48 protein-coding genes (2 of these 48 cut by a window edge) are annotated in these 56,781 nt (G+C 69.4%); 30 read left to right on the top strand and 18 right to left on the bottom strand.

The genetic code is table 11. The annotated features are described in order from the left end of the window. The 10 genes from bamA to tilS all read left to right on the top strand — a co-directional run. Positions 1-2,229, top strand: the 3' portion of a protein-coding gene (gene bamA / locus D1793_RS12055) for an outer membrane protein assembly factor BamA (RefSeq protein WP_240407663.1). It extends 111 nt beyond the left edge of the window; only the last 2,229 of its 2,340 coding nucleotides appear in the window; its start codon lies off the left edge, out of view; the stop codon is at positions 2,227-2,229. Between the two features lie 64 nt (positions 2,230-2,293). Next, a complete protein-coding gene (locus D1793_RS12050; protein WP_119022393.1) occupies positions 2,294-2,776 on the top strand; it encodes an OmpH family outer membrane protein in 483 nt (160 codons plus the stop codon). Between the two features lie 23 nt (positions 2,777-2,799). Beyond that, positions 2,800-3,837, top strand: a complete 1,038-nt coding sequence (gene lpxD / locus D1793_RS12045) for a UDP-3-O-(3-hydroxymyristoyl)glucosamine N-acyltransferase (RefSeq protein ID WP_119022392.1) — start codon at positions 2,800-2,802, stop codon at positions 3,835-3,837. 105 nt (positions 3,838-3,942) lie between these two features. Further along, the gene (fabZ, locus tag D1793_RS12040) at positions 3,943-4,386 is read left to right on the top strand and encodes a 3-hydroxyacyl-ACP dehydratase FabZ (protein WP_110068927.1); all 444 of its coding nucleotides are present in this window, start codon (positions 3,943-3,945) and stop codon (positions 4,384-4,386) included. Further along, positions 4,383-5,150 (top strand): acyl-ACP--UDP-N-acetylglucosamine O-acyltransferase, encoded by a 768-nt coding sequence (gene lpxA, locus D1793_RS12035; protein ID WP_119022391.1) that lies wholly within the window; start codon positions 4,383-4,385, stop codon positions 5,148-5,150. The genes fabZ and lpxA overlap by 4 nt, the downstream gene beginning before the upstream one ends. 2 nt (positions 5,151-5,152) lie before the next feature. Beyond that, positions 5,153-6,367: a lipid-A-disaccharide synthase gene (lpxB, locus tag D1793_RS12030; RefSeq protein WP_119022390.1), complete on the top strand. Its 1,215-nt coding sequence runs from the start codon at positions 5,153-5,155 to the stop codon at positions 6,365-6,367. Next, on the top strand, positions 6,364-6,990 hold the full coding sequence (gene rnhB, locus D1793_RS12025) for a ribonuclease HII (RefSeq protein ID WP_205527542.1): 627 nt from the start codon (positions 6,364-6,366) through the stop codon (positions 6,988-6,990). The genes lpxB and rnhB overlap by 4 nt, the downstream gene beginning before the upstream one ends. A gap of 22 nt (positions 6,991-7,012) precedes the next feature. Next, complete coding sequence (gene dnaE, locus D1793_RS12020; RefSeq protein WP_119022389.1) at positions 7,013-10,519, top strand: DNA polymerase III subunit alpha; 3,507 nt, start codon at positions 7,013-7,015, stop codon at positions 10,517-10,519. Between the two features lie 196 nt (positions 10,520-10,715). Then, positions 10,716-11,669: an acetyl-CoA carboxylase carboxyl transferase subunit alpha gene (gene accA, locus D1793_RS12015; RefSeq protein ID WP_119022388.1), complete on the top strand. Its 954-nt coding sequence runs from the start codon at positions 10,716-10,718 to the stop codon at positions 11,667-11,669. 195 nt (positions 11,670-11,864) lie between these two features. Beyond that, positions 11,865-13,157: a tRNA lysidine(34) synthetase TilS gene (tilS, locus tag D1793_RS12010; RefSeq protein WP_119022387.1), complete on the top strand. Its 1,293-nt coding sequence runs from the start codon at positions 11,865-11,867 to the stop codon at positions 13,155-13,157. 30 nt (positions 13,158-13,187) lie between these two features. Here the strand turns inward: tilS and ppx are convergent, their stop codons facing one another. Then, positions 13,188-14,702 (bottom strand): exopolyphosphatase, encoded by a 1,515-nt coding sequence (gene ppx, locus D1793_RS12005; protein ID WP_119022386.1) that lies wholly within the window; start codon positions 14,700-14,702, stop codon positions 13,188-13,190. Positions 14,703-15,124: 422 nt separating this feature from the next. Between ppx and rho the strand changes: the two genes are divergently transcribed. The 8 genes from rho to D1793_RS11975 all read left to right on the top strand — a co-directional run bounded on the left by rho (position 15,125) and on the right by D1793_RS11975 (position 22,006). Beyond that, positions 15,125-16,384: a transcription termination factor Rho gene (gene rho / locus D1793_RS12000; RefSeq protein WP_119022385.1), complete on the top strand. Its 1,260-nt coding sequence runs from the start codon at positions 15,125-15,127 to the stop codon at positions 16,382-16,384. A gap of 185 nt (positions 16,385-16,569) precedes the next feature. Further along, positions 16,570-18,057: a 4-hydroxy-3-polyprenylbenzoate decarboxylase gene (gene ubiD / locus D1793_RS11995; RefSeq protein WP_119022384.1), complete on the top strand. Its 1,488-nt coding sequence runs from the start codon at positions 16,570-16,572 to the stop codon at positions 18,055-18,057. Between the two features lie 18 nt (positions 18,058-18,075). After that, on the top strand, positions 18,076-18,855 hold the full coding sequence (locus D1793_RS11990; RefSeq protein WP_119022383.1) for an NAD(P)H-flavin reductase: 780 nt from the start codon (positions 18,076-18,078) through the stop codon (positions 18,853-18,855). After that, positions 18,852-19,565 carry a dihydromonapterin reductase gene (gene folM, locus D1793_RS11985; RefSeq protein WP_119022382.1) on the top strand — a complete coding sequence of 238 codons (714 nt, stop codon included), beginning with the start codon at positions 18,852-18,854 and terminating at the stop codon, positions 19,563-19,565. The genes D1793_RS11990 and folM overlap by 4 nt, the downstream gene beginning before the upstream one ends. A 58-nt stretch (positions 19,566-19,623) precedes the next feature. Beyond that, complete coding sequence (locus D1793_RS20030) at positions 19,624-19,752, top strand: hypothetical protein (protein WP_276110390.1); 129 nt, start codon at positions 19,624-19,626, stop codon at positions 19,750-19,752. A gap of 71 nt (positions 19,753-19,823) precedes the next feature. After that, on the top strand, positions 19,824-19,964 hold the full coding sequence (locus D1793_RS19435; protein WP_162899952.1) for a hypothetical protein: 141 nt from the start codon (positions 19,824-19,826) through the stop codon (positions 19,962-19,964). Positions 19,965-20,278: 314 nt separating this feature from the next. Beyond that, entirely contained in the window at positions 20,279-21,382 is a 1,104-nt protein-coding gene (locus tag D1793_RS11980; RefSeq protein ID WP_119022381.1) for a 3-deoxy-7-phosphoheptulonate synthase, read from the top strand. Between the two features lie 111 nt (positions 21,383-21,493). Next, positions 21,494-22,006 carry a DUF3087 family protein gene (locus D1793_RS11975; protein ID WP_119022380.1) on the top strand — a complete coding sequence of 171 codons (513 nt, stop codon included), beginning with the start codon at positions 21,494-21,496 and terminating at the stop codon, positions 22,004-22,006. 51 nt (positions 22,007-22,057) lie between these two features. On the opposite strand, the gene ppk1 is transcribed toward D1793_RS11975, so the two are convergent. After that, complete coding sequence (gene ppk1, locus D1793_RS11970; protein ID WP_119022379.1) at positions 22,058-24,268, bottom strand: polyphosphate kinase 1; 2,211 nt, start codon at positions 24,266-24,268, stop codon at positions 22,058-22,060. A gap of 43 nt (positions 24,269-24,311) precedes the next feature. Continuing rightward, positions 24,312-25,319 carry a porphobilinogen synthase gene (gene hemB / locus D1793_RS11965; RefSeq protein ID WP_119022378.1) on the bottom strand — a complete coding sequence of 336 codons (1,008 nt, stop codon included), beginning with the start codon at positions 25,317-25,319 and terminating at the stop codon, positions 24,312-24,314. Between the two features lie 211 nt (positions 25,320-25,530). Between hemB and elbB the strand changes: the two genes are divergently transcribed. After that, positions 25,531-26,193: an isoprenoid biosynthesis glyoxalase ElbB gene (gene elbB / locus D1793_RS11960; RefSeq protein WP_119022377.1), complete on the top strand. Its 663-nt coding sequence runs from the start codon at positions 25,531-25,533 to the stop codon at positions 26,191-26,193. A 109-nt stretch (positions 26,194-26,302) separates the two neighbouring features. On the opposite strand, the gene tatC is transcribed toward elbB, so the two are convergent. The 13 genes from tatC to D1793_RS11895 all read right to left on the bottom strand — a co-directional run bounded on the left by tatC (position 26,303) and on the right by D1793_RS11895 (position 38,842). Continuing rightward, positions 26,303-27,073, bottom strand: a complete 771-nt coding sequence (gene tatC, locus D1793_RS11955) for a twin-arginine translocase subunit TatC (RefSeq protein WP_119022376.1) — start codon at positions 27,071-27,073, stop codon at positions 26,303-26,305. After that, positions 27,070-27,510, bottom strand: a complete 441-nt coding sequence (gene tatB, locus D1793_RS11950; protein ID WP_119022375.1) for a Sec-independent protein translocase protein TatB — start codon at positions 27,508-27,510, stop codon at positions 27,070-27,072. Before tatB ends, tatC begins: the two co-directional genes overlap by 4 nt. Before the next feature lie 6 nt (positions 27,511-27,516). After that, entirely contained in the window at positions 27,517-27,777 is a 261-nt protein-coding gene (tatA, locus tag D1793_RS11945) for a Sec-independent protein translocase subunit TatA (RefSeq protein WP_119022374.1), read from the bottom strand. Between the two features lie 50 nt (positions 27,778-27,827). After that, positions 27,828-28,163, bottom strand: a complete 336-nt coding sequence (locus D1793_RS11940) for a phosphoribosyl-ATP diphosphatase (protein WP_119022373.1) — start codon at positions 28,161-28,163, stop codon at positions 27,828-27,830. 32 nt (positions 28,164-28,195) lie between these two features. After that, entirely contained in the window at positions 28,196-29,818 is a 1,623-nt protein-coding gene (gene ubiB / locus D1793_RS11935; protein ID WP_119023671.1) for a ubiquinone biosynthesis regulatory protein kinase UbiB, read from the bottom strand. Continuing rightward, positions 29,818-30,468: an SCP2 sterol-binding domain-containing protein gene (locus D1793_RS11930; RefSeq protein WP_119022372.1), complete on the bottom strand. Its 651-nt coding sequence runs from the start codon at positions 30,466-30,468 to the stop codon at positions 29,818-29,820. Before D1793_RS11930 ends, ubiB begins: the two co-directional genes overlap by 1 nt. A gap of 7 nt (positions 30,469-30,475) precedes the next feature. Beyond that, positions 30,476-31,243, bottom strand: a complete 768-nt coding sequence (gene ubiE / locus D1793_RS11925; protein WP_119022371.1) for a bifunctional demethylmenaquinone methyltransferase/2-methoxy-6-polyprenyl-1,4-benzoquinol methylase UbiE — start codon at positions 31,241-31,243, stop codon at positions 30,476-30,478. 93 nt (positions 31,244-31,336) lie between these two features. Next, entirely contained in the window at positions 31,337-31,726 is a 390-nt protein-coding gene (locus D1793_RS11920; RefSeq protein WP_119022370.1) for a DUF971 domain-containing protein, read from the bottom strand. Between the two features lie 242 nt (positions 31,727-31,968). Further along, positions 31,969-33,291 carry an ATP-dependent protease ATPase subunit HslU gene (gene hslU, locus D1793_RS11915; protein WP_119022369.1) on the bottom strand — a complete coding sequence of 441 codons (1,323 nt, stop codon included), beginning with the start codon at positions 33,289-33,291 and terminating at the stop codon, positions 31,969-31,971. Positions 33,292-33,302: 11 nt separating this feature from the next. After that, on the bottom strand, positions 33,303-33,821 hold the full coding sequence (gene hslV / locus D1793_RS11910; protein WP_119022368.1) for an ATP-dependent protease subunit HslV: 519 nt from the start codon (positions 33,819-33,821) through the stop codon (positions 33,303-33,305). A gap of 204 nt (positions 33,822-34,025) precedes the next feature. Further along, positions 34,026-34,760 carry an SPOR domain-containing protein gene (locus D1793_RS11905; RefSeq protein WP_119022367.1) on the bottom strand — a complete coding sequence of 245 codons (735 nt, stop codon included), beginning with the start codon at positions 34,758-34,760 and terminating at the stop codon, positions 34,026-34,028. A 3-nt stretch (positions 34,761-34,763) separates the two neighbouring features. Continuing rightward, complete coding sequence (gene argS / locus D1793_RS11900) at positions 34,764-36,449, bottom strand: arginine--tRNA ligase (protein WP_119022366.1); 1,686 nt, start codon at positions 36,447-36,449, stop codon at positions 34,764-34,766. Positions 36,450-36,604: 155 nt separating this feature from the next. Further along, entirely contained in the window at positions 36,605-38,842 is a 2,238-nt protein-coding gene (locus D1793_RS11895) for a primosomal protein N' (RefSeq protein ID WP_205527541.1), read from the bottom strand. Between the two features lie 189 nt (positions 38,843-39,031). Here D1793_RS11895 and rpmE point away from each other — a divergent pair, with 189 nt between their 5' ends. Both rpmE and D1793_RS11885 read left to right on the top strand, forming a co-directional pair. Next, complete coding sequence (gene rpmE / locus D1793_RS11890) at positions 39,032-39,244, top strand: 50S ribosomal protein L31 (RefSeq protein WP_110068898.1); 213 nt, start codon at positions 39,032-39,034, stop codon at positions 39,242-39,244. A 237-nt stretch (positions 39,245-39,481) separates the two neighbouring features. Beyond that, on the top strand, positions 39,482-40,750 hold the full coding sequence (locus D1793_RS11885) for a malic enzyme-like NAD(P)-binding protein (protein WP_119022364.1): 1,269 nt from the start codon (positions 39,482-39,484) through the stop codon (positions 40,748-40,750). Between the two features lie 93 nt (positions 40,751-40,843). Here D1793_RS11885 and D1793_RS11880 read toward each other — a convergent pair whose 3' ends face one another. Both D1793_RS11880 and D1793_RS11875 read right to left on the bottom strand, forming a co-directional pair. After that, positions 40,844-41,593: a DUF481 domain-containing protein gene (locus tag D1793_RS11880; protein WP_119022363.1), complete on the bottom strand. Its 750-nt coding sequence runs from the start codon at positions 41,591-41,593 to the stop codon at positions 40,844-40,846. Between the two features lie 97 nt (positions 41,594-41,690). After that, positions 41,691-44,219: a penicillin-binding protein 1A gene (locus D1793_RS11875; protein ID WP_119022362.1), complete on the bottom strand. Its 2,529-nt coding sequence runs from the start codon at positions 44,217-44,219 to the stop codon at positions 41,691-41,693. Positions 44,220-44,476: 257 nt separating this feature from the next. On the opposite strand from D1793_RS11875, the gene pilM reads away from it, so the two are divergent. The 9 genes from pilM to D1793_RS11830 all read left to right on the top strand — a co-directional run. Then, entirely contained in the window at positions 44,477-45,538 is a 1,062-nt protein-coding gene (gene pilM, locus D1793_RS11870) for a type IV pilus assembly protein PilM (RefSeq protein ID WP_119023670.1), read from the top strand. Then, complete coding sequence (locus D1793_RS11865; RefSeq protein ID WP_119022361.1) at positions 45,535-46,119, top strand: PilN domain-containing protein; 585 nt, start codon at positions 45,535-45,537, stop codon at positions 46,117-46,119. Before pilM ends, D1793_RS11865 begins: the two co-directional genes overlap by 4 nt. Continuing rightward, the gene (locus tag D1793_RS11860) at positions 46,116-46,739 is read left to right on the top strand and encodes a type 4a pilus biogenesis protein PilO (protein WP_119022360.1); all 624 of its coding nucleotides are present in this window, start codon (positions 46,116-46,118) and stop codon (positions 46,737-46,739) included. The genes D1793_RS11865 and D1793_RS11860 overlap by 4 nt, the downstream gene beginning before the upstream one ends. Then, on the top strand, positions 46,736-47,266 hold the full coding sequence (locus D1793_RS11855; protein ID WP_119022359.1) for a pilus assembly protein PilP: 531 nt from the start codon (positions 46,736-46,738) through the stop codon (positions 47,264-47,266). The genes D1793_RS11860 and D1793_RS11855 overlap by 4 nt, the downstream gene beginning before the upstream one ends. 99 nt (positions 47,267-47,365) lie before the next feature. After that, entirely contained in the window at positions 47,366-49,423 is a 2,058-nt protein-coding gene (gene pilQ, locus D1793_RS11850) for a type IV pilus secretin PilQ (protein WP_240407662.1), read from the top strand. Then, entirely contained in the window at positions 49,423-49,965 is a 543-nt protein-coding gene (aroK, locus tag D1793_RS11845; RefSeq protein ID WP_119022357.1) for a shikimate kinase AroK, read from the top strand. Before pilQ ends, aroK begins: the two co-directional genes overlap by 1 nt. Before the next feature lie 5 nt (positions 49,966-49,970). Then, a complete protein-coding gene (gene aroB / locus D1793_RS11840; protein ID WP_119022356.1) occupies positions 49,971-51,077 on the top strand; it encodes a 3-dehydroquinate synthase in 1,107 nt (368 codons plus the stop codon). Positions 51,078-51,533: 456 nt separating this feature from the next. Beyond that, positions 51,534-55,985: a glutamate synthase large subunit gene (gene gltB, locus D1793_RS11835; protein ID WP_119022355.1), complete on the top strand. Its 4,452-nt coding sequence runs from the start codon at positions 51,534-51,536 to the stop codon at positions 55,983-55,985. Between the two features lie 125 nt (positions 55,986-56,110). Next, a protein-coding gene (locus D1793_RS11830) for an FAD-dependent oxidoreductase (RefSeq protein ID WP_119022354.1) crosses the window boundary here: on the top strand, positions 56,111-56,781 show its 5' portion. It continues 748 nt past the right edge of the window; the window shows 671 of its 1,419 coding nt (coding positions 1-671); the start codon lies at positions 56,111-56,113; its stop codon lies beyond the right edge, outside the window.

The following is a 56,781-nucleotide window of genomic DNA, read 5'->3' as shown; positions in this document are numbered from 1 at the left end:
TCTGCCGCCTCCGTCTTCAACGCCTTTCCCGTCAGCGCTCGCGACCGCGTCGATGACCGCGAGCTGGCCGAGGCGACCCGCAGCCTGTTCGCCACCGGCCTGTTCGAGGATATCAGCCTCGCCCGGGACGGCGACGTGCTGATCATCCAGGTGGTGGAGCGACCCACCATCAGCCGTCTCAACATCAGTGGCAACCGCCGCATCGGTGACGAGGAGCTGCGCCAGGGCCTGCGCCAGGCCGGTCTCGCCGAGGGCGAGGTGCTGCAGCTCTCCACCCTGGAGGAGATCCAGCGCGAGCTGGAGGGCGTCTACCAGGGGCAGGGGCGCTACAGCGCCACCATCGAGACCAGCGTGCGCGAGATCGACGAGGGCCGTGTGCAGGTCGACGTGGAGATCAACGAGGGTGCCGTGGCGCGCATCCGCCAGATCAACCTCGTCGGCAACCGCGCCTTCGACGACGACACCCTGCGCGACGTCTTCGAGCTCAACGATCGCCCCGGCCGCATCTTCGGCTGGTTCTCCCGGGACGAGTACTCCCGCGAGGCGCTGGCCGGCGATCTCGAGCGGCTGCGCTCCTTCTACCTGGACCGCGGCTACGTCAACTTCAACGTCGAGTCGACCCAGGTCTCGATCAGCCCGGACAAGTCGCAGATCTTCATCACCGTCAACGTCGACGAAGGCCGCCAGTACCGCATCGGCGACGTGCGCTTCGTGGGCGACCTGCAGATCAGCGAGCGCGAGGCCCGCGAGCTGCTCGAGGTGGCGCCGGGCCAGGTCTTCTCGCGCAGCGATGTGACGGCCTCCTCCGAGGCGCTGCGTGCGCGCCTGGGCGCCGAGGGCTTCGCCTTCGCCAGCGTCGACGGCATTCCCGAGGTCTCCGCGTCGGACGACACCGTGGACCTGGCGTTCCGGGTCGATGCCGGGCGCCGCGCCTATGTACGCCGCATCGAGTTCATCGGCAACACCACCACCCAGGACGAGGTGCTGCGCCGGGAGATGATCCAGCTGGAGGGGGCGCCCGCCTCGACCCAGTCGATCACCCAGTCTCGCCAGCGCCTCGAGCGCCTCGGCTTCTTCCGCCAGGTGGACGTGGAGACCCGTCCCGTGGCCGGTGAGCCGGACAAGCTCGATGTCACCTACACCGTGGAGGAGCAGCCCTCCGGCTCGATCTCCGCCAGCGTCGGCTTCTCCCAGAGCGCCGGTGTCATCTACGGCGTGGGCCTCTCCCAGACCAACTTCCTGGGCACCGGCAACCGGGTGAACGTCGGCGCCCAGCGCAGCGACACCTTCACCAGCGTCAACTTCGGCTTCACCGACCCCTACTGGACCCTCGACGGCATCTCCCGCGGCTACAACCTCTACTACCGCGAGACCGACTACGAGGACTCCGACATCTCCACCTACTCCACCGACGCCTACGGCGCGGGGATCAACTTCGGCTACCCGATCAACGAGATCACCCGTCTCAACTTCGGCGCCGCGGTGGAGGACCTGACGGTCAAGACCTATCGCGATACCGCCCAGGAGATCACCCGCTACGTCGACGAGCAGGGGGCCGATGCCCAGAGCCTGAAGCTGACGGCCAGCTGGACCCGCAACAACCTCAACCGCGGCATCATGCCCACCGCCGGCAACTACCAGCGCCTGTCGCTGGAGACCGCGGTGCCCGGCAGCGACGCCGAGTACTACAAGCTGCGCGCCCAGGCCCGCCAGCTCTTCCCGCTCAACGACAACCACGACTGGGCGCTGAAGTTCAGTGGCGAGGTGGGCTATGCCGACGTGGTCGGCAACGACCCCTACCCGTTCTACGAGAACTTCTACGCCGGTGGCCTCGGCTCGGTGCGCGGCTTCACCGCCAACACTCTGGGCCAGCGCACCACGCCGCCGGAAACCGGCGGGCGCGATCGCACCCTGGGCGGTAACGTGCTGATGCAGGGCAGCGCCGAGCTGCTCTTCCCGCTGCCCTTCATCGAGGATCGCCGCTCACTGCAGACCTCGCTGTTCCTGGACGCGGGCAACACCTTCCTCACCGACTGCTACGCCACCGAGACCGGTACCTCGAACTGCAGCTCCGGGGTGGACCTGGGCGACCTGCGCTACAGCGTCGGCGTGGGGCTCTCCTGGCTGACGCCGGTGGGGCCGCTCACCTTCAGCATCGCCGAGCCACTCAACGACGAGAGCGGCGACGACACCCAGTTCTTCCAGTTCTCGCTTGGCCAGACCTTCTGATCTCGCCAGCCCCTTCAGATCGAAGGGCCGCCCCGGAGGGGCGGCCCGGCCAAGGAGCCCTACCATGCGTAAACTTACCGCTGCCCTGAGCCTTCTCTTGCTGGCCGCCCTGGCCCTGCCTGCCCAGGCCGCCGAGGTGGCCGTGCTGGACTGGCGCCGGGCGCTGATGCAGACCGATGCCGCCCAGCGTTCCATGAGCGAGCTGGAGAGCCGTATCGGCAGCCAGCAGCGCCAGGCCCAAGCGCTCGACCAGGAGCTCTCCCAGCTGCAGCAGCGCGCCAGCAGCCTCAGCGACAGCGAGCGCCAGGAGGCCAACCGCAAGGCGTCCGAGCTCAACCGTCTGGTCGGCGAGATCATGCAGGCCCAGCAGGAGGCCGAGCAGCGCTTCCTGAGCGACGCCGAGTCGCGGCTCGAGCAGGCCGTCGAGCAGGTGATCGCTCGCCACGGCATCGACGTCCTCGTCGAGCCCCAGGGCGTGCTGCACGCCAACCAGGATCTGCCCGACCTGACCGGCGAAGTGACCCAGATCCTCAACTCCCTGTTCTGAGCCGGCACCAGCGGACCCAAGCCATGACCCGACGCGACACCCCGACCCTCACCCTTGCCGACATCGCCGAGCGCCTGGGCGCCCGGCTGGTCGGTGACGCCGACCGCCGGGTCAGCGGGCTGGCCACCCTCAGGGAGGCCGGCCCGGACCAAGTGGCCTTCCTGGCCAACCGTGCCTATCTCAAGGACCTGCCGGAGACCCGGGCCGCGGCCGTGCTGCTCCATCCGCAGCATGGCGAGACCTGCCCCACGGCGCGCCTCGAGCTCGACAACCCCTACCTGGGCTATGCGGCGCTGTCGCGCCTCTTCGATCCCCTGGCGGGGCGAGCGCCCGCCGGCGTGCACCCCTCGGCGTCGGTGGACCCCTCCGCGAGTCTCGGTGAGCGGGTCGAGATCGGCCCCAATGCCGTGATCGAGGCGGGCGTGACCCTGGGCGACGACGTGATCGTCGGCCCCGGCGCCGTGGTGGGGGCCGACAGCGTCATCGGTGCCGGCTCCCGGCTCCACGCCAACGCCACCGTCTGCCACGGCGTGGTGGTGGGCAAGCGCGCCATCCTGCACAGCGGCTGCGTGATCGGCGGCGACGGCTTTGGCTTCGCCCACGACGGGGCGCGCTGGCACAAGATCGCCCAGCTCGGCGGCGTGGTGCTGGGCGATGACGTCGAGGTGGGCAGCTGTTCGAGCATCGACCGCGGTGCCCTCGGCGACACCGTCATCGGCCACGACGTCAAGATCGACAGCCAGGTACAGATCGCCCACAACGTGCAGATCGGCGACCACAGCGCCCTGGCCGGCTGCGTGGGCATCGCCGGCTCCACCAAGGTAGGTAGGCACTGCATGCTGGGCGGCGGCGTGGGGCTCTCCGGCCACCTGACGATCTGCGACGGGGTCCAGGTCACCGGCATGAGCCTGGTGACCAACTCCATCACCGAGCCCGGGGTCTACTCCTCCGGCACCGGCGCCATGAAGAACGCCCAGTGGCGAAAGAACGCGGTGCGCTTCAAGCAGCTCGACGACATCGCCAAGCGGCTCTCGCGTCTCGAGAAGGGGCGTGACGGTTGAGGGCAGCGCCCGGGGCGCTATAATCCTCCGCCTGCCCGACGGCCTGCGCCGTCGGCTCGCACCCGCCGGGACGGCGGGGCTCCTGACACTTCAGAGGTTGTGACGATGGTAATGGACATCAACGAGATTCGAGACTATCTGCCCCACCGCTACCCCTTTTTGCTGGTGGACAGGGTCACCGAGCTGAACCTCGGCGAATCCATCGTCGCCTACAAGAATGTCAGCATCAACGAGCCGTTCTTCAATGGCCACTTTCCCCATCACCCCATCATGCCCGGCGTGCTGGTGGTGGAGGCGCTGGCCCAGGCCTGCGGCATCCTCGGCTTCAAGACCGTCAACAAGCTGCCCGCCGACGGCTATGTCTACTACCTGGTGGGCAGCGACAACGTGCGCTTCAAGCGCCCGGTGATGCCCGGTGACCGGCTGCAGCTGCGCGCCGACGTGATCCGCGAGAAGCGCGGCATCTGGAAGTTTGCCTGCAAGGCCACCGTCGACGGCGAGCTGGCCTGCGAGGCCGAGATCATCTGTGCCGAGAGGAAGGTCGCTTGATTCACCCCACTGCCCTCGTCGACCCCGCCGCGCGCCTCGCCGATGACGTCGAGGTGGGCCCCTTCACGGTGATCGGGCCCGACGTGGAGATCGGTCCCGGCAGCCGGATCGGTCCCCACGTGGTGATCAAGGGGCCCACGGTGCTGGGGGCGCGCACGCGCATCTTCCAGTTCGCCTCGGTGGGCGAGGATTGCCAGGACAAGAAGTACGCCGGCGAGCCCACCCGGCTGGTGATGGGCGACGACAACGTGATCCGCGAGGGGGTGACCCTGCATCGCGGCACCGTCCAGGACCGCGGCGAGACCACCATCGGCTCGCGCAACCTCTTCATGGCCTATGTGCACGTGGGCCACGACTGCGTGATCGGCAACGACTGCATCCTGGCCAACCAGGTGACCCTGGCGGGCCACGTGAAGCTCGGGGACTTCGCCATCCTCGGCGGGCTCTCCGCGGTGCACCAGTTCTGCCACTTCGGCACCCACGCCATGGCCGGCGGCGGCTCCATCATCACCAAGGACACCCCGGCCTACGTGATGATCAACGGCAACCCGGCCCAGGTCCATGGTCTCAACCTGGTGGGGCTCAAGCGTCGCGGCTTCTCGAAGGAGGCCCTCAAGGCGCTCGGCGAGGCCTACAAGCTGGTCTATCGCCAGGGGCTCACCGTCGAGCAGGCGCTGGCCGAGATCCGCACGCGCTTGGCCCTGGCCGAGACCGAGACCTTTGCCGCCTCCATCGAGGCGTCGACCCGTGGCATCATCCGCTGATCATGGCCACGGCCGAGCGGCAGGCGGTGCGGCGAGTCTACCTGGTCGCCGGTGAGCTCTCCGGCGACATCCTCGGTGCCGGCCTGATGCGCGCCCTCAGGGCCCGCCATCCCGGCGTCGAGTTCCGTGGCGTCGGCGGCCCGCGCATGATTCGCGAGGGGATCGACAGCCGCTTCCCCCTGGAAACCCTCTCGGTGATGGGGCTCGTCGAGGTGCTCAAGCACCTGCCCGGGCTGATCCGGGTGCGTCGCACCCTCAGAGCCGATGCCCTGGCCTGGCAGCCGGACATCATGGTCGGCATCGACGCCCCGGACTTCAACCTGGGCCTGGAGCGGCAGCTGCGCGAGGCGGGCCTGACCACCGCCCACTACGTCAGCCCCTCCGTGTGGGCCTGGCGCCAGGGGCGGGTCAAGGGCATCGCGAAGTCCGTGGATGCCATGCTCACCTTCCTGCCCTTCGAGGCCGCCTTCTACGCCCGCCACCGGGTGCCGGTGGCCTTCGTCGGCCACCCGCTGGCCGACGAGCTGCCCCTCGAGAACGACCGGGCCGCCATGCGCGCCGCCCTGGGCCTGCCCGGCGAGGGCGAGGTGCTGGCGCTGCTGCCCGGCTCCCGCGCCAACGAGATCCGCTTTCTCGGCGAGACCTTTCTCGCCGCCGCCGAACGGCTCTGTGCGGCGCGCCCGGGCCTGCACCTGGTGATGCCGGCGGCCACGCCAAGGCGGCGCGAGGAGCTCGCGGCGCTGTTGGCCGACCACCCCGGGCTTGCCGAGCGGCTGACCCTGCTCGACGGCCAGGCCCGGGAGGCGATGGTGGCCAGTGACGCCGTGCTGCTCGCCTCCGGCACCGCGGCGCTCGAGGCGATGCTCTGCCACCGCCCGATGCTGGTGGCCTACAAGATGGCGCCGGCGACCCACTGGCTCGCCCGGCGCCTGGTCAAGACCGAGTGGATCTCGCTGCCCAACCTGATCGCCCGGGAGAGCCTGGTCCCGGAGCTGATCCAGGAGGCGGCGAGCCCCGAGGCGATCGCCGCCCGGCTCGGCGCGCTGCTCGACGATGCCCCGGGGCGCGCCGTCCTGGAGGCGCGCTTCGCCGCGATGCACGAAGGCCTGCAGCGCGACGCCAGCCGCCGGGCGGCTGAGGCCATCGAGGCGCTGGTGGCGGGCGAACCGCTGCCGGAGAGCGTCGCCCCGGAGCGGGCCGGGGAGGCGGCATCGTGACCTCGGCAAGGGCCAAGGCCGCCGAGCTGCCTCCGCTGGTGGTGAACTACCGCGGCGAGCGCCTGGCCGGCGTCGACGAGGTGGGCCGCGGCCCGCTGGTGGGGGCGGTGGTGGCCGCCGCGGTGATCCTCGACCCGGCGCGCCTCATCGCGGGGCTCACCGACTCCAAGGCGCTCTCCGCCAGGCGCCGCGAGGCCCTGGACGTCGAGATCCGCGAACGCGCCCTGGCCTTCGCCGTGGCCGAGGCCAGCCCCGCCGAGGTGGACGCGCTCAACATCTACCACGCCACCCACCTGGCCATGCGCCGGGCCATCGATGCCCTGGTCCCGGCGGCGGAGTACCTGCTGGTGGACGGCAATCGCCTGCCCGGGCATCATCTGCCGGGACAGGCGGTGGTCAAGGGGGACGCCCGCCACCCCGCCATCGCCGCCGCCTCGATACTCGCCAAGGTGGCCCGGGATGCCCAGATGCGGGCCCTCGACGCCCGACATCCCGACTACGGCTTCGCCCGCCACAAGGGCTACCCGACCCGGGAGCACCTGGCCGCCCTGGAGCGCCTCGGCGCGCTGCCGGAGCACCGCCGCTCCTTCGCCCCGGTCAAGCGCCAGCTGGCGCTGTTCTGAACACCCAAGCCCCGAGCCCCCTATGACCACGCCCTTCGTTCATCTCCGCGTCCACACCGAATACTCCCTGGTCGACGGCCTGGTGCGCCTCAAGCCGCTGGTCAAGGCCGCGGCGGAGCAGGGCATGCCGGCGCTGGCCGTCACCGACGAGGCCAACCTCTTCGGCCTGGTGAAGTTCTACAAGGGCGCCCAGGGCGCGGGGCTCAAGCCGATCATCGGTGCCGACCTGTGGCTCGCCAATCCCCACGACGAGGAGCACCCCTACCGGCTCACTTTGCTGGCCATGAACGACACGGGCTATCGCAACCTCACCGAGCTGATCTCCCGGGGCTGGATGGAGGGGCAGCGGCTGGGACGCGCCGAGCTGAAGCGGGAGTGGGTGCTGGCCCAGAGCGAGGGGCTGATCGCCCTCTCCGGCGGACGCGACGGCGAGGTGGGGCGCTACTTGCTCAGCGACCACGGCGACGAGGCCCGCGCGCTGCTCGAGGAGTGGAATGCCGCCTTCCCCGGGCGTTTCTACCTGGAGCTGACCCGCACCGGCCGCCCCCTGGAGGAGGAGTGCCTGCACCTCTCGGTGGCGCTGGCCGTGGAGAGCGGCACCCCGGTGGTGGCCACCAACGACGTGCGCTTCCTCGAGAAGGAGGACTTCTGGGCCCACGAGACCCGGGTCGCCATCGGCGAGGGCCGGGCGCTGGACGACCCGCGCCGCGAGCGCAAGTACACCGAGGAGCAGTACCTCAAGAGCCCCGAGGAGATGGCCGAGCTCTTCTCGGACATCCCGGAGGCGCTTACCAACAGCGTGATGATCGCCGCGCGCTGCAGCGTGGACGTGCGCCTGGGCGAGATCTTCCTGCCCGAGTTCGAGATCCCCGAGGGGATGACCCAGGACGAGTTCTTCCGCAAGGTCTCCCACGACGGCCTCACCGAGCGCCTCGACTTCCTGTTCCCCGCCGAGCGCTACCCCCGCGACGGCGCCGAGTACGCCGAGATCGACCGGCGCTACCGGGAGCGGCTCGACTTCGAGCTCGATGTCATCATCCAGATGGGGTTCCCCGGCTACTTCCTGATCGTGATGGACTTCATCCAGTGGGCCAAGGACAACGACGTCCCGGTGGGCCCCGGGCGGGGCTCCGGCGCCGGCTCCCTGGTGGCCTACGCCCAGAAGATTACCGACCTCGACCCCATCGGCTATGACCTGCTCTTCGAGCGCTTCTTGAACCCCGAGCGGGTCTCGATGCCCGACTTCGACGTCGACTTCTGCATGGAGAAGCGCGACCGGGTGATCGAGTACGTGGCCGACCGCTACGGCCGCAACGCCGTGTCGCAGATCGTCACCTTCGGCACCATGGCCGCCAAGGCGGTGGTGCGCGATGTGGCCCGGGCCCAGGGGCGTCCCTATTCGCTGGGCGACAAGCTCTCCAAGCTGATCCCCTTCGAGGTGGGCATGACGCTGGCCAAGGCGATCGAGGCGGAGCCGGCGCTCAGGGAGTTCGTCGAGGCCGACGACGAGGCCGCCGAGATCTGGGAGATGGCGCTCAAGCTCGAGGGCATCACCCGCGGCACCGGCAAGCACGCCGGCGGCGTGGTGATCGCCCCCACCAAGCTCACCGACTTCTCGCCGCTGCTGTGCGACGAGGAGGGCACGGGGCTCGTCGTGCAGTTCGACAAGAACGACATCGAGGAGGCCGGGCTGGTCAAGTTCGACTTTCTCGGCCTGCGCACCCTGACCATCATCGACTGGGCGCTGGAGATGGTCGACAAGGTGCGCGCGGTGGAGGGGCAGGGGCCGCTGAACATCGACAGCATCCCCCTGGATGACGGCCCCACCTTCGAGATGCTCAAGCGCGCCGAGACCACGGCGGTGTTCCAGCTCGAATCCCGCGGCATGAAGGAGCTGATCAAGCGTCTGCTGCCCGACTCCCTGGACGACATGATCGCTCTCGTCGCGCTGTTTCGCCCCGGCCCGCTGCAGTCGGGCATGGTGGACGACTTCATCAACCGCAAGCACGGCCGGTCCGAGATCTCCTACCCGCACCCGGACTACCAGCACGAGTGGCTGAAGCCGGTGCTGGAGCCCACCTACGGCATCATCCTCTATCAGGAGCAGGTGATGCAGATCGCCCAGGTGCTGGCGGGCTACACCCTGGGCCAGGCCGACATGCTGCGTCGCGCCATGGGCAAGAAGAAGCCCGAGGAGATGGCCAAGCAGCGCGCCGGCTTCATGGAGGGGTGTGCGGCCAACGGCATCGACAAGGAGCTCGCCGGCAACATCTTCGACCTGGTGGAGAAGTTCGCCGGCTACGGCTTCAACAAGTCCCACTCCGCGGCCTATGCGCTGGTCTCCTACCAGACCGCCTGGCTGAAGGCGCACTATCCCGGTCCCTTCATGGCGGCGGTGATCTCCACCGAGATGGACAACCTCGACAAGGTGGTGCCGCTGATCGAGGAGTGCCGCAACCTCGGGCTCACCGTCACCCCACCGGACGTCAACGTCGGCGGCTACAAGTTCACCGTAGATGACGAGGCCCGGGTGGTCTACGGCCTCGGCGCCATCCGCGGCGTGGGCGAGGGGCCCATCGGCGCCATCGTCGAGGCCCGCGAGGCCGAGGGGCCCTTCAAGGACCTCTTCGATTTCTGCCGCCGCGTCGACCCCAAGCGCATGAACAAGCGCACCCTGGAGGCGCTGATCCGCTCCGGCGCCCTGGACAGCCTCGGTCCCAACCGCGCCGTGCTCGCCGCGGCGCTGGATGACGCCCTCAAGGCCGCCGTCCAGACCCAGACCAACCAGAACCTGGGCATGGTCGACATGTTCGGCGAGGCCTTCGCCGACGAGGAGGCCCAGGGCGGCGACGTCTACGCCGAGTATCGCCGGGTGCGCGAGTGGACCGACAAGGAGCGCCTGGCCGGCGAGAAGGAGACGCTGGGGCTCTATCTGACCGGTCACCCCATCGACGAGTACGAGGGTGAGCTTGCGCGCTTCGTCTCGACGCGCATCAGCGACCTCAAGCCGTCGCGTGAGCCCCAGCGGGTCGCGGGCCTGGTGGTGGGGGTGCGCACCATGAAGTCCAAGCGCGGCGACACCATGGCCTTCCTGACCCTGGACGACCGCACCGGGCGCATCGAGGCGTCGCTGTTCGGCGAGCTCTATGACCAGCTGCGCGGCCAGCTCGAGCCCGACCAGGTGCTGATCGTCGAGGGGGAGGTCTCCTCCGACGACTATTCCGGCGGGCTGCGCCTGCGCGGCAAGGAGATCACCCCCATGGTGGCGGCGCGCACCCGCTACGGCCAGGCGGTGGAGCTCTCCCTGGACGGCGCGGCCATCAACGGCCGGCTGGTGGACTCGCTGCGGGCGAGCCTCGACCCTCACCGCGACGCCGAGGGCCTGCCGGTGCGCCTGCGCTACCGCAACGCCGAGGCCGCCGGCTGGCTGGAGCTCGACGCCGCCTGGAAGGTCTCGCCCACCGATGAGCTGCTGATCCGCCTGCGCGAGGTGCAGGGCCAGGACGGGGTGCGGCTGAAGTACCGCTGAGCCTGGGTCAGGGCTTGCCTCTTCCTGGTCCGCTGCGGCAAGAGTCGGGGCTGACCCGGCGCCCCTCAGCGAAGGCGCTCCAGCCGTGCACCGCCTTGCGCCGCTCGTTGAGGGTGCGATAATGCCAGCCACTTCATTTTTCGCGCCGCTGCCCGCCACGGGGGCCGGCGGTGAAACACCACAAGGCCACTCGCCAATGAATCCCAACTATCTCGACTTCGAACAGCCCATCGCCGAGCTCCAGGCCAAGATCGAGGAGCTGCGCCTGGTCGGCAACGACAGCCAGCTCAACCTCAGCGACGAGATCGAGCGCCTCCAGGAGAAGAGCCGCAAGCTCACCGAGTCCATCTTCAAGGACCTCACCCCCTGGCAGGTCTCGCAGCTCTCCCGCCATCCCCAGCGCCCCTACACCCTGGACTACCTGGAGCACGTCTTCACCGACTTCGACGAACTCCACGGCGACCGCCACTTCGCCGATGATGCCGCCATCGTCGGCGGCGTGGCGCGCCTCGACGGCCGCCCGGTGATGGTGATCGGCCACCAGAAGGGCCGCGACGTGAAGGAGAAGGTGCGCCGCAACTTCGGCATGCCGCGCCCCGAGGGGTATCGCAAGGCCTGCCGGCTGATGGAGATGGCCGAGCGCTTCAGGATGCCGGTGCTCACCTTCATCGACACCCCCGGCGCCTATCCCGGCATCGATGCCGAGGAGCGCGGCCAGTCCGAGGCCATCGCCTACAACCTGGCGGTGATGTCGCGCCTGCGTACGCCGATCATCGCCACCGTGGTGGGCGAGGGCGGCTCCGGCGGGGCCCTGGCCATCGGCGTCTGTGACGAGCTGGCCATGCTGCAGTACTCCACCTACTCGGTGATCTCCCCCGAGGGCTGCGCCTCCATCCTGTGGCGCAGCGCCGACAAGGCCTCCGACGCCGCCCAGGCCATGGGTGTCACCGCCGAGCGCCTTCGCGAGCTCGGCTTCGTGGATACCCTGATCGAGGAGCCGCTGGGCGGCGCCCACCGCCAGCCGGTCACCACCGCCGAGCGGGTCAGGGAGGCGCTGCTGGCCAGCCTCGAGCGCCTCGAGGCGATGGATACCGATGCGCTGCTGGCGCGCCGCTATGAGCGCCTGATGAGCTACGGCGCCCCTGCCTGATCGGTTAGAGGCTACTGCGCTCGCCAATACGGCGTTGGAAAAGACCTCAGCATGCTCATTTACCACCCCGTAAACTCCGCTGCTTCGGTCTTTTCCGCCTTGTCTTGGCTTCGCTCGTAACGCCTCTATTCCGATCAGGATACCGTTCGACTGGGACTGCGCTGGAAGCGGCCCCGCTGGTCGGGAGTGGGCTCAATGTCTCTGCAATCCTTGATAGATCGCGCCCTGGCGGAGACCCCGCCGGGGCGCTGCGTCTGGGTGGCCCTCTCCGGCGGGCTCGACTCCGCGCTGCTGCTGACGCTGGCCGCCGAAGCGTGCCGGCGCCATCCCCGCCCGCTGCGTGCCCTCCACGTGCACCATGGCCTGCAGGCCGCCGCCGACGGCTTCGAGCGCCACTGTCGGCGGCTCTGCTCACACCTGGGCGTGCCGCTCTTCGTCGAGCGGGTCGCGGTGGATCTCGCCGCGGGGCAGGGGCTGGAGGGGGCGGCCCGGGAGGCGCGCTATGCGGCCTTCGCCCGTCGCGTCGCCGTCGGCGAGACCCTGTGGCTGGCCCAGCACCGCGACGACCAGGCCGAGACCTTCCTGCTCGCCGCCCTGCGCGGCAGCGGCGTGCGTGGGCTGGCCGGCATGCCGCCGCTGCGGGCCTGGCGGGGCAGGGCGCTTGCGCGGCCGCTGCTGGCGGTCTCCCGGGCCTCCCTCGAGGCCGAGGCGGCGCGCCGGGGGCTTTCCTGGGTGGAGGACCCCTCCAACGCCGACGAGGGGCTCGATCGCAACCTCCTGCGCCGCACGGTGCTGCCGGCGCTGACGGCGCGCTGGCCCCACGCCGCCGCGGCGCTGGCGCGCAGCGCGGCCCTGGCCGGCGAGGCCGAGGGGCTGCTCGGCGAGCTGGCCGAACTCGACCTCGAGCGTCTCGGCGGTGAGCCTGCCCGGCTGCCGGTGTCGCGGCTGGTGGCGCTCACCCCCGCCCGCCAGCGGCTGCTGGTGCGTCATGCCTGCACGCGACTGGCCCTGCCGGCCCCGCCGGCGGCGCGCCTGGCGACGCTGCTCGAGCAGCTGGACGCGCGCAGCGACGCCGAGGCACGGGTGGCCTGGCCGGGCGGCGAGGCGCGCCTGTGGCGCGGCATGCTCCACCTGATGGCGCCGCCGCCGGCCCTGCCCGCCAGCTGGCGGGGGACCTGGGACGGCGATGCGCCGCTGTCGACGCCGCTGGGGGAGTGTGACGTGAGGCTGTGGCCGGAGGCGGCCAGGGTGGGCGGCGGGCTGCGCCTGAGCCCGCGGTGCGGCGGCGAGCGGCTGCGCCTGGCCGGTCGCGGCTCCCGGGACCTCAGGCGGCTGCTGCAGGAACGGGCGGTGCCGCCCTGGGAGCGCCAGCGGCTGCTGGTGGTGTGGCATCTCGACGGGGGCGGGGCGGAGACGGCGGTGGCGCTGCTCGACCCGGTGACCGAGCGCTGGCTGGCGGTGGCGGCGGGGTGGCATGCGTCGCCGTGATGGCCCCTCCTGTGGTGGCCTGATCGGCGCTCAGCTGGCCGGCAGCAGCGCCAGGCCGAAGCCGGCCGCCTGCTGGTAGGCGCACTCCTGCTCGAGGTCGGTGACCAGCAGCATGGGGTCCTCGCCGGGCTCCAGCCACAGGCGCAGTGCCTCGCCGTCGGCCGAGAGGCGCGGAGTGCCGGGGGGCTGTTCCGGGCGGCTGTGATTGAGCAGCACCGCCAGGCGCAGCAGGCGGGCCAGGCGCGCGTGGGAAGGCTGGGCAGAGGCGGGCAGGGCCTGCCACTCCTTGAGCGGAAACTTGCGGCGGTGGGCGCGCACCAGGAAGGCCAGCAGGCGCTGCTCCGGGCGCGAGAAACCGGCCAGGTCGGAGTGCTCCAGCAGGTAGGCCCCGTGGCGATGGAACTGGCTGTGGGAGATCGCCAGGCCGATCTCGTGGAGGCGGGCGGCCCAGCTCAGGAAGCGCGCCTGGTCGTCGTCCAGGCCCCAGGCGTCGCGCACCTGGTCGAACAGCGCCGCGGCGCTGGCGGCCACGTTGGCGGCCTGGCGCTCATCCACCCCGTAGCGGCGCTCGAGCAGCTCCAGGCTCTTGAGCCTCGAGTCCTCCGGGCTGTTGCGCCCGGCCATGTCGTAGAGCACCCCTTCGCGCAGGGCGCCGTCGGCATAGCGCATCTGCTCGAGGCCGAAGGCCTCGAAGACGGCGCCGAGCACCGCGACGCCGGCGGGAAAGACGCGGGCGCGGTCGGGCTTGAGCCCCTCCATGGCGACCCGGTCCAGGCGCCGGCACTTGATCAGCCGCTCGCGCAGGGCGGCCAGCCCCGCCCGGGTGATCACCCCCTCCGGCGCCTCTCCGGCGGCATGCAGCACCGCGGCGGCCGCCTTGATGGTGCCGCTGGACCCTACCGGATCTTCCCAGCCCAGTTCGCGGTAGTGCCGGCGGATATTGGCGAGCTCCGAGAGGGCGGCAAGCTCCGCGCGGCGCATGCGCTTGTCGGAGATCTCGCCGGTGTCGAAGAAGCGCCGGCTGAAGGTCACGCAGCCCATGCGCAGGCTCTCCAGGGCCAGCGGCTCGAAGCGCTCGCCGATGATGAACTCGGTGGAACCGCCGCCGATGTCGACGATCAGCCGGCGCCCCTCCTCGGCCAGGGCATGGGCGGCGCCCAGGTAGATCAGGCGTGCCTCCTCGCGGCCGGCGATGATCTCGATGGGACAGCCCAGCAGCGCCTCGGCGCGCTCGATCAGCGCCTGGCTGTTGGCCGCATCGCGCAGCGCATTGGTGCCCACCACCCGCAGCTGGCCAGGGGCGATGTCCTCCACGAAGGGGGCGAAGCGGGCCAGGCAGTCCAGGGCGCGCTGCATGGTGGCCTCGTCGAGCAGGCCCTCGTCGTCGAGGCCCGCGGCCAGCTGCACCTTATCTCCCTGCCGCGCCACGACCTGCAGCCGCTCGTCCTGATAGTTGGCGACCAGCAGGTGAAAGCTGTTGGAGCCGAGATCGATGGCGGCGAGGCGTCGGGTGGGGGGCTGGGCCGGCTCCGCTGGCGAGGTCATGGTGAGTCCCTGAGGTTGGCTGAGGGGGAAAGGGTGCGGCGCGCCCCCCGCCCTGTCAATCGCCATGGGGCTTGCGTTCCATAGGGCCCTTGTCTAGTATCGTGACGTTCGCCTGTTCCGAATGCTTTCCGACCGTCCTGCGGCGATCCCGTCTCGGTCAACTTCAAGTCGTCAGTCAGCCCACAATGTCCAGCGATAGCCGGCCCCGCCGTAGCCGCTGGTCAGGCGAAACCGAATCTGCTCCCTCGACTCCCTCGGCCGGCGCCCCCTGCGGTTGCCTTCCCCATGGCCATCGGGATCCAATGTGACGAGTGGCAGCCTCTCCGGGCTCTGAACGCACCCCACGCGGCGTTATCGTCTCGCCTCCCGCCAAACGCGGCGCATCGACGCCCGGCTTCCACGAGCTATCTCTGAACACACCGATGAATCTTACCGACCTCAAGCAAAAGTCAGTGCCGGATCTCCTGGAGATTGCCCGCGAGATGGGCATCGACAACCTGGCGCGCTCCCGCAAGCAGGACATCATCTTCGCCATCCTCAAGAAGCATGCCAAGAGCGGTGAGCCGATCTATGGCGATGGTGTGCTGGAGATCCTGCAGGATGGATTCGGCTTCCTGCGCAGCGCCGACAGTTCCTATCTGGCCGGGCCCGACGACATCTATGTGTCACCCTCCCAGATCCGTCGCTTCAACCTGCGCAAGGGCGACTCCATCTCCGGCAGGATCCGCCCCCCCAAGGAGGGCGAACGCTACTTTGCCCTGCTCAAGGTCAGCGAGATCAACTTCGACAAGCCGGAGAACGCCAAGTCGAAGATCCTCTTCGAGAACCTCACGCCGCTGTTCCCCCAGGAGCGGCTGCGCATGGAGATCGGCAACGGCTCCACCGAGGACCTCACGGCGCGGATCATCGATCTCACGGCGCCCATCGGCAAGGGCCAGCGCGGCCTGCTGGTCTCCCCGCCCAAGGCGGGCAAGACGCTGATGCTGCAGAACATCGCCACCTCCATCACCCGCAACAACCCCGAGTGCCATCTGATCGTGCTGCTGATCGACGAGCGCCCGGAAGAGGTGACGGAGATGTCGCGCACCGTGCGCGGCGAGGTGGTGGCCTCGACCTTCGACGAGCCGCCGGCGCGCCACGTGCAGGTGGCCGAGATGGTGATCGAGAAGGCCAAGCGCCTGGTGGAGCACAAGAAGGACGTGGTGATCCTGCTCGACTCCATCACCCGCCTGGCACGCGCCTACAACACCGTGGTGCCGAGCTCCGGCAAGGTGCTGACCGGCGGCGTGGACGCCCACGCCCTGGAGAAGCCCAAGCGCTTCTTCGGCGCGGCGCGCAACATCGAGGAGGGCGGCAGCCTGACCATCATCGCCACGGCGCTGGTGGACACCGGCTCCAAGATGGACGAGGTGATCTTCGAGGAGTTCAAGGGCACCGGCAACATGGAGGCGCACCTGGACCGCAAGCTGGCCGAACGTCGCGTCTACCCGGCCATCAACATCCGCCGCAGCGGCACCCGCCGCGAGGATCTGCTCGCCTCCGAGGACGAGATGCAGCGCATGTGGATCCTGCGCAAGCTGCTCAACCCCATGGATGACACCGCGGCTACCGAGTTCCTCATCGACCGCCTCAAGGATACCAAGACCAACATCGAGTTCTTCGAGGCCATGAAACGGCGTTGATTCTGGCCTGCTGCGCTTGTCTCGCCTTCGCTCGCGACGGCCAGCTTTCAACGCCTTCGCCTTGAAGGGTTTCGTCAGCAGCGCAAGGGCCGCCGAGCGCAGAAAACTGTGCAAACGTTGTACGAAAGACAGGGGGGTAGCATGCTATGCTGCCCCTTTCGTCGTACTGCAACCGGGAAAACCGAATGAAGTACAAGGACCTGCGGGAATTCATCAGCGCCCTGGAGGCCCGGGGCGAGCTCCAGCGCATCACCGCCGAGGTGGACCCCTACCTCGAGATCACCGAGATCTGCGATCGCACCCTGCGCGCCGGTGGCCCGGCGCTGCTCTTCGAGAACGTCAAGGGGCACGACATGCCGCTGCTCGGCAACCTCTTCGGCACGCCGAAGCGGGTGGCCCTCGGCATGGGACAGGACTCCGTGGCCGCCCTGCGCGAGGTGGGCGAGCTGCTCGCCTTCCTCAAGGAGCCGGAGCCCCCCAAGGGCTTTCGCGACGCCTGGGACAAGCTGCCGATCTTCAAGCAGGTAATGAGCATGGGACCGAAGAAGGTCCGCTCGGCGCCGGTACAGGAGCGGGTCTACGAGGGCGACGAGGTCGACCTCGACCGCCTGCCGATCCAGCACTGCTGGCCCGGCGACGCCGCCCCCCTGGTCACCTGGCCGCTGGTGATCACCCGCGGGCCTCACAAGAAGCGCCAGAACCTCGGCATCTATCGCCAGCAGAAGCTGTCGAAGAACCGCCTGATCATGCGCTGGCTCTCCCACCGCGGCGGGGCGCTCGACTTCCTGGAGTTCCAGAAGGCCCATCCCGGCGAGCCCTTCCCGGTGGCGGTGGCGCTGGGCGCCGACCCGGCGACCATCCTCGGCGCGGTGACCCCGGTGCCGGATTCGCTCTCCGAGTACGCCTTCGCCGGGCTGCTGCGCGGCTCGCGCACCGAGCTGGTCAAGTGCGGCCACGCCGACCTCGACGTGCCGGCCTCGGCGGAGATCATCCTGGAGGGGTTCATCTACCCGGATGACATGGCCCCCGAGGGTCCCTACGGCGACCATACCGGCTACTACAACGAGGTGGATACCTTCCCGGTCTTCACGGTGACGCGCATGACCATGCGCCGCGATGCCATCTACCACTCCACCTACACCGGCCGGCCGCCCGACGAGCCGGCGATCCTCGGGCTCGCACTCAACGAGGTGTTCGTGCCGATCCTGCGCCGCCAGTTCCCGGAGATCGTCGACTTCTACCTGCCGCCGGAGGGCTGCTCCTACCGCATGGCGGTGGTGACCATGAAGAAGCAGTACCCGGGCCACGCCAAGCGAGTGATGATGGGCGTGTGGAGCTTCCTGCGCCAGTTCATGTACACCAAGTTCGTGGTGGTGCTCGACGACGACGTCAGCGCCCGGGACTGGGAGGACGTGATCTGGGCCATCACCACCCGCATGGACCCGGCCCGGGACACCGTCATGGTGGAGAACACCCCCATCGACTACCTGGACTTCGCCTCGCCGGTCTCCGGCCTCGGTTCCAAGATGGGCCTGGATGCCACCAGCAAGTGGCCCGGCGAGACCGACCGCGAGTGGGGGGTGCCCATCGTCATGGACGAGGCCGTCAAGGCCCGCGTCAGCGAGCGCTGGAACGAGCTGGGCATCGAGCTCCCCGACAACACGACCCCCTGACAACCGCATGAGGCATTCATGACGCCAAGGACCCTGACCTGCCTGGTCGACGAGGTCGAGGACCTCACCCCGGACGTCTTCCGGGTGCAGCTGGAGGGCCGCCCCGAGGCGGTGGCCCATGCGCCAGGCCAGTACCTGGAGCTCAGGCTGGACGACGAGACCTGGGTACCCTTCTCCATCGCCAACGCCCACGGCGGCGACGGCGTGATCGAGCTGCATATCCAGCACTGGCCGGAGCGCGAGAATTCCGCGCGCATGCGTGACCTGGTCCAGGTGGCCCGCCGGCTGACCCTGAGGCTGCCCGGCGGCGACTGCGTGCTCGACCCCGACAGCGAGCGCCCGCTGCTGCTGATCGCCGCGGGCACCGGCTTCTCGCAGATGAAGGCGATCGCCGAGGCGGCGCTGGCGGCCAACCCCGAGCGGCAGATCGACCTGTGGTGGGCCGCCCGGGAGCGCCGCCAGCTCTACCTGGAGCGGCTGCCCCGGGAGTGGGCCGAGGCCCACCCCGGCTTTTGCTTCCACCCGGTGACCGAGCTCTCGCCGGAGGAGCCCTGGAGCGGCGAGCGGGTGGTCGGCCACCGCGGACGCATCGACCAGGCCCTGGCCGCGGCGCTCGACGATGTCTCGGGCCAGGATGTCTACCTCTCCGGTTCGCCGGGCATGGTCTACGCCTGCGTCGACGTGCTGGCCTCGCTTGGGCTCTCGGCCTCGCGGACCTTCTCCGACGTCTTCGCCTATGCCCCCCGGGATCCCCTGATTCCCACCACCGGCAGCCTGATCAAGGAGGCGCGCGGATGAGCGCCTCGCCGATCCTGATCACCGGCGGTGCCCAGCGCCTGGGCCGCCACTGCGCCGAGCGCCTGGTGGACGACGGCCACCCGGTGATCATCAGCTATCGTCGCGAGCGCCCCGAGCTCGAGGCGCTGCGCAGCCGCGGCATCCTCACCCTGCCGGCCGACTTCGCCAGCGAAGCGGGCATCCTCGACTTCATCGCGCGGCTGAAGGAGGCGACCCCCTCGCTGCGGGCGATCGTCCACAACGCCAGCGACTGGGCCCCGGACTCCACCGGCCCCGAGGCCGGCGCCACCTTCGAGCGCCTGTTTCGCATCCATATGCTGGCGCCCTACCTGATCAACCTGCATGCGCGGGAGCTGCTCGAGGCGTGCAGCGAGCCCCAGCGCGACATCGTGCACATGACCGACTACGTGGTGCAGAAGGGCTCGAAGAAGCACGCCGCCTATGCCGCCACCAAGGCAGGGCTCGACAATCTGACCCTGTCGTTCGCCGCCCTGTACGCCCCGGCGATCCAGGTCAACGCCATCGCGCCGGCGCTGATCATGCTCAACGAGGGCGACGACGAGGCCTACGCCGAGAAGGCCCGCGCCAAGTCCGCCATGCAGATGGTCCCGGGCCCCGGGGTGATCTACCAGAGCCTGCGCTACCTGCTCGACAACCGCTACGTCACCGGCGTCACCCTGCCGGTCGATGGCGGGCGGCATCTTCGCTAGACTATTGCCGGCAACACGCCTCCCTTGACAAAGACCACCCTCGAAGAAGGAGTGACAGATGGCGGGACATGACGAGAACTTCAAGGATGACTCCGGCTTTCTGGCCGTGGCCCTGGGCCTGATCGTGCTGGTGAGCATGAGCGCACTGCCGGCCACCGTCGGCTGGTATCAGGTCGTCGCCGGCTGAACCGCGCCCCTTCGCGCCCTTGCCAGTCCGACGACGATGGGGCACGATGAGGCAATGCTCAGGAGATGACCATGACCGCACCCGCCATCGACATGCACCGCTGCCTCGCCGCTTCTGTTGGCGCCGACGCGCGTGGGCTCGATTCGGCGACGCGCGGCCGGGGTTACTGGTATGGCTACTTTATGACCGGTGTGCCGGCGGCCATGTCCTGAGCAGCAGACGACATCGCCGGGAGGCACGCCCCATCAGGGTCGCCTTCCGACAGAACCCCCGGAAGGCCACCCGCCCCGGGGGTTCTGCGTTCTGGGGCCGTCGATATGACCCGGACATCAAGATGACAGAGAGGAGAGGCACCATGATCGCACCCATCGCTTTCGCCATTCGCCCGCTGACCGGCGTTACCGGCTATTACGGCTATTGGCGATTTAGCGAGCTGCGGTCGTGCCACTGCGCCACCTCCGACCGTAGCACCATCGGTGGCACCCGACCGACACGATGTATGACCGCTACCCGGAGTTGATGCCCCATGAACGCTTCCCTTGCCGCCGCTGCCCTCGATGACACCGCCCGCCCCGTCCCGAGGGCGGCGCAACCCGATGCCGACGTCCGTCCCGCCGCTCAGGCGGCCCGCCCACTGCCCACCCCGGGCGAGCTGCGCCGCGAACTGCCCCTGACCCCCGAGCTTGCCCGCCGGGTCGAGGCTCAGCGTCGGGCGATCCGCGATATCCTCGCCGGCCGCGACGACCGCCTGCTGGTGGTGGTTGGCCCCTGCTCCGTCCACGACCCGGAGGCGGCGCTCGAGTACGCCCGGCGCCTGGCCGAGCTGGCACCCAAGGTGGCGGATCGCCTGCTGCTGGTGATGCGGGTCTATGTGGAGAAGCCGCGCACCACCGTGGGCTGGAAGGGACTCGCCTACGACCCCGACCTGGACGGTTCCGGCGACATGGCACGTGGCCTCGAGGTATCCCGGCGGCTGATGCGGGAGGTGGCCGAGCTGGGCCTGCCGGTGGCCACCGAGCTGCTGCAGCCGATGCTGGCCCCCTACCTGGAGGACCTGCTGGCCTGGGTGGCCATCGGCGCGCGCACCACCGAGTCCCAGCTGCACCGCGAGCTGGCCAGCGGCCTCGAGGCCGTGGTGGGCTTCAAGAACGCCACCGGCGGCGATATCGGCGTGGCCCTGGATGCCATGCGCGCCGCCGCACACCCGCATCAGCACTTCGGCCTCGACCCGGACGGACGCCCGGTGGTGCGCGAGACCGCCGGCAATGCCCACACCCACCTGGTGCTGCGCGGCGGCCACGGCGAGCCCAACTACCAGGCCACCCACGTGCAGGCGGCACGCCGCGCGCTGGAGGAGGCCGGCCTGACGCCGCGGCTGATGGTGGACTGCAGCCACGCCAATGCCCGCAAGGACCACCGTCGCCAGAGCGAGGTGCTGCTCGATGTGCTGGCCCAGCGCCTGGCGGGGGAGCGCGCCCTGGCCGGGCTGATGATCGAGAGCCACCTGCACGAGGGCAAGCAGGCGCTGTCGCCCGGTCGGCTGCGCCACGGTGTCTCGGTCACCGACGCCTGCATCGGCTGGGAGACCACCGAGCACCTGCTGCTCAGCGCCGCCGAGCGGCTACGTTAGTCTTTTCCCGAGGCTGATCCGGCGACAGGTCTATGAGGGGCCGCTGCTGTACCTGGCATGACGGAGTCGGGATAATCACCTCGATTTCCGACTCGCCACCCAGGAGGCCCCATGTCATTCCGGTTCGAAACCCACGCTCCCGAGACCTACCGGCGCAAGGCGAAGATGATCAGCCTGGCCATGGCCGGCCAGCTGATCGTCTTCGGACTGGTCTTTGCCCAGCTGCTGCAGGCGGCCTTCGATGGCGGCTTCTGGCTCAACGCGCTGGGGGTGCTGCTGGGCCTGGTGGCCACCAGCCTGACCTTCGCGGTGCTGCGCGAGCGCCCCTGGATGACCGAGATGCGCTACGTCTGGCAGCTCAAGCACCACCTCTCCCGGGTCAGCGCCTATCTCCCCGCGCTGCGTCGCGGCGTGGAGGAGGGCAACGGCACGGCCTTAACCCTCCTCACCTTCTATCACCAGGGCATGGCCCAGCTCGCCGAGCTCAACGGGCGCACCCTGGATGATGATGCCGAGCTGCTCGCCGAGCGCCAGCGGGTACGCCTGGCCCGCCAGGAGCGCGGCCTGCCCGAGCGGGTCGACGGCTTCGACCCCGAGGACCTCGCCGCTTTCAAGCGCGGCTGACTCCCTCCCCAAGCCTCTGCAGTCGCGCTATCGGCGCGGCGGCACGCCCCCTCACGCCTTGGCGGCGTAGGCGTAGAGCAGCGTCTCCTGGGCGCTGATCGGCGCGGCGTCGCCGGGGGTCTGCTTGACGTAGCTGCCGTCCGGCTGCAGCCGCCAGCTCTGGCAGTTGTCCACCAGGTAGGTCTCGAGGTCCTTGCGGACCCGGGCGGCCAGCTTCCTGTCGCGCAGCGGGAAGCAGGTCTCCACCCGGTGGAACATGTTGCGGCTCATGAAGTCGGCGCTGGACGCCCACACCTCGGCCTTGCCGTGATTCTGGAAGTAGAACACCCGGGTGTGCTCCAGGAAGCGGCCGATGATCGAGCGCACCCGGATATTCTCCGAGACGCCGGGAATCCCGGGCCGCAGGCAGCACATGCCGCGGATGATCAGGTCGCACTCCACCCCGGCGCGGGAGGCCCGGTAGAGCGCCTGGATCAGCTTGGGCTCGGTCAGCGAGTTGCACTTGATGATCAGGTGGGCGCGGCGCCCCTTGCGGGCGTGCTCCGCCTCGCGGTCGATCATCGCCACCATGCCTTCGTGGAGCGTGAAGGGCGCGTGCAGCAGGGTCTCGATATGCCGGGCACGCCCCATCCCCGAGAGCTGCTGGAACACCTGGTGGACGTCCTCGCACAGCGCCTCGTCGGCGGTGAGCAGGCTGTAGTCGGTATAGAGCTTGGCCGTCTTCGAGTGGTAGTTACCGGTGCCGAGGTGCACGTAGTAGCGCAGCCGTCCCTTCTCGCGACGCACGATATGCATCATCTTGGCGTGGGTCTTGTAGGCCATCACCCCGTAGATGACGATGGCGCCGGCCTCCTGGAGGCGCGAGGCGAGCGCCAGGTTGTCCGCCTCGTCGAAGCGGGCGCGCAGCTCGATGACCACGGTCACCTCCTTGCCGCCACGCGCCGCCTCCACCAGCGAGGTGACGATGGGGGAGTCGGCACCGGTGCGGTAGAGGGTCTGCTTGATGGCCAGCACCGAGGGGTCCCGGGCCGCCTCGGCAAGCAGCTCCTCCACCGGCGAGAAGGCCTGGAAGGGGTGGTGGAGCAGGATGTCACCGGCGGCGATGGCGTCGAACAGGCTGCCCTCCTTCCTGAAGTTCTTGGGCAGCCCCGGGGAGAAGGGGCGGTAGAAGAGCTCCGGACGATCCAGGTCCCCCAGCAGCGCCATCATGCGGGTCAGGTTGACCGGCCCGTTGACCCGGTAGAGGTCCTGCTCGGAGAGCGCGAACTCCCTGAGCAGGAAGTCCGCCAGCTCGTCCGGGCAGGTGTCCACCACCTCCAGGCGCACGCCGCTGCCGTAGCGCCGCGCCAGCAGCTCGCCGCGCAGCGCCGAGGCGAGGTCCGAGACCTCCTCCGGGTCCACCGTCATGTCGGCGTTGCGGGTCAGCCGGAACTGGTAGCAGCCGCGCACCCTCATGCCGGGGAAGAGCTCCTCGGCGTGGGCGTGGATCATGGAGGAGAGGAAGACGGCCTCGTTGAAGCCCTCCTCGCACAGCTCGGCAGGCAGGGCGATCACCCGTGGCAGCGAGCGCGGGGCCGGCAGGATGGCGAGCCCCCCCTCGCGGCCGAAGGCGTCCTTGCCCTCGAGCTTGACGATGAAGTTGAGGCTCTTGTTGACCAGCCGTGGGAAGGGGTGGGAGGGGTCAAGCCCGATCGGACTGATGACCGGCATGATCTCCTCATCGAAGTAGTCGCGCACCCAGGCGCGCTGGGCCTCGGTCCAGTCGCTGCGCCGCCGGAAGCGCAGGCCCCGCTCCTCCAGCGCCGGCAGCAGGGCCTCGTTGAGGATGCGGTACTGACGCTCGATCTGCTCGTGGGCGATCTGCGAGATCTCGCCGAGCACCGACTGCGGCGAGCGGCCGTCGATGCCGGTGCTGTCGTCGCCCAGGGCCACCCGGTGCTTCAGGCCGGCCACCCGGATCTCGAAGAACTCGTCCAGGTTGGAGGAGAAGATCAGCAGGAACATCAGCCGATTTAGCAGCGGGTGCGACTCGTCCAGGGCCTGCTCCAGGACCCGCATGTTGAACTGCAGATGCGAGAGCTCGCGGTTGAAGTAGAGGCTGGGGTCGGCCAGGTCCGCCTCCGCCTCCGGCAGCGCCTTGGGCTTGATGCCGGTGCGGGTCTGGTTGAGGCGCGGGGCCGGCGGCTCGGGCAGGGCCTCCTCGCTCGAGACGTCGGCGGGCCCGGCGACAGGAGGGACGGATTCGGGGCTACGGTCTTCCATGGGCAACTCTCTCGGGGTCCAGGAAGGGGCCGAGCCCCCTCCATCACTGGGCGAGCAGGCGGGCGGCCCGCTTGGCAAAGTAGGTCAGCACGCCGTCCGCGCCGGCGCGCTTGAAGCAGGTCAGCGATTCGAGGATCACGCTGTCGGCATCCAGCCAGCCGTTCTCGAAGGCGGCCATGTGCATGGCGTATTCGCCGCTCACCTGGTAGGCGAAGGTGGGCACCTTGAGCTCATCCTTGACCCGACGCACCACGTCGAGATAGGGCATGCCGGGCTTGATCATCACCATGTCGGCGCCCTCGGCCAGGTCGAGTGCCACCTCGTGGAGCGCCTCGTCGCCGTTGGCCGGATCCATCTGGTAGGTGCTCTTGTCGGCCTTTCCGAGGTTGGCGGAGGAGCCCACCGCATCGCGGAAGGGGCCGTAGTAGCGCGAGGCGTACTTGGCGCTGTAGGCCATGATGCGGGTGTTGACCAGGTGCTCCTGCTCCAGCACCCGGCGGATCTCGCCGATGCGGCCGTCCATCATGTCCGAGGGGGCCACCACGTCGGCGCCGGCCTCGGCGTGGGAGAGCGCCTGCTTGAGCAGGGTCTCCACGGTGCGGTCGTTCAGCACATAGCCCTGCTCGTCGATGATGCCGTCCTGGCCGTGGCTGGTGTAGGGGTCCAGGGCCACGTCGGTGATGATGCCGAGCTCGGGCAGGGCCTCCTTGAGGGCGCGCACGCTGCGCTGCACCAGGCCGTTGGCGTTGAAGGCCTCCTCGGCCAGCTCGCTCTTCAGGGCCGGGTCGATCACCGGAAACAGCGCCAGGGCGGGAATGCCCAGCTGATGCGCCTCGCGGGCCTCCTCGATCAGCAGGTCCAGCGACAGGCGCTCGACGCCGGGCATCGAGGGCACGGCCTCGCGCTGGTTCTCGCCCTCCAGCACGAACACCGGCCAGATCAGGTCGGCCGGTGTCAGGGTGTGCTCGCGCATCAGCCGACGCGAGAAGTCGTCGCGGCGCATGCGGCGCAGGCGGGTAGCGGGAAACTGGCGGGTGGTCATGAAGCTCAAGGCGATTCTCCAGCGTGGGTCGCCGGCCTGACGGCATTGTGGCGACGCAGGATGACGGTTGGATGACAGTGGCGCTGCGGCTGACTCCGAGTATATCAGCGCGCCGGTGCGCCGAAAGTCTCGCCTTGTCGCACCCGGACGTTCGCTCTAGAGTGTGGGATTCGATTATCGGGCCCGCCTGCCGGCGGGTGACCCCTGCAAGGAGACAGGCATGAGCAAACAGGTGGCGGTGATTCTCTCGGGCTGCGGTGTCTTCGACGGTTCCGAGATCTACGAGACCACCCTGACCCTGCTGCGGCTCGACCAGCTGGGCATCGGCTATCGCTGCTTCGCCCCGGACATCGAGCAGCACCACGTGATCGACCATCGCAGCGGTGAGGTGGCCGAGGGCGAGACGCGCAATGTGCTGACGGAGTCGGCGCGTCTGGCCCGCGGCGAGATCTCGCCGCTCGCGGAGCTGGACGCCGACGACTTCGACGCGGTGATCCTGCCCGGCGGCTTCGGGGCGGCCAAGAACCTGTCGAGCTTCGCCGAGGCGGGGGCCGACATGGAGGTGCTGGGCGAGCTCCGGGAGGCCCTGGCCGGCTTCTTTGACGCCCGCAAGCCGATCGGCCTGATGTGCATCGCGCCGGTGATGGTGCCCAAGCTGCTGGGCAATGGCATCGCCGTGACCATCGGCCACGACCCGGGTGTCTCCGGCGCCATCAGCGCCATGGGGGGGCTGCACCGCACCTGCGGCGTGGAGGAGATCGTGGTGGACTTCGAGAACCGCGTGGTCACCACCCCGGCCTACATGCTGGCGACCCGCATCAGCGAGGCGGCCACCGGGATCTTCAAGCTGGTCGACCGCATCGACGAGCTGATGGATCGCTGAGCCGCAAGCGGCAGGCTCCCCAGGCCGCAAGCGTCCGGCAAAAAGGAACCCCGCAGGCTCACGCTTGCGGGGTTCACTCTTGGGCTGGGCCAGATGGATGCCTGGCCGCTCAGGCCTCGTCTTCGTCCGCCGCGCGCCGCTGCTTCTTGCGGCGTGCCAGGCGCCCGAACAGCAGGCCCACCTCGTAGAGCAGGTACATGGGCACCGCCAGCAGGCTCTGGGAGATCACGTCCGGGGGGGTGAGCAGCATGCCCACCACGAAGCAGCCGAGGATGATGTAGGGGCGCTTCTTCGACAGGCTCTCCACCGTGGTGGCGCCCGAGGCGATCAGCAGGAAGGTGGCGATGGGAATCTCGAAGGCCACCCCGAAGGCGAAGAACAGCTTGAGCACGAAGTTGAGGTAGGCGTTGATGTCGGTCATCACCGCCACGTTCTCCGGCCCCGTCTGGGTGAAGAACTGGAACAGCAGCGGGAAGACCACGTAGTAGGCGAAGGCCGCCCCGGCGTAGAAGAGCAGCACGCTGGAGGCCAGGATCGGCAGCGCCAGGGCCTTCTCGTTGTCGTAGAGCCCCGGGGCCACGAAGGCCCACGCCTGGTGCAGCACATAGGGCACGGCGATGAACACCGCCACCACCAGGGTCAGCTTGAAGGGCGCCAGGAAGGGCGAGGCCACCTCGGTGGCGATCATCTGCGACCCCTCCGGCAGCAGCGCCATCAGCGGCTGGGCCACGAAGGTGTAGATGTCGTTGGCGAAGGCATAGAGGCCCAGGAAGATCACCAGGATCGCCACCACGCTTCGCAGCAGTCGCGAGCGCAGCTCGATCAGGTGCTCGATCAGGGTGGCCTGGTGCTGTTCCGGGCTGTCACCGGTCTTGCTCATCGGGAGGAAGCGTCCTTGTCGGCGGCGGTGGGCTCGGGGCGTTCATCGGGACGCGCATTGTCTGCCGGCCCCTGACTGCCGGCGCCGTCGCGGCGGGCGCGGGCCAGGGCGTCGTCCAGGCGCTGCTCGGCGCTGGGTGCGGGGGCCTGGTCCGGCTTGCTCTCGGCAGGGCGGTCGGGCTCGGCGAGGCTCTCCACGTCACGCTGGACCTGGCGCACGCTCTCGTCGAGCTTCTTCTGCTGCTCGTTGAGCTTCTGGCGCAGCTCCTCCGCCTCGAGCTGGGCGCTGATCTCGCGCTGCATGCCGGAGACGGTACGCTTGATCTTGCCGATCCACAGCCCCGCGGTGCGCGCCGCCTTGGGCAGCCGCTCCGGGCCCAGCACCAGCAGGCCGACCACGCCGATGAACATGAGTTCGAGAAAGCCGATGTCAAACATGGCGGCTTACTTGCGCTCTTCCTGTTCCTCGGGCTTGCGCTCGGCCTGGACGTCGTAGGTGTTGGTCTCTTCCTTGTGGTCCACGCGGGCCTGGGTCTGGGCGTCGTCCTTCTCTTCGCCCTTCTCCTCCTCGTGCATGGCCTTCTTGAAGCCCTTCACGGCGCCACCCAGGTCGCTGCCGACGTTGCGCAGCTTCTTGGTGCCGAAGATCAGGATGATGATGCCGAGTACGATCAGCAGCTGCCAGATACTGATACCACCTAACATGTGTGCTTCCTCTGGAAGGGGGCCCCGGCCTGTCCGGGAGCCGTAAGAATCTATTGCTGCCTGGCGGCCTTCTCGTCGTGGCCGGAGATGCCGAAGCGGCGGCCCAGCTCGTCGAGCACGGCGCGGTGGTCGAGGTCGAGGTGCGACAGCATCACCAGGCTATGAAACCACAGGTCGGCCGTCTCGGCGATCAACGCCTCACGCTCGGCCTCGCCGCCACGTTCCGCATCCTTGGCGGCGAGCAGCGTCTCGGTGGCTTCCTCGCCGACCTTCTCGAGTATCTTGTTCAGGCCCTTGTGATGCAAGGCGGCGACGTAGGAATCCTGCGGATCCCCCTGACGGCGTTGATCCAGGACAGCTTGCAGGCGCTCGAGAATATCGCTCATGGATGAAGGTTCCGTGACGTAGGTGGAGGGGGTCAGTGCCAGGCCAGCAGGGCCAGGCCGAGGACGGCGGCGGCCAGGGCGGGCCAGGGCTGGCCGGCGGCCCACTGGCTCAGCGGCTGCCAGGCCAGCGCCAGGGCCACCAGCAAGAGCCCCAGGCGCAGGCGGCGGCCGCGCCGACCCTCGCGAACCAGCTGCTGGCGGATGCCGCCCAGTGCCTCGCCCTGGCGGCGGCGCTGGCGCTTCTCCTGGTCCATCTGGGAGAGCGCCTGGTGGGCCAGCACCGGCAGTTCGGGAAGCTGGCGGGTCAGCTCGGGCGCCTGGCGCTTGAGGGACTCCCAGAAGCCCCGGGTGCCGGCGCGCTCCTTCATCCACTGCTCCAGGAAGGGCTTGGCGGTCTTCCAGAGGTCCAGGTCGGGGTAGAGCTGGCGGCCCAGCCCCTCGATGTTGAGCAGGGTCTTCTGCAGCAGCACCAGTTGGGGCTGTACCTCCATGTCGAAGCGCCGCGCGGTCTGGAACAGGCCCAGCAGCACCTGGCCGAAGGAGATGTCCTTGAGGGGCTTTTCGAGGATCGGCTCGCACACCGTGCGGATCGCCGCGGCGAACTCGTTGGCTCGCGTATTCTCGCCGACCCAGCCCGACTCGATGTGCAGGGCGGCCACCTCGTAGTAGTCCTGGTGGAAGAAGGCCAGCAGGTTGCGGGCCAGGTAGTCCTGGTCCTCGCGGGTCAGGCTGCCGACGATGCCGCAGTCGATCGCGATGTACTGGGGGTCGTGGGGATGCTCCCGGGCGACGAAGATGTTGCCGGGGTGCATGTCGGCGTGGAAGAAGTTGTCGCGGAACACCTGGGTGAAGAAGATCTCCACGCCGCGCTCGGCGAGCCGCTTGAGGTCGGTCTCCTGGGCCTCGAGGGCGGCGATGTCGGCCACCGGAACGCCGTAGATGCGCTCCTGCACCATGACGCGCTGGCGGGTCAGCTCCCAGTGGATCGCCGGCACGTAGAGCAGCGGCGAGTTCTTGAAGTTGCGCTTGAGCTGGGAGGTGTTGGCGGCCTCCTTGTGCAGGTCGAGCTCGTCGAACAGCGTCGCCTCGTAGTCGCGCACCACCTCCACCGGGCGCAGGCGGCGCGCCTCGGGTACCAGGGTCAGCAGCCGGGCGAAGCGGTACATCAGCGCCATGTCCTGGCGCATCACCCGGTCGATGCCGGGGCGGATGATCTTGACCACCACCTCCTCGCCGCTGTGCAGGCGCGCGCCATGCACCTGGGCGATGGAGGCCGAGGCCAGCGGCTCGGCGTCGAAGTGGGCGAAGGCCAGCGCCACGGTCATGCCGAGCTCCTCCTCCACCACGGCCAGCGCCTGGTCGCCGGGGAAGGGGGGCACCTGGTCCTGCAGGCGCTTCATCTCGTCGGCGATGTCTGCCGGCAGCAGGTCGCGGCGGGTGGAGAGCACCTGGCCGAACTTGACGAAGATGGGGCCCAGCGATTCCAGCGCCAGGCGCAGGCGCGCACCGCGAGAGCGCTCGCCGATGGGCACCAGGCGCAGCGGCGAGAGCCTGAAGAGAGTGCGCAGCGCCCAGGGCAGGCGCTCCAGGGGAATCAGGGTGTCGAGCCGATAGCGGGTGATCACCCAGAGGATGCGCAGCAGCCGCAGCAGCATCATGGCGTCACCCGCTCGGCCTGCTGCGCCGCCAGGCGGCGGTGCAGGCGCGCCAGGCGTGCCTCCAGGCGGTCGGTGGCGATCTCCAGCTCGGTGAGGTGGTCGCGCAGCACCTCCAGCTGTGGGCGGCCGGGCAGCCAGCGCGCCTCCTCCACCAGGTATTCGGAGAGGTCGGCACAGAACTCCTCCCGGGTGCGCAGCCCGAAGCGGCCCAGGCGGCGCAACCCCTCGGCGAGGCTGTTGGCGGGCACATCGCCCAGCCAGCGGGCCAGTTCGCCCTCCCAGTCCGGGTCGAGGTCGAGCAGCAGGTCGCGGGTGGCCTCCAGCAGCGGGATACGCCCGCGCACCGCCAGCCTCCCCTGGAACATCAGCCGCTCCAGGGAGGCGCCACCGAGCAGGGCGCCTGCGGTCTCGGCGTCCAGCTCCACCACGGCGTCGAAGGCCGTCTCGTCGGCGTCGTCCGGGCGCAGCAGGTCGAGGCCGTGGGCATGGTAGTGGATCGCCAGGGCCAGCTCGGGGTTCTCCAGGCGCAGCAGCAGCCGCTGGCCGGCGAGCCGGGCAAGCCGCGAGGGGGCCGCCGGGTCGCGGGCGAGCAGGGTATTGAGGGTGCGCTCCAGGCCGGCCAGCAGCAGGGTCGGGGTCAACGCCATGCCCACCTCAGAGCTTTATGCCGCGGTGCAGGGCGACGATGCCCCCGGTGAGGTTGGTGTACTCGACGCGCTCCAGGCCGGCCGCCTCCATCATCCCCTTCAGGGTCTCCTGGTCGGGGTGCATGCGGATCGATTCGGCCAGGTAGCGATAGCTGTCGGCATCGTTGGCGACCACCTCGCCGATCTTCGGCAGCAGCCGGAAGGAGTACTCGTCATAGACCTTCGAGAGCAGAGCGCTCGGAGGCTTGGAGAACTCCAGCACCAGCAGGCGTCCGCCGGGCTTGAGCACCCGGGCCATGGAGCGCAGGGCGGCGTCCTTGTCGGTGACGTTGCGCAGGCCGAAGGCGATGGTGATGCAGTCGAAGGTGTTGTCCGGGAAGGGCAGGCACTCGGCGTTGGCCTGGACGTATTCGACGTTGCCGCCGACGCCGCGGTCGAGGAGCTTGTCGCGGCCCACGCGCAGCATGGACTCGTTGATGTCGGCCAGCACCACGCGCCCGCGCGGCCCCACCAGGCGCGAGAACTTGAGGGTCAGGTCGCCGGTGCCGCCGGCGATGTCGAGCACGCTGTGACCCGGGCGCACCCCGGCGCGCTCGATGGTCAGGCGCTTCCACAGGCGGTGGATGCCGAAGGACATCAGGTCGTTCATGACGTCGTAGCGGGCGGCCACGGAGTGGAAGACATCGGCCACCCGGGTGGCCTTCTCCTCGACGGGCACTTCCTGGTAGCCGAAGTGGGTGGTCTGCTTGTCCCTGGAGCTGGGGTTGGCGCTCATGCGATGGGGCTCCCGAATCGCTGCATGGGAGAGGCCGCTGCCTCGAATGGGCGACATTGTAGCGTCCCGCGATGGCGATTGTCTTGACGGGGGTTAGAGCTGCCTGATTTCGATGCCCAGCGGCTCGCGGCTGGCGCCGGCGTCCTCCAGGCGCTGCAGGTAGTCCGCCCAGTTGGCCTCGCGCTGCTCGATCAGCCACCACAGGTAGTCCCAGCTGAAGAGGCCGCTGTCGTGGCCGTCGTCGAAGTGCAGCTTGAGGGCGTAGCGGCCGGCGGGGGTGATGTCCTTGAGGCCGACGAACTTCTTGCCGACCTGCAGGGTTTCCTGGCCGCGGCCGTGGCCGCGCACCTCGGCGGAGGGGGAGAAGACCCGCAGGTACTCCACCGCAAGCCGGTAGCTCTCGCCGTTCTCGTAGCCGAGCTCGAGCTCCTGGGCCTTGCGGTGGTAGTGCACTCGGGTGGGGGTGGGGGTGGGGGCTGTCATGCTGGCTTCCGCCTCTGGCGCTGGAGGATGCCGGTTGCCGTGCTCGCGATCCCGTGAGCGAAACCCTGTGGCTGCGCTTGCCGCTTGCACGTCGCCTCACAACATACTCCCTCACGAGTGAGGCTCGCTCGCCATCCCTGGCGAGCGCCGTGCGCGGCTGCGCTTGCCTCAGCGCTCACGGGTAGATATCGCTTCGCTACGGCACCCGGCTCCTCGGGAGTGGTGGTGGCGATTGGTCGTGGTTACAGGATATACCGCGACAGGTCCTCGTCCATGGCCAGCTCGCCGAGCTGGGAGTCCACGTAGGCGGCGTCGATGGTCAGCGGGCTGCCGATGTCGCTGCCCTTGTAGGAAGCCTCCTCCAGCAGGCGCTCCATCACGGTATGCAGTCGGCGCGCGCCGATGTTCTCGGTGCCCTCGTTGACCCGCCAGGCGATCTCGGCGATGCGCTCGATGCCGTCGGCGGTGAACTCGATCTCGAGGCCCTCGGTGGCCAGCAGCGCCTGGTACTGCTTGGTGAGCGCCGCGGAGGGCTCGGTGAGGATGCGCTTGAAGTCCTCCGGGGTCAGGGCGTTGAGCTCCACGCGGATCGGCAGGCGACCCTGCAGCTCGGGAATCAGGTCCGAGGGGCGCGACAGGTGGAAGGCGCCGGAGGCGATGAACAGGATGTGGTCGGTCTTCACCATGCCGTACTTGGTGGAGACCGTGGAGCCCTCGATCAGCGGCAGCAGGTCGCGCTGCACCCCCTCGCGGGAGACCTCGCCGCCGCTGGACTGGCCGCTGCCCTTGGCCACCTTGTCGATCTCGTCGAGGAAGACGATGCCGTGCTGCTCCACCGCCTCGATGGCGCGGCTCTTGATCTCCTCCTCATTGACCAGCTTGCTGGCCTCCTCGTCGCGCAGCAGGGCGAAGGCGTCCTTCACCGTGACCCGGCGGGTCTCGCTCTTCTGCTTGCCCATGCCGGAGAAGAGGCTCTGCAGCTGCTGGGTCATCTCCTCCATGCCCGGCGGGGTCATGATGTCGATGCCGGGGCCCTGCTGGGTCAGCTCGATGTCGATCTCCTTGTCGTCGAGCTGACCCTCGCGGAGCTTCTTGCGAAAGATCTGGCGGGTCCCGCCGTCCTGGCGGGGCGCGTCCTCCTGGCCGCGGGGCGGCGGCAGCAGGGCGTCGAGGATGCGGTCCTCGGCGGCGTCCTCGGCACGGTGGCCCACCTCCTCCTTGGCCTGCTCGCGCACCAGCTTGATGGCGGCCTCGGTCAGGTCGCGGATGATGGAGTCCACGTCGCGGCCCACGTAGCCCACCTCGGTGAACTTGGTGGCCTCCACCTTGATGAAGGGGGCGCGGGCCAGCTTGGCCAGGCGCCTTGCGATCTCGGTCTTGCCCACCCCGGTGGGGCCGATCATCAGGATGTTCTTGGGCGTCACCTCCTGGCGCAGGTCGGCGTCGAGCTGCATGCGGCGCCAGCGGTTGCGCAGGGCGATGGCCACGGCGCGCTTGGCGTCCTGCTGGCCGATGATGTACTGGTCCAGGGCGTGGACGATCTCGCGGGGGGTCATCTGGGTCATGGGGGCAGCCTTCAGAGCGTTTCGAGGGTGACGTGGTGGTTGGTGAACACGCAGATGTCACCGGCGATCGCCAGCGACTTCTCGGTGATCTCCTTGGCCGAGAGGTCGGTGTTCTCGAGCAGGGCCCGGGCCGCGGCCAGGGCGAAGTTGCCGCCGGAGCCGATGGCGATGATGCCGCGCTCGGGTTCCACCACGTCGCCGTTGCCGGTGATGATCAGCGAGGCGTCCTTGTTGGCCACGGCCAGCAGCGCCTCCAGGCGGCGCAGGGCGCGGTCGGTGCGCCAGTCCTTGGCCAGCTCCACGGCGGCCTTGACCAGGTTGCCCTGGTACTTCTCCAGCTGCGCCTCGAAGCGCTCGAAGAGGGTGAAGGCGTCGGCGGTCCCGCCGGCGAAGCCTGCCAGCACCTCGCCGCGGTAGAGGCGGCGGACCTTGCTGGCGTTGCCCTTCATCACGGTGTTGCCCAGCGACACCTGGCCGTCGCCGGCCAGCGCCACCTGGTCACCGCGGCGCACGGATACGATCGTGGTCATGGAGGTGTGTCTCCTTGGGGGAGCAGAGGGCTCCCGATGACTTTCGGCGCCGCGGGGGTGACCCGGGCGCCGCGAATAGGCTGAAGGGAGAGGTGCGGGCGATGAGCCCTGAATTCAAGACGTCAGGGGCGTCGCCGACTCAGGGCGCGAGCGCGGCCCTGAATCGGCGCTGGCCTGGCTCCGGGGCGGATAGTTCTGGAGCCGCTAGTTCTGGAGCCGGATCAGCAGCGGCTCGATGCCCTGGGTGACCATCAGGTCCTGGGCGCGGCTGAGCTCGCGGTTGTCGTCGTAGGGGCCGACCTGGACGCGGTGCCAGGTCTCGCCGCCGGAGGCCTTGACCTCGCTGACCTGGGCCAGCAGGCCGAAGTCGCGCAGGCGGCGCTGCAGCTGCTGGGCGTCGCCGGACTCGCGGAAGGAGGCGGCCTGCAGCATGTAGCGGTGGCCGTTGCTGGCGGCGGCCTGGGGGGCTGGCTCGGCGGCCGGGCTCGCTTCCTCGCTGCGGTCGGCGGCCAGGTTGGCGGCGATCACCTGGGCAATGGGGTCGTCGCCGGGCTCGGCGGCGGCCGTCTCCTCGACGGGAGGCGGCGCCGGCGGGCGCGCCGTGGAGGAGGGCATCTCGCCGCGCGGGGCGATCACCTCGGACTCCGGCAGCAGGGTGTAGAACTCGAAGGTGGGCATGCGCGGCTCGCTGGGCTTCGCCGGTGCCGCGGCCTCGGGCTCCGGCGGGGCGCTGCGCGGCAGCACCGTGGCCAGGGGTGAGTCCTCGACCTGCCAGGGCGCCACCCCGTGCTGGTGCTGGGAGAGCAGGAAGCCGCCCACCAGACCGGCCAGGCCCCATACCCAGCCGGGCAGGCGCCACTCGCGGCGCGGCCTGCTGGCCTGGCGGCGACTGCTGGTGGCGCCTCGACGCTTCGGCGGCGTCTGCTTGCGGGTCGCCATGGGTTACATCTCCTCGGGGGCGCTGACTCCCATCAGGTCCAGGCCGTTGCGCAGTACCTGGCGGGTCGCCAGGCCCAGGGCCAGGCGAGCGTTGCGCAGGGCGTCATCCTCGACCATCACCTTCACCGCGTTGTAGCAGGTATGGAAGTCGGCGGCCAGGTCCAGCAGGTACTGGGCGACCTGCTGGGGCTCCCGGTTTGCGGCGGCGTGCTCGACCACCTCGGGGTAGCGGGCCAGGCGGTTCATCAGCGCCTTCTCCTGGGCCTCCTCGAGCCGGCCCAGGCTGGCCATCGCCTGGGCGTGGTCGAATGCCAGGCCGTCGGCCTCGGCGCGACGCATCACGCTGCACACCCGGGCGTGGGCGTACTGCACGTAGTAGACCGGGTTGTCGTTGGACTGGGAGCGCGCCAGGTCGATGTCGAAGGTGAGCTGGGAGTCGGCCCGACGAGCGGCCAGGAAGAAGCGGGTGGCGTCGCGACCCACCTCGTCGATCAGGTCGCGGACGGTGACGTAGCTGCCGGCGCGCTTGGAGAGCTTCACCTCCACGCCGGAGCGGGTGACCATCACCATCTGGTGCAGCACGTAGTCGGGCCAGCCCTGGGGAATGCCGGCCTCCAGCGCCTGCAGGCCGGCGCGGACCCGGGTCACGGTGGAGTGGTGGTCGGCCCCCTGCTCGTTGACCACGGTGGTGAAGCCGCGCTGCCACTTGTCGAGGTGGTAGGCGACGTCCGGCAGGAAGTAGGTGTACTGCCCGTCGCTCTTGCGCATCACCCGGTCCTTGTCATCGCCGAAGGCGGTGGTGCGCAGCCACAGGGCGCCGTCCTGCTCATAAGTGTGGCCGTTCGCCACCAGGCGCTCGACGGCGGCCTCCACCTTGCCGTCGCGGTAGAGCGAGGACTCCAGGAAGTAGACGTCGAAGTGCACCCCGAAGGCCTTGAGGTCGAGGTCCTGCTCGCGGCGCAGGTAGGCCACGGCGAACTCCTGGATCGCTTCGAGGTCGTCCGGGTCGCCCTTGCCGGTGACGTGGCGGTCGTCGGCGTGGACGGTCTCGCCGGCCAGGTAGGCGTTGGCCACATCGATGATGTAGCCGCCCCGGTAGCCGTCGGCGGGCCAGCTCTCGTGGTCGGGGTCGAGCCCCTTGACGCGGGCCTGCACCGAGAGCGCCAGGTTGCCGATCTGGGCGCCGGCGTCGTTGTAGTAGAACTCGCGGGTGACGTCGTAGCCGGTGGCCTCGAGCAGGCGGCAGATGCAGTCGCCGATGGCCGCGCCGCGCCCGTGGCCCACGTGCAGCGGCCCGGTGGGGTTGGCGGAGACGAACTCCACCTGCACCTTGGCGCCCTGCCCGATCAGGCTGCGGCCATAGGCGTCGCCTGAGTCGAGCACCTGGCGCACCACCTGGGCGGCGGCGTCGGTGGCGGCGAAGAAGTTGACGAAGCCGGGGCCGGCGATCTCCACCTGGCGGATGGCGTCGCTCTCGGGGAGGGCGGCGATCAGGGCCTCGGCCAGCTCCCGGGGCTTCCTGCCGGCGGGCTTGGCCAGCATCAGCGCGAGGTTGGTGGCGTAGTCGCCGTGGGCCTTGTCCCGGGTCGGGTCGACCTTGATGGGCGGGGCGAGGTCGGCGGGCAGCACGCCCTGCTGCCGGAGGGTGTCGAGGGCGCCTTCGAGCAGCGAAACGATGGTCTCTTTCATGGAGCGTCGGATGTCCTGTGGCGTCGAGCGGGGCGAGCGGCCGATGAACCGGCGCTAACGAGGCGCTCGCCCGCGGCGCGGGCATGGAAGCGGAGCCCGGAGCGGGCACGGCCGGCCATTATCGGCAATTGTGGCGCGGCTTTAAAGGGCGGGCGTCAGCTGAGCGTCTGGGGGTCGATATCCAGCGACCAGCGGGTGCGGCGCGCCTCGGGCGCGGCCTCCAGCCAGGCGGTCAGCCAGGCGCAGGCCTCGTGGAGGGCGCTGCGCCGTTCGGCGCTGAGCATCACCTGCAGGTGGTAGCGCCCCTGGCGGCGCTCCATGGGGGCCGGCACCGGGCCGAGGCACTCCACCGCGAGCTCGCGCTCGGCCAGCCAGCCGCGCAGCGCGGCGGCGGCGCGCCGGGCGAGCTCGCCGGCGGCCTCTTCCCTGGCGCTCTCCAGGCGCAGCAGGGCGAGGAAGCGGAAGGGGGGCAGGGCGGCGGCGCGGCGCTCCGCGAGCAGCTGCTCGGCCAGGGCGGCGTAGCCCCGCTCGGCCAGCAGGCGCAGGTGGGGGTCATCCGGGTGCATGGTCTGTACCAGCACCCGGCCGGGGTGGGCGGCGCGGCCGGCGCGGCCGGCCACCTGCACCAGCAGCTGGGCACTCTGCTCCAGGGCGCGAAAATCGCTGGCATAGAGGCCGGCGTCGGCGTTGACCACCACCACCAGGGTGACGTGGGGCAGGTGGTGGCCCTTGGCCAGCATCTGGGTGCCCACCAGCAGGCAGGGCTCGCCTCGGCGCACCTCGGCCAGCGCCTGCTCGAAGGCGTCGCGGCGGCGGGTGCTGTCGCGGTCGATGCGGTGCACCGGCACCTTCGGGAAGAGGCCGGCCAGGGTCTCCTCGGTGCGTTCGGTGCCGCTGCCCAGGGGGCGCAGGTCGATGCTGCCGCACTGCGGGCAGCTCTCCGGAAGCGCCCGGCGGCGGTCGCAGTGGTGGCAGGCGAGCAGCGGCGGCTGGCGGTGCAGGGTCATGCGGGCGTCGCAGGCGTCGCACTCGGCCAGCCAGCCGCAGGCGTGGCAGGCCAGGGTCGGCGCGAAGCCGCGGCGGTTGATGAACACCAGCACCTGGTGACCGGCGCCCAGGGTCTCGCGGATGGCGTCGAGCACCGGCGGGATCAGGCCGCCCTGGCGGGGCCGGCCGCGCAGGTCGATCAGCTCCAGCCGGGCGGGGGCATGGCGGGTGGCGCGGCGGGTCAGCGGCAGATGGCGCCACTCGCCGCTGCGCGCCTTGGCCAGGCTCTCAAGCGAAGGGGTGGCACTGCCGAGCAGCAGCGGGATGCCGTGATGGTGGGCGCGGGCCACCGCCAGGTCCCGGGCGTGGTAGCGCAGGCCGTCCTGCTGCTTGTAGGAGCCGTCGTGCTCCTCGTCGACGATGATGGCGCCGGGACGCGCCAGCGGGGTGAAGATCGCCGAGCGGGTGCCGATCACGATGGGCGCGCGGCCGCTGGCGGCGGCTTCCCAGGCGTCCAGCCGCTCGTGGTCGGTGAGGCCGGAGTGCAGGGCCACCACCGGCACCCGGAAGCGCTTGCGGAAGCGGGCCAGGGTCTGGGGAGTGAGGCCGATCTCCGGCACCAGCACCAGCGCCTGGCGCCCGCGCCCCACCACCGCCTCGATCAGCTGCAGGTAGACCTCGGTCTTGCCGCTGCCGGTGACCCCCTCCAGCAGGCAGGGGTGATAGGCCTCCAGGCGCTCGTGCAGGGCGGCCAGCGCCGTGGCCTGCTCGCGGTTGAGGGGCAGGGCGGGCTCCGCCAGCAGCTGGTCGGCATCTGGCCGGGAGCGAGCGGTGAGCGGCTCCTCGCGGGACGCCACCAGCCCCTTGGTGGCCAGGGCCCTGAGCTGGTCGCGGGAAAACGACTGGGCCAGGATCGCCTGGGCGGCCAGGCCGTGGGGATGCTGGGCGAGCATCGCCAGCAGCTCGGCCTGGCGCGGGGCGCGGGACAGGGTCTCGGCGGGCGCGTCACGGCCCGCGGCGGTGAGCTGCCAGCGCTCTCGGGTGCGCCCCTCCAGGGCGCGGCCCTGGCGCAGCAGCACCGGCATGGCCTGGTGCAGGGTGTCCCCCAGGGAGTGCTGGTAATAGCGGGCGGTGAAGCGGCACAGCCAGAGCCAGTCGGCGGGCAGGGGAGCGGCGTCCAGGCAGGCGGCGACGGGCCTGAGCTCGGCCAGCGGCAGCTCGCTGCGCTCGCGGCACTCCATCACCACGCCGACCACCTCGCGCCGCCCGAAGGGCACCCTCACGCGCAGCCCCGGGGCCCAGCCGCCGGGCGGCGGCGCACCGGCAGGGCGATAGTCGAACAGTCTGCGCAGCGGCGAGGGAACCGCGACGCCCAGCACGCGCGGGGGCGGAGTCGAGATGGGCAATTGGCCTCCGGGATTGGCTCTGCTAGAATGTTGCGCCTCCCTGCCTGCCGAGTTCGGCCAGGGCGGAACGACCGGTTTGCACTCGCGCTTGCGGTTTTCGTGACCATCAGTCAGCGCGACCGATAGACAACCCGTATGCGGTGCCTGGCAGCAGATCAGGTGGCGGCATGCAGCTCAACGAGGCTCAAGATGAAACAAGGTATCCATCCCGAATACAAGACGGTCAACGCGACCTGCTCCTGTGGCGCCAGCTTCCAGGTGGGCTCCACCTCCGGCCACGACTTCTCCCTGGACGTCTGCTCCCAGTGCCACCCCTTCTACACCGGCAAGCAGAAGCAGGCGACCACCGGCGGTCGCGTCGAGCGCTTCAACAAGCGTTTCGGTGCCGCCATCAAGCGCTGATCGCCCAGGCGTTCCCCGGACCGTCGAAGAACCCGCCCATCGTGGCGGGTTTTTTTCATGTTGGGCGCTGTGATAAGGGATGGCTTATGGCTGGCTCGTCAGGCATAAGTTGCAGCAAATGGCTGCCATCGGCGTCAAACGAGCGTACAAAAGGCGAGAAAACCGCGAGACTTGAGTGGTGGAAGGTTTTTCTATATCGTGGACGGACGATTTCACCCTGACCGGAACCCACCCTCTATGAGTGATGCAAGACAGGCCGCGCTGGACTATCACGCCAAGCCCATCCCCGGAAAGCTCTCCATCGAGCTGACCAAGCCCACCGCTACCGCCAGGGACCTCGCCCTGGCCTACAGCCCGGGCGTGGCCGAGCCGTGCCGAGAGATCGCCCGCGACCCCGAGAACGCCTACCGCTACACCGGCAAGGGCAACCTGGTGGCGGTGATCTCCGATGGCAGCGCCATCCTGGGGCTGGGCAATCTGGGCGCCCTGGCCAGCAAGCCGGTCATGGAGGGCAAGGGCGTGCTGTTCAAGCGCTTTGCCGGTATCAACTCCGTGGACATCGAGGTCAACTCCGAGAGCCCCCAGGCCTTCATCGACACCGTGGCGCGCATCGCCGATACCTGGGGGGGCATCAACCTCGAGGACATCAAGGCGCCGGAGTGCTTCGAGATCGAGCAGGCCTTGATCGAGCAGTGCAGCATTCCGGTCTTCCACGATGACCAGCACGGCACCGCCATCGTGACCGCGGCGGGCATGCTCAACGCCCTGGAGATCGCCGGCAAGCGCCTCGAGGACGCCAGCATCGTCTGCATGGGTGCCGGCGCGGCGGCCATCGCCTGCATGAAGCTGCTGGTGGCCTGCGGTGCGCGCGCCGAGAACCTCGTGATGCTCGACCGCAAGGGCGTGATCCACACCGGTCGCGAGGATCTCAACCCCTACAAGGCGATGTTCGCCGTCGACACCGACAAGCGCACCCTGGATGACGCCATCGATGGCGCCGACGTCTTCGTCGGCCTCTCCGGCCCCGGCCTGATGAGCGCCGACCACATCCGCAAGATGGCGCCCAACCCGGTGGTCTTCGCCTGCACCAACCCGGATCCGGAGATCCACCCCGACCTGGCACGCGAAGTGCGCCCCGACGTGATCATGGCCACCGGTCGCTCGGACTACCCGAACCAGGTCAACAACGTGCTGGGCTTCCCCTTCATCTTCCGCGGTGCCCTGGACGTGCGCGCCACCCGCATCAATGAGGAGATGAAGGTGGCCGCGGTTCATGCCCTGAAGGACCTGGCCCGCGAGCCGGTGCCCCAGGAGGTGCTGGATGCCTACGAGAAGAGCGAGATGAGCTTCGGCCGCGAGTACATCATCCCCACCCCGGTGGATGTGCGCCTGCTGGAGCGGATCACCTCCGCGGTGGCGCAGGCGGCGGTGGATTCCGGCGTGGCGCGTCGGCCCTACCCCTCCCACTATCCGCTGAAGAGCGTGGACGACGTTTACGGCGTGTAATGCGCGGCGTGTAACGTATGGCTCATCGGCCTCCGCGACGCCGGCCCTCGGGCCGGCGTCGTCGTGTCTGGGTGTTGGTAACGGTGCTGACGCCTACCAGCTGTAGAGCAGCGAGGCGCTGGTGGTGTGGTCGGTGCGCGCCTCGGCGCCCTCCGGGGGCTGGGAGTTGCGCTTGATCTCGTGAGAGAGGCGCAGCGCCAGGCGCGAGTTGAGCCGCGCGGTCAGCGAGGAGAGCGAGCGGGAGGTGGTGTTGTCGTCGGTGGCCTCCACCGAGAGCTCCTGCTTGAGGGTGGTGGTCTCGGTGGCCTCGAGGTGCCAGTCCAGGGCCCCGTAGGCCACGGCGAGGGAGGCGTCGGGCTCGGTATCGATGCGGTCGCGGCGATAGCCGGGGCCGGCCTCCAGCGAGAGCCGGTGGCGCTCGCCCTCGATCAGGTCGCGGCCGTAGCCGGCGATGGCGGCCAGCTGCTGGTCGTAGCCGCTGAAGCGATCCTTCTCCCAGCGGGCGAAGCCGAACAGGTAGTGGGGGCCCTCCAGGTCGTAGCGTTCGCGCCCGGTCAGGCGATACTGTTCGGCGCTGGCCTCGCCGTCCCGGGAGACGTGCCGCACCTCACCGCGCAGCAGGTGGGTCCAGCGATCGCGCAGCCAGGTCAGCTGGCTCTTGCCGATCAGCGTCTGGCTGTCGGTATTGCCGGCGAGGTGGGTGTAGCCGAGCTCGGCCTCACCGCTGAAACCATGGGGCTTCTCGCCGGTGGAGGGCGGGGCGTAGAAGGGGCTGGCGAGGGCGCCGCCGCTGGCGGCGAGCCCCAGCGCCAGGATCAGCAGGCGGCTGGCAAGGTGTGGCATGGGCATCCCCATATGACCGGTGAGTGAATCCCAGCGGGCGTGGAAGCGGGGTGCGTGAGAGGGCGGGGCGGCATCCTTGCCGCCCCGGCAGGCAGCGCTAGAAGATCGCCTCGTAGGCGCCGGTGCCCTGGGAGCCGCTGTGCTGCTCCACTTCGCGCTCGACGCGCTGCGGCTGGAAGCTGGGCAGGTGATCCGGATGGAAGAGCTCGCTGATGCCGCCGCCGTGGCCGTCGGGCAGCAGGCGGCCGCTGTCCGGGTCGACCCGGGCGGTGACCAGGCTGGCGGGCCGCGGATGCTTCGCCTCGGGGCGGCCCGCCAGGGCGTCCCCCATGAAGTCGATCCAGATCGGCAGGGCGGCGTTGGCGCCGTACTCGGCGGTGGTCTCGTTGTTGTCCTTGCCCAGCCACACGGTGGCCACCAGGTCGGCGTTGTAGCCGGCGAACCAGGCGTCGCGCTGGTTGTTGGTGGTGCCGGTCTTGCCGACGATATCGCCACGGCCCAGCGACTGGGCGGCGCGGCCGGTGCCGCTGTCGATCACGTCGCGCAGCATGTCGGTCAGGATGTAGGCGGACATCGGGTCGACCACTCGCGGTGCCACCGGGTGGAGTCGGCCGTCGATCTCCACCTCGGTCTGGCCGTTGGGGCAGTCGCGGCACACCACCATGGGGGTGGCCTCCTCGATCAGCCGCTCGTCGTCGCCGCGGGTGATGCGTTCGATGAACCAGGGGGTGACCTGGTAGCCGCCGTTGGCCAGCACCGCATAGGCGTTGGTCATCTCCAGCGGGGTCAGGTCGGCGCTGCCCAGCGCCAGGGAGAGCCCCCGGGGCAGGCGCGAGCTGGCGAAGCCGAAGCCCTCCAGGAAGTCGATGGTGGCATCGAGCCCCACCTCCTGCAGCACCCGGATGGTCACCAGGTTGCGCGAGCGGGCGAGCGCCACGCGCAGGCGGGTCGGGCCGAGGAAGTCGCCGCTGGCATTGACCGGTCGCCACAGCTCGCTGCTGCCGTCCTGGACCACCACCGGGGCATCGTTGACCACGCTGGCCGCGGTCATCAGGCCGCTGTCCAGAGCCGCCAGGTAGATGAACGGCTTGAAGATCGAGCCCGACTGGCGCTGGGCCTGGACGGCGCGGTTGAACTTGCTGGCCTGGAAGCTGAAGCCGCCCTGCAGCGCCAGGATGGCGCCGGTGTCGGGGTGCATCACCACCAGGGAGCCCTCGGCGTCCGGGCGCTGGGCCAGGCGCAGGCTGCCGTCCTCGCGCTCCAGCACGCGGATCAGGTCGCCGCGGCGGGCGATTTCGGCGGCGGAGCCGGGCTCGGGGCCGCGGGCCCGCGGGCCGCGGTAGGCCCGCGCCCAGGAGAGGCCGTCCCAGGCGATGGTGCGAACTTCGCCGCCGCGGGTCAGCACGCGCATCTCGCGGCCGCTGCTCTCCACCACGATGGCCGGCTGCAGCGGGCCGAGGCCCGCAGTGCGCTCCAGCACCTGAACCCAGTTGCTGACATCGCCCTCGATGCCCTCGACCTCGGTCTGGCTGCGCTCGGCAGCGCGCTGGGCGGTCTCCAGGATCTCGGGGGACTCGTCGAGCTCCTCCTCCAGGCCGCGACGGTCGGTGCGCGCCTGGGCCTCCACGAGGCTCGCCGGAAGGTCGCGCTGTTCGGCGCCGCGCCACCCGTGGCGGGTGTCGTAGGCGATCAGGCCGTCGGCCAGGGCGCGACGGGCGAAGGGCTGCAGCTCGCCGTCCAGGGTGGTGTGGATGCGGTAGCCGCCGGTGTAGGCCTCCTCGCCGAAGCGCTCCACGGCGAACTGGCGGGCCATCTCCGCCACGTAGTCGGCGTCCACCTCGGTCTGGGCCACGTAGCGGCGGGCGGTGATCGGCGCCTGGACCGCCTCGTCGTAGGCGGCCTGGTCGATATGGCCCAGCTGGCGCATGCGGTAGAGGATCCAGTTGCGGCGGATCAGCGAGCGCTCCGGGTTGGCCAGGGGGTTGAAGGCCGACGGCGCCTTGGGCAGGCCGGCAATCATCGCCTTCTCGGCCAGGGTCAGCTCGCCGAGCGGGCGGTTGTAGTAGGTCTCCGCGGCGGCGGCGATGCCATAGGCGCGGTTGCCGAGGAAGATCTTGTTGACGTAGAGCTCGAGGATCTCCTCCTTGGTGAGCACCTGCTCCATCTGCAGGGCCAGCAGGATCTCTCGGATCTTGCGGGTGAAGGTGCGGTCCAGGGTCAGCAGGTAGTTGCGCGCCACCTGCATGGTGATGGTGGAACCGCCCGACTGGATCTCGCCGCCGCTGGAGGCGAGCTCCACGGCGGCGCGCGCCAGGCCCCTGGGATCGACGCCGCGGTGCTCGAAGAAATTGGCGTCCTCGGCGGCCAGCAGTGCCTGGATGAAGTCACCGGGGATCTCGTCGAACTCCACCGGCATGCGACGCTCCTCGCCGAACTCGCCGATCAGCTTGCCGTCGCGGGTGAAGATGCGCAGCGGGGAGTGCAGCTCGAAGTCCTGAAGCTGGCGCACATCGGGCAGCCCGGGGGCAAAGTAGAGCGCGGCGCCCACCACGCCCAGGGTCACGGCCGTGGTGAGGGACACCAGCAGCCAGACCAGGGAAAAGAACAGGGTTCTGATAAACGTCATGAAAAGGCGGTATCCGTGCAGGGAACTGGAGCGTCGCGAAGGGGACGGGTCGGGGCGACTGAGACGCCATTATAGGAATCCAGGCGCAGGGTCACCAGCGTTGAGGGTGCAGGTTTGCGGTTAGCCGTGTGAGATTCGGCAATATCATGTAACCTCTGCTTACAGGGGCTAGACCGCGGGGCTCAGACTCTTCCTGTTGCGAGGGGTGAGCGAAATAACAAGCGGTCATTCGCATGGATCAGCAGGGGCGGACCGAGATGCAATTCAGGGCATCCAGCAAGGGATTGATCGGTGTCGATATCACCTCGGCAACCGTCAAGCTCGTGGAACTCAGGCGTGCAGGCGCCAGCTACCAGGTGGAGAGCTACGCGGTGCGGCCTCTGCGCGAGGGCGCGGTGGTCGAGCGTCGCATCCAGGACATGGGGGAGGTGGTCGATGCCCTCTCCCGGGCGGTCCAGCAGGCCAAGCCGCACTCCCGGCGCGCCGTGGTCGCGGTGCCCGCCAGCGCGGCCATCACCAAGACGCTGACGCTGCCGGCCTCGCTCAGCGACGACGAGATCGAGGCACGCATTCAGCTCGACTCTGACAAGCACATCCCCTTTCCGTTCAGTGAGGTCGCCTTCGACTTCCAGCGGCTGGGCCTCAATTCCCGCTATGCCGACCAGCAGGACGTGCTGCTGGTGGCCTGTCGGCAGCAGGATGTCAGTCAGCTGACCGACGCCGTGCTTCAGGCGGGGCTGACCCCCGAGGCGGTGGATGTCGAGACCTTCGCCATGGAGCGCGCCTTCACCGAGGTGCGCCATCAGCTGCCCGCCTCCTCCGGCGAGGAGGACTGCGTGGCCCTGGTGGATATCGGCGCCACCATGAACACCTTTCACGTGCTGCGTGAGGGGCGGGTGGTCTACAGCCGCGACACCGTGTTCGGCGGCCGCCAGCTCACCGAGGAGATCCGCAACCGCTACGGCCTGAGCCTCGACGAGGCGGGCCTGGCCAAGAAGCGCGGCGGCCTGCCCGAGGACTATCCGCGCAGCGTGCTCGGCCCCTTCCTGGATACCCTGGTGCAGCAGGTTGGCCGCTCCTTGCAGCTCTACTACACCGCCGGTCGCAAGCAGGAGGTGCGCCGCATGGTGCTGGCCGGCGGCACCAGCATGCTGCCCGGCCTGGCCGAGCGGCTGGCCCAGGAGAGCGGCATGGAGGTCTCCATCGCCAATCCCCTGGCGCGCATGAAGGTCAACGGCCGCATCGACGTCCAGACGCTCTCCGGTGATGCCCCGGCGCTGCTTGCCGCCTGCGGCCTGGCAATGAGGTCCCGCCCATGACCATCGAGATCAACCTGCTGCCCTGGCGCGAAGAGCGCCGGGCCCGTCGCAGCAAGCGCTTCTTCGTGACGCTGGGGCTGGCCGCCCTGCTCGGCCTCGGGGGCGGCTACGGCCTGACCTGGCACTACGAGCAGGAGGCCCAGGCCCAGCAGCAGCGCAATGCCCATATCCAGGCCCAGAGTCGCCAGCTCGACTCGGCGATCCGCGAGATCAGCGAGCTGGAGGCGATCCGCGAGCAGATGCTCGAGCAGGTGCGGGTGTTCACCGAGCTGCAGATGGGGCGTACCCAGACCGTCCATGTCCTGAGCGACCTGACCTCAAGCCTGGTGGACGGCGTCCACTATACCCAGCTCACCCGCCAGGGTGACGGCCTGCGCCTGACCGGCCTGGCCGAGAACAATCGCCAGGTCTCCGACCAGCTGCGTGCGCTGGCGGCGGCCGCCTCCTTCACCGAGCCGGTGCTCTCCGAGGTGGAGGCCGAGGGGGGCGGTGAGCGGCGTCGCTTCAGCCTGAGCATGAGCCAGCAGCTGCCCCGGGCAGCGGCGGCGAATCAGGCGTCGGCGGAGGAGGAGGGATCATGAGCCTCAAGGGAGAGATGCGCCGCCTGCGCGAGCTGGACTGGCGCGAACTGGACATCAAGGAGGCCGGCGTCTGGCCCTGGTCGCTGCAACTGCTCTGCTGCCTGCTGCTGCTGGGCGTGACCTTCTACGGCATGCACTGGTACCTGGCGGCTCCCGCCAAGGAGGAGCTCGAGCGGGTGCGCGGCCAGGAGGCGCAGCTGATCCGCGACTACCGCAGCAAGGCGGCCCAGGCGGCCAACCTCGAGGCGATGCGCGAACAGATGGGCGTCCTCGAGACGCGCATGGCGGCGCTGCGCGAGATGCTGCCCACCGGCGCCGAGGTGCCCTCGCTGATCGACAACATCAGCGAGACCGCCATCGACAATCAGCTCGCCATCGACTCCATTCGCCTGCGCGGCACGGTCACTCGGGAGCACTATATCGAGCAGCCCTTCGATATCCAGGTGCAGGGTGACTACCACCGCATCGCCACCTTTCTGGCCGGCGTGGCGGCTCTGCCGCGTATCGTCACCCTGCACGACATGACCCTGTCGCCGGAGGGGGGCAGCGGCCAGCGACTCCGGCTCTCCCTGCTGGCGCGGACCTACAGCTACCGCCAGAGCGAGGAGGGGGCGCCATGAACCGAGCCAACCGTCTTTCGGCGGCACTGGCGGCCGCGCTGCTGCTGGGGCTTTCGGGATGTGCCGACCCGCAGCTCGGCTCGCTGGATCGCGAGCTGGCCGAGATCCGCAGCAATCCCGGTGCGACCCCGCGGGTGGAGCTGCCCGATATCCCCGACTATGAGGCGCTGCCCTACGACGAGGCCGATCGGCGCAGTCCGTTCATCGCCAGGCTGCCCGAAACGGAGCAGCCGCCGCGCGGCTCCGAGGAGCTGGCGCCGGACCTGACACGGCCGCGGGAGCCCCTGGAGGCCTATGGCCTCGGCCAGCTCGACCTGGTCGGCACCCTGACCCATGGCGGCCAGCCCTCGGCGCTGGTTCGGGCGCCGACCGGTACGGTGCACCGACTGCGGGTGGGCAATCACCTGGGCAGCGATTTCGGGCGCATCGTCAGCATTACCTCCTCCTCGGTGCAGCTGATCGAGGTGGTGCCCACCGGGCGGGGTGGCTGGATCGAGCGCACGACACAGCTGACGCTCGACGACTAGATCCTGATAACGAGATCCGGATAAACAATCAGGCAAGCGATTCGCCGCTCACCGGCAGGGGTGGGCGACAAGCGGGGGAAGGGAACAATGCTACCGATCATGAAGCGTGGATTCGCGACACTCTTGCTGCTGGCGCTCTCCGCCGGCGCCCTGGCGGCCTCCTCCCTGGAGGGGCTCGACTTCCGGCAGGGCAGCGGTGGCGAGCTGGAGGTCGACCTCCAGTTCACCGGCCCGGTGCCCGAGGTGCGCGGCTATCGCCTGGACGACCCGGCGCGGCTCACCATCGACCTGATGGAGACCGCCAACCGCCTCGACCAGCGCAGCTACGCCCTGGGAATCGGTGGCGTCCGCCAGGTCACGGCGCTGGAGGCCGGCTCCCGTACGCGCCTGGTGTTCGATCTCGAGGGTCCACTGCCCTACAACACCCGCGAGCAGGGCAATCGCCTGCGCCTGGCCATCGGTGGTGGCGCGGCCGATACCGGCGTGGCGCAGGCATCGGCGCCGGCGCCGGCCCCCGGCGAGCCGGCGTCCAGCCGGTCGGTGGCCAGCGGTCCCAGCGTCGAGAACATCGACTTCCGCCGCGGCGAGGGCGGCGCCGGCCGCCTGGTGGTCACCTTCGACCGCGCCGGGGTCGATGCCCGGGTGCGCGAGAGCGGGCGCAACCGCATCACCGCCGACCTGCGCGGCGTGGAGCTGCCGGCCTCCCTGGATCAGGTCTATGACGTCAGCGACTTCGGCACCCCGCTGCGCCGCGTCACCCCGCGGGCCGGCCGCGATGGCGTGACCCTCGATATCGAGGGGGCCGGCGATTTCGCCATGGTCTCCACCCAGAGCGGCCGGCAGCTCACCATCGAGGCGCAGCCGGTCACCCAGCAGCAGCGCGACCAGCGGGTCCGCGAGCAGTTCCCCTACACCGGTGAGCGCATCACCCTCAACTTCCAGGACATCGAGGTGCGTTCGGTGCTGGCGATCATCGCCGACTTCACCGGCCTCAACCTGGTGGCCAGCGACAGCGTCCAGGGTCGGGTGACGCTGAACCTCGAGGATGTGCCCTGGGACCAGGCGCTGGACCTGGTGCTCAAGAGCCACGGCCTGGCCAGCCGCCAGGAGGGTAACGTCATCGTGGTGGCGCCGGCCAGCGAGCTGGCCAACATCGAGCGCCAGGAGCTCGAGGCCCGCGAGCAGATGGAGGTGCTGGCGCCGCTCACCACCGAGTATGTCCAGGTGCGCTATGCGCGCGCCTCCGACCTGGCGGCGCTGCTGCGCGGCGGCCAGGGGTTCGGGCTCTTGACCGAGCGCGGCCGGGTGGCGGTGGATCAGCGCACCAACACCCTGCTGATCCAGGACACCGCCGACCAGATCGACGAGATCATGCGTACCCTGGATCGCCTCGACGTGGCCGTGCGCCAGGTGCAGATCGAGGCGCGCATCGTCATCGCCAGCGACAGTGCCACCCGCGAGCTGGGGGTCAACTGGGGTGCCTCCTCGCCGGACCGCCGTGCGGGTGGTCGCCTGGATCTCGGCGGGGCCTCCGATGGCACGCCCATCTCCGGCCTGGGTGGCCTGGCGGTGGACTTCGGCTCCACCGATCGCGGCGTGGGCGGCATGACCAGCTTCGCCTTCGGCTACCTCTCCGGCGATGTGCTGCTGGATCTGGAGCTGCGCGCCATGGAGAGCGAAGGGCGCAGCTATACCATCTCCCAGCCGCGGGTGATCACCGCCAATCAGCGCACCGCGGTGATCAAGCAGGGCCAGGAGCGGGCCTACCGCGAGTCCGCGGCCAGCGGCGCGGCCGCGGTGGACTTCAAGGAGGCGGTGCTGTCGCTGGAGGTGACGCCGCAGATCACCCCGGACAATCGCATCATCATGGACGTGTCCATCACCAACGACACCTTCGGCGAGTTCCAGCCCGGCGAAGAGCCGCCGATCAACAAGAACGAGATCGAGACCCAGGTGCTGGTGGACAACGGCGAGACCGTGGTGCTGGGCGGTATCCTGCAGACCGAGGAGCTGCGCAACCTGGTCAAGACCCCCTTCCTGGGCGACCTGCCGGTGATCGGCAACCTCTTCCGCTATACCCAACAGAGCAACGAGAAGGTAGAGTTGCTGGTATTCATCACTCCCCGGATACTGGACGACGGCGTGGCCCTTCGCTGATGCAGGCACTACCCAACCTGATACTGATCGGCCCCATGGGGGCCGGCAAGAGCACCATCGGCCGCCTCCTGGCGGCCGAACTTTCTCGCGACTTCTTCGATACCGACCACGAGATCCAGGACCGCTGCGGCGCCGATATCCCCTGGATCTTCGACGTGGAGGGGGAGCTCGGCTTCCGCGACCGCGAGACCCAGATGATCGACGAGCTGACGCGGCTCGAGGGGGTGGTGATCGCCACCGGTGGCGGCGCCGTGCTGCGCGAGGAGAACCGCCGCATGCTGCGCGAGCGCGGCACCGTGATCTACCTCTACACCACCGTCGAGCAGCAGCTCAAGCGCACCGCCAAGGACCGCAACCGGCCACTGCTTCAGCGGCCGGACAAGGAGGCGGTGCTGCGCGAGATGTTCGGCGTGCGCGATCCCCTCTATCGGGCCACCGCCGATGTCACCGTGCGTACCGACCGCCGTGGCCCCCGGGCCGTGGTCAACGATATCGTCCGGCGCGTTACCCGGCTGGTCGACCCCCTGCAATGCAAGGCATGAGGCCCATGAGCGAGACTCCGACAGGCCCGCGCACCCTCGAGGTGGCGCTGGGCGAACGCAGCTACCCCATCCATATCGGCCCCGGCCTGCTGGGCGAGCCCGGTGCGCTGGCGCCCTGGCTGGCCGGCCGCCAGGTGATGATCGTCACCAACGAGGTGGTGGCGCCGCTCTACCTGGAGCGCTGCCGGGCCTCGCTGCCGGCAGGCGTCGAGGTGCGTGAGCTGGTGCTGCCCGACGGCGAGGCCACCAAGACCCTGGAAAGCGTCAGTCGCATCTGGGATGCCCTGCTGGAGGCGGGCTTCAACCGCCGCTGTACCCTGATCGCCCTGGGCGGCGGGGTGATCGGCGACATGGTCGGCTATGCGGCCGCCTGCTATCAGCGCGGGGTCGCCTTCATCCAGGTGCCGACGACCCTGCTCTCCCAGGTGGACTCCTCGGTGGGCGGCAAGACCGGGGTCAACCATCCGCTGGGCAAGAACATGATCGGCGCCTTCTGGCAGCCTCGGGCCGTGCTGATCGACACCGACACCCTGGCCACCCTGCCGCCCCGGGAGCTCTCTGCGGGGCTCGCCGAGGTGATCAAGTACGGGCTGATCCGCGATGCCGACTTCCTGGCCTGGCTGGAGGCCGAGATGCCCGCCCTGAGGGCCCTGGAGGCATCGGCGTTGACCCGTGCCATCGAGCGCAGCTGTGCGCTCAAGGCCGAGATCGTCGCCGAGGACGAGACCGAGCAGGGGGTCCGGGCGCTGCTCAACCTGGGGCACACCTTCGGGCACGCCATCGAGGCGCACCAGGGCTACGGGGTCTGGTTGCACGGCGAGGCGGTGGGGGCCGGCATGCTGATGGCCGCCGAGCTCTCGGCGCGGCTGGGCTGGCTTTCCGAGGCCGAGGTGGCGCGCACCCGGGCCATCATCGGGGCCGCCGGGCTGCCGCTGGCCGCGCCTGCCGACATGTCGGTGGAGGACTTCCTGGTCCGCATGCGGCTCGACAAGAAGAACGTCGACAGCCGCCTGCGGCTGATCCTGCTGCGCGCGCTGGGGGAGGCCTGCCTCTACGATGAGACCCCGGTCGAGCTGCTGGAGGCGCTGATCGAGGCGTTTCCCCGCGACTGACGCCGCCTCCGCCTCCGTTTGGCTCCCGATCTCGACGCCCGCACCCCTGTGCGGGCGTCGTCGTTGGTGGGGGCACTGCCGGGCGGCATGGGGCGCGGGAGAGGGTCATGCCGAGAATCCGCATGACTTATGCGCTATCAGCATGGGGTTTTGGGGGCGAATTAGACCAAAGTCTAGTATTGGATTTGAATCGTTGAAGATTCGTCTATGCACTCTGCAAGTCATTGAGAGACGGGCTTTTTTTGCCCGGAGAGGTTGTGCAAGTCGCGGATTTTCAGGTGTTTTTTGATTTTCGCTGCACCTCGGGCGTTGCGCCGTTCCCGGCAGAGTGTCTATGCTGGGCGGCCTTTTGTCGTGCAGCCTGACGCCTTGCGGGGCGTGACGTAAAAAAATAAAAACCGAGTAAAATATCACGATAGTGCTGCAAAAGAAATCACCTTTATCCGAGGCACGCCAATGAACAGAGGTCTCCATCAGCCCGGCGAGTTCCGCGACAACTGCGGGTTCGGCCTGATCGCCCACATGGAGGGGCGCGCCAGCCATCAGCTGCTGCGCACCGCCATCGAGTCGCTCACCTGCATGACCCACCGTGGCGGCATCGCCGCCGACGGCAAGACCGGCGACGGCTGCGGCCTGCTGCTCAAGATGCCCGAGGCCTTTATGCGCGAAGTGGCCGTAGAGGCGCTGGGCGTCAGCCTGGGCGAGCGCTTTGCGGTGGGGGCGGTCTTCCTGCCCGACGATGACGCGCGCGCCGCCAAGGCGTGCGATACCCTCGAGGGCGAGCTGCGCGCCCGCGGCCTGGTGATCCGCGGCTGGCGCGACGTACCGGTGGACCCGAGCGTCTGTGGCCCCATGGCGCTGGCGTGCCTGCCGAGGATCCGCCACCTCTTCGTGGAGCCGGGCAAGAACGGCAGCGTCGAGACCTTCGAGGTCGATCTCTTCATGGGTCGCCGCCTGGCCGAGCAGGCCCTGCGCAGCGAGTCCGAGTTCTATGTCTGCTCGCTCTCCGAGAAGGTGATCTCCTACAAGGGCCTGGTGATGCCGGTGGATCTGCCGGCCTTCTACCGGGATCTGGGCGACGAGCGCCTGGAGACCGCCATCTGCGTCTTCCACCAGCGCTTCTCCACCAACACTGCACCGCGCTGGCCGCTGGCCCAGCCCTTCCGTCTGCTGGCCCACAACGGCGAGATCAACACCATCGAGGCCAACCGCGGCTGGGCCAACTCCCGCAAGGAGAACTTCGTCTGCGAGCGGCTGCCCGAGATCGCCGAGCTTGACGAGATCGTCAACACCACGGGCTCCGACTCCTCGAGCATGGACAACATGCTGGAAGTGCTGCTCACCGGCGGCATGGAGCTGCATCGCGCCGTGCGCCTGATGGTGCCGCCCGCCTGGCAGAACGTGGAGCTGATGGACGGCGACCTGCGCGCCTTCTACGAGTACAACTCCATGCACATGGAGCCCTGGGACGGCCCCGCCGGCGTGGTGATGACCGACGGCCGCCAGGCGCTCTGCATGCTGGACCGCAACGGCCTGCGTCCGGCCCGCTGGGTGATCACCAAGAACGGCTTCATCACCCTGGCCTCCGAGATCGGCACCTACGACTACAAGCCCGAGGACGTGGTGGCCAAGGGGCGCGTGGGCCCCGGCCAGATACTGGCCGTGGATACCGAGACCGGCGAGGTGCTGCACACCGGCGACATCGACGAGCGCCTCAAGTCGGCCTACCCCTACAAGCGCTGGCTGAAACAGGAGGCCCACTACCTGGAGTCGGCGCTGACCGAGCTGGCCAGCTTCCACAACATGGATACCGACGCCCTCAATGTCGCCCAGAAGATGTTCCAGGTGAGCTTCGAGGAGCGCGACCAGCTGCTGCGTCCCCTGGCCGAGAGCGGCCAGGAGGCGGTGGGCTCCATGGGGGACGACACGCCCATGGCGGTGCTCTCCGGCAAGCAGCGCCTGCTGACCGACTACTTCCGCCAGAAGTTCGCCCAGGTCACCAACCCGGCCATCGACCCGCTGCGCGAGGCGATCGTGATGTCGCTGGAGACCTGCATCGGTGCCGAGCTCAACGTCTTCAAGGCGACGCCCGAGCATGCCCACCGCATCATCCTGACCACCCCGGTGCTCTCGCCGCGCAAGTTCACCGCCCTGGTGGAGCAGGATGACCCGACCTTCGCGCCCCATCGGCTGCGCATGGCCTACGACCCCGAGGCGATGGGGCTGCAGGCGGCGATTCGCGAGCTCTGCCGCCAGGCCGAGGCGGCCGTGCTCGACGGCAAGGTGGTGCTGGTGCTGTCGGATGCCGACCTCGAGCGGGGCGAGCTGCCGATCCACGCCGCCCTGGCCGTGGGGGCCGTCCACCACCACCTCAGCCGCCTGGCACTGCGCCCGCGCGCCAACATCGTGGTGGAGACCGGCTATGCCCGCGACGCCCACCAGATGGCGGTGCTGTTCGGTGTGGGCGCCACCGCGGTCTTCCCATGGCTCGCCTATCAGGTGATGGCCGACATGCAGCGCACCGGCGAGCTCACCGGCAACCCGGCCGATGCCCGCGAGAACTACCGCAAGGGCCTGCAGAAGGGGCTCTACAAGATCCTCTCCAAGATGGGCATCTCGACGCTCGCCTCCTACCGCGGCTCCCAGCTGTTCGAGGCGGTGGGCCTGGCCGACGAGGTGATGGAGCTGTGCTTCACCGGCATGGCCTCGCGCATCCAGGGCACCGGCTTCGCCGAGCTGCAGCTGCAGCAGGAGTGGCTGGCCCGCGACGCCTGGACGCCGCGCAAGGGAATCTCCCAGGGTGGCCTGGTCAAGTATGTGCACGGCCATGAGTACCACGCCTACAACCCCGACGTGGTCAAGGCGCTGCAGGAGGCGGTGCAGGAGGGCGACTACGCCAAGTGGAAGAAGTTTGCCGCCCTGGTCAACGAGCGTCCGCCGGCCACCATCCGCGACCTGCTCAAGCTGAAGCCGGCCGCCGAGCCGCTGCCTCTGGAGGAGGTGGAGGCGGTCGAGGACCTGATCCCGCGCTTCGACAGCGCCGGCATGTCGCTGGGCGCGCTGTCGCCGGAGGCCCACGAGGCCCTGGCCCAGGCCATGAACGAGGCGGGCGGACGCTCCAACTCCGGCGAGGGCGGCGAGGATCCGGCCCGCTACGGCACCATTCGCTCCTCCAAGATCAAGCAGATCGCCTCCGGGCGCTTCGGCGTCACCCCGGCCTACCTGGTCAACGCCGAGGTGCTGCAGATCAAGGTGGCCCAGGGTGCCAAGCCCGGCGAGGGCGGCCAGCTGCCCGGCGGCAAGGTCAACGACCTGATCGCCCGGCTGCGCTACTCCGTGCCCGGCGTCACGCTCATTTCGCCGCCGCCGCACCATGACATCTACTCCATCGAGGACCTGGCGCAGCTGATCTTCGACTTGAAGCAGGTCAACCCGGAGGCCCAGGTCTCGGTGAAGCTGGTCTCCGAGCCCGGCATCGGCACCATCGCCACCGGCGTGGCCAAGGCCTACGCCGACCTGATCACCGTCTCCGGCTACGACGGCGGCACCGCGGCGAGCCCCATCACCTCCATCAAGCACGCCGGTTCCCCCTGGGAGCTGGGCCTGCCCGAGGTGCACCAGGCGCTGCGCATCAACGGCCTGCGCGACAAGATCCGCCTGCAGACCGACGGCGGCCTGAAGACCGGCCTCGACGTGGTCAAGGCGGCGATCCTCGGCGCCGAGAGCTTCGGCTTCGGCACTGCGCCCATGGTGGCGCTGGGCTGCAAGTACCTGCGCATCTGCCACCTCAACAACTGCGCCACCGGCGTGGCCACCCAGAACGACTTCCTGCGCGGCGAGCACTTCCGCGGCACCGTGGACATGGTCAAGCACTACTTCCGCTTCATCGCCGAGGAGGTGCGCGAGCTCATGGCCATGCTGGGCGTGCGCAAGCTCACCGACCTGATCGGCCGCACCGACCTGCTCGAGGTGCTGGAGGGCGTCACCGCCTCCCAGCGCAGGCTCGACCTGACCCCGCTGCTGGGCAACGACTTCGTGCCGGCCGAGGCCCCGCAGTTCTGCCAGGTGAGCCGCAACGTACCCCACGACCCGGGTGCCAAGAACCAGGAGGTGCTGGCGGCGCTGGCGGACGCCATCGAGGCGAAGTCCGGCGGCGACTTCTCCTTCACCATCACCAACTGCGACCGCAGCGTGGGGGCGCTCACCTCCGGGGCCATCGCCAAGCGCTACGGCGAGGCGGGGCTCGAGGAGGCGCCGGTCACCGCGCGCTTCACCGGTGTGGCCGGCCAGAGCTTCGGGGTGTGGAACGCCCGTGGCCTCAACCTCTACCTGGAGGGGGACGCCAACGACTACGTCGGCAAGGGCATGAACGGCGGCAAGGTGGTGATCACCCCGCCGGCGGGCAGCCGCTTCGAGAGCCACAAGACGGCGATCATCGGCAACACCTGCCTCTATGGCGCCACCGGCGGCAAGCTGTTCGCCGCGGGCACCGCCGGCGAGCGCTTCGGGGTGCGCAACTCCGGCGCCCACGCGGTGATCGAGGGCGCCGGCGACCACTGCTGCGAGTACATGACCGGCGGCCTGGTGGCGGTGCTCGGCGAGACCGGCGTCAACTTCGGCGCGGGCATGACCGGCGGCTTCGCCTACGTGCTCGACGAGGAGCGTACCTTCGTCGACAAGTACAACCACGAGCTGGTGGAGATCCACCGCGTCAACACGGAGACCATGGAAGCCTATCGCCGCCACCTGCGCGAGGTGATCGAGGAGTTCGTCGACGAGACCGGCTCGGCCCGCGGCCGCGCCATCCTCGACGACTTCAGCGACTTCATCCGCCACTTCTGGCTGGTGAAGCCCAAGGCGGCAAGCCTGAACAGCCTGTTGGCCCAATCCCGGCGTCAGCCTGAGTAGAGAGGCGGCGTCAGCCGGAATAAGAGGCGGCGTCAGCCGGAATAACGCCCTCGACAACAGGTGATTCGCCCCGCCGGGCCCAGGGTCCGGCCGGGGCGACCAACAGGACTTCCAGGAGAATCGACATGGCCAACCGTCTGAGCAACGACTTCCAGTTCATCGACGTGGGTCGCCAGGACCCGCAGAAGAAGGATGCCCGCACCCGCTCGCGGGAGTTCGCCGAGATCTACGAGCCCTACAAGCCCCAGGAGGCGGCCAGCCAGGCGCATCGCTGCTTGCACTGCGGCAACCCCTACTGCGAGTGGAAGTGCCCGGTCCACAACTACATCCCCAACTGGCTGCAGCTGGTGGCCGAGGGCAATATCCTCGAGGCCGCGGAGCTCTCCCACAAGACCAACTCGCTGCCCGAGGTGTGTGGCCGGGTCTGCCCCCAGGACCGTCTCTGCGAGGGCGACTGCACCCTCAACGATGGCTTCGGCGCGGTGACCATCGGCTCGGTGGAGAAGTACATCACCGATACCGCCTTCGCCATGGGCTGGCGCCCGGACATGTCCCAGGTGACCTGGACCGATCGGAAGGTCGCGGTGATCGGCGCCGGGCCGGCGGGCCTGGGCTGCGCCGACATCCTGGCGCGCAACGGGGTCAAGCCGGTGGTGTTTGACCGCAACCCGGAGATCGGCGGCCTGCTGACCTTCGGCATCCCCGAGTTCAAGCTCGAGAAGAGCGTGATGGAACGCCGTCGGGCGGTGTTCGAGGAGATGGGCGTGGAGTTTCGCCTCAACGTGGAGATCGGCCG

Source organism: Halomonas sp. JS92-SW72, assembly GCF_003547075.1.
Classification (GTDB): domain Bacteria; phylum Pseudomonadota; class Gammaproteobacteria; order Pseudomonadales; family Halomonadaceae; genus Halomonas; species Halomonas alkalicola.
This window is presented reverse-complemented; position numbering and strand designations above follow the sequence as displayed.

What these genes read in the sequence shown, in the direction of transcription:
- D1793_RS20030 (WP_276110390.1), top strand. Translation starts at nt 19,624, where the DNA reads ATGGCGGGACATGACGAGAACTTCAAGGATGACTCCGGCTTTCTGGCC.
- D1793_RS12050 (WP_119022393.1), top strand. Translation starts at nt 2,294, where the DNA reads ATGCGTAAACTTACCGCTGCCCTGAGCCTTCTCTTGCTGGCCGCCCTG.
- tatA (WP_119022374.1), bottom strand. Translation starts at nt 27,777, where the DNA reads ATGTTAGGTGGTATCAGTATCTGGCAGCTGCTGATCGTACTCGGCATC.
- ubiE (WP_119022371.1), bottom strand. Translation starts at nt 31,243, where the DNA reads ATGAGCGCCAACCCCAGCTCCAGGGACAAGCAGACCACCCACTTCGGC.
- accA (WP_119022388.1), top strand. Translation starts at nt 10,716, where the DNA reads ATGAATCCCAACTATCTCGACTTCGAACAGCCCATCGCCGAGCTCCAG.
- tatB (WP_119022375.1), bottom strand. Translation starts at nt 27,510, where the DNA reads ATGTTTGACATCGGCTTTCTCGAACTCATGTTCATCGGCGTGGTCGGC.
- dnaE (WP_119022389.1), top strand. Translation starts at nt 7,013, where the DNA reads ATGACCACGCCCTTCGTTCATCTCCGCGTCCACACCGAATACTCCCTG.
- ppx (WP_119022386.1), bottom strand. Translation starts at nt 14,702, where the DNA reads ATGACCTCGCCAGCGGAGCCGGCCCAGCCCCCCACCCGACGCCTCGCC.
- elbB (WP_119022377.1), top strand. Translation starts at nt 25,531, where the DNA reads ATGAGCAAACAGGTGGCGGTGATTCTCTCGGGCTGCGGTGTCTTCGAC.
- tatC (WP_119022376.1), bottom strand. Translation starts at nt 27,073, where the DNA reads ATGAGCAAGACCGGTGACAGCCCGGAACAGCACCAGGCCACCCTGATC.
- D1793_RS11940 (WP_119022373.1), bottom strand. Translation starts at nt 28,163, where the DNA reads ATGAGCGATATTCTCGAGCGCCTGCAAGCTGTCCTGGATCAACGCCGT.
- D1793_RS11975 (WP_119022380.1), top strand. Translation starts at nt 21,494, where the DNA reads ATGTCATTCCGGTTCGAAACCCACGCTCCCGAGACCTACCGGCGCAAG.
- D1793_RS19435 (WP_162899952.1), top strand. Translation starts at nt 19,824, where the DNA reads ATGACCGCACCCGCCATCGACATGCACCGCTGCCTCGCCGCTTCTGTT.
- D1793_RS11855 (WP_119022359.1), top strand. Translation starts at nt 46,736, where the DNA reads ATGAACCGAGCCAACCGTCTTTCGGCGGCACTGGCGGCCGCGCTGCTG.
- D1793_RS11865 (WP_119022361.1), top strand. Translation starts at nt 45,535, where the DNA reads ATGACCATCGAGATCAACCTGCTGCCCTGGCGCGAAGAGCGCCGGGCC.
- hslU (WP_119022369.1), bottom strand. Translation starts at nt 33,291, where the DNA reads ATGACCCAGATGACCCCCCGCGAGATCGTCCACGCCCTGGACCAGTAC.
- rpmE (WP_110068898.1), top strand. Translation starts at nt 39,032, where the DNA reads ATGAAACAAGGTATCCATCCCGAATACAAGACGGTCAACGCGACCTGC.
- D1793_RS11875 (WP_119022362.1), bottom strand. Translation starts at nt 44,219, where the DNA reads ATGACGTTTATCAGAACCCTGTTCTTTTCCCTGGTCTGGCTGCTGGTG.
- D1793_RS11885 (WP_119022364.1), top strand. Translation starts at nt 39,482, where the DNA reads ATGAGTGATGCAAGACAGGCCGCGCTGGACTATCACGCCAAGCCCATC.
- fabZ (WP_110068927.1), top strand. Translation starts at nt 3,943, where the DNA reads ATGGTAATGGACATCAACGAGATTCGAGACTATCTGCCCCACCGCTAC.
- D1793_RS11920 (WP_119022370.1), bottom strand. Translation starts at nt 31,726, where the DNA reads ATGACAGCCCCCACCCCCACCCCCACCCGAGTGCACTACCACCGCAAG.
- pilM (WP_119023670.1), top strand. Translation starts at nt 44,477, where the DNA reads ATGCAATTCAGGGCATCCAGCAAGGGATTGATCGGTGTCGATATCACC.
- argS (WP_119022366.1), bottom strand. Translation starts at nt 36,449, where the DNA reads ATGAAAGAGACCATCGTTTCGCTGCTCGAAGGCGCCCTCGACACCCTC.
- pilQ (WP_240407662.1), top strand. Translation starts at nt 47,366, where the DNA reads ATGAAGCGTGGATTCGCGACACTCTTGCTGCTGGCGCTCTCCGCCGGC.
- D1793_RS11905 (WP_119022367.1), bottom strand. Translation starts at nt 34,760, where the DNA reads ATGGCGACCCGCAAGCAGACGCCGCCGAAGCGTCGAGGCGCCACCAGC.
- lpxD (WP_119022392.1), top strand. Translation starts at nt 2,800, where the DNA reads ATGACCCGACGCGACACCCCGACCCTCACCCTTGCCGACATCGCCGAG.
- tilS (WP_119022387.1), top strand. Translation starts at nt 11,865, where the DNA reads ATGTCTCTGCAATCCTTGATAGATCGCGCCCTGGCGGAGACCCCGCCG.
- rho (WP_119022385.1), top strand. Translation starts at nt 15,125, where the DNA reads ATGAATCTTACCGACCTCAAGCAAAAGTCAGTGCCGGATCTCCTGGAG.
- D1793_RS11860 (WP_119022360.1), top strand. Translation starts at nt 46,116, where the DNA reads ATGAGCCTCAAGGGAGAGATGCGCCGCCTGCGCGAGCTGGACTGGCGC.
- D1793_RS11980 (WP_119022381.1), top strand. Translation starts at nt 20,279, where the DNA reads ATGAACGCTTCCCTTGCCGCCGCTGCCCTCGATGACACCGCCCGCCCC.
- ubiD (WP_119022384.1), top strand. Translation starts at nt 16,570, where the DNA reads ATGAAGTACAAGGACCTGCGGGAATTCATCAGCGCCCTGGAGGCCCGG.
- folM (WP_119022382.1), top strand. Translation starts at nt 18,852, where the DNA reads ATGAGCGCCTCGCCGATCCTGATCACCGGCGGTGCCCAGCGCCTGGGC.
- D1793_RS11990 (WP_119022383.1), top strand. Translation starts at nt 18,076, where the DNA reads ATGACGCCAAGGACCCTGACCTGCCTGGTCGACGAGGTCGAGGACCTC.
- aroK (WP_119022357.1), top strand. Translation starts at nt 49,423, where the DNA reads ATGCAGGCACTACCCAACCTGATACTGATCGGCCCCATGGGGGCCGGC.
- gltB (WP_119022355.1), top strand. Translation starts at nt 51,534, where the DNA reads ATGAACAGAGGTCTCCATCAGCCCGGCGAGTTCCGCGACAACTGCGGG.
- ubiB (WP_119023671.1), bottom strand. Translation starts at nt 29,818, where the DNA reads ATGCTGCTGCGGCTGCTGCGCATCCTCTGGGTGATCACCCGCTATCGG.
- aroB (WP_119022356.1), top strand. Translation starts at nt 49,971, where the DNA reads ATGAGCGAGACTCCGACAGGCCCGCGCACCCTCGAGGTGGCGCTGGGC.
- D1793_RS11880 (WP_119022363.1), bottom strand. Translation starts at nt 41,593, where the DNA reads ATGCCACACCTTGCCAGCCGCCTGCTGATCCTGGCGCTGGGGCTCGCC.
- ppk1 (WP_119022379.1), bottom strand. Translation starts at nt 24,268, where the DNA reads ATGGAAGACCGTAGCCCCGAATCCGTCCCTCCTGTCGCCGGGCCCGCC.
- lpxB (WP_119022390.1), top strand. Translation starts at nt 5,153, where the DNA reads ATGGCCACGGCCGAGCGGCAGGCGGTGCGGCGAGTCTACCTGGTCGCC.
- hslV (WP_119022368.1), bottom strand. Translation starts at nt 33,821, where the DNA reads ATGACCACGATCGTATCCGTGCGCCGCGGTGACCAGGTGGCGCTGGCC.
- D1793_RS11930 (WP_119022372.1), bottom strand. Translation starts at nt 30,468, where the DNA reads ATGGCGTTGACCCCGACCCTGCTGCTGGCCGGCCTGGAGCGCACCCTC.